This window comes from uncultured Helicobacter sp., from assembly GCF_937906905.1.
In the GTDB taxonomy this organism is placed as follows: domain Bacteria; phylum Campylobacterota; class Campylobacteria; order Campylobacterales; family Helicobacteraceae; genus Helicobacter_B.
The window spans coordinates 1-51,899 of sequence record NZ_CALERY010000023.1 but is presented as its reverse complement, the minus strand read 5'-3'; the positions used below and the strand labels follow the sequence as shown (position 1 = coordinate 51,899).

The window sequence follows — 51,899 nt, the reverse complement described above, 5'->3', positions numbered from 1 at the left end:
AAAGAAAATGGCAAAGAATGACTTAATCGGTGGTGCGTTATGGGACGCATATTCAAACAAAGTAAGCGAGAGAATGGATAATCCCACACATTTAGGCGTTTTGACACAAAAAGACGCTGATGAAAAGGGAGCAAAGCTCATCGTGGCAGACTATGGCGCAGAGTCGTGTGGCGATGCGGTGCGGCTGTATTGGCTTGTGGATAGCAATGACACAATCATTGATGCGAAGTTTAAAAGCTTTGGCTGTGGGACGGCGATTGCAAGTAGTGATATGATGGTGGAACTCTGCCTTGGCAAAAAAGTGCAAGACGCGGTAAAAATCACCAACCTTGATGTAGAGCACGCCTTGCGTGATGACCCAGACACCCCGGCAGTCCCCGGGCAGAAAATGCACTGCTCTGTTATGGCTTATGATGTGATTAAAAAGGCGGCGGGGATTTATCTAGGTAAGGACGCAGCGGACTTTGAGAGTGAAATCATCGTGTGTGAGTGCGCACGCGTTAGCCTATCTACGATTAAAGAAGTCATCAAATTAAATGACCTAAAAAGTGTAGAAGAAATCACAAACTACACAAAAGCAGGGGCATTTTGTAAAAGCTGTATTAAGCCCGGCGGACACGAGGAGAGGGAGTATTATTTGGTAGATATACTCGCACAAGTAAGGGCGGAGATGGATAAAGAATCTGTGAAAAAGGTAGCGGATAAAGGCGGAGACATCGCATTTGCTGAAATGACCATAGCCCAAAAGGTGCGTGCTATTGATAAAGTCATTGATGAGCATATCCGCCCAATGCTTATGATGGATGGCGGCGATATGGAGATTTTAGACATTAAGGATACAAGCGATGGGTTTATCGATGTGTATATCCGCTATCTTGGGGCGTGTAGCGGCTGTGCGAGTGGGGCAACTGGCACACTCTATGCCATAGAATCCATTTTGCAAGAAAACTTACACCCCAAAATCCGCGTGCTGCCCATCTAGGCTAGAATCTAGCTAGATTCCAGTGCTAATCCTATGCTTGGTGTCAGGGCGATGAGAGCAGAATCTTTGCGCTAGTGGTGAGCATATAGCTTTGCCCTAGCTCTTTATAGCCATGTAGCCTAGCTGCTTGTCCAAACCACGCTCTGCCAAAAAGTTTTCCAGCTCCCCAAAAAACTAGATTTTCCTTTCCCACGCAATAATAGCGACACAACCATACAAGCCTTTTGCCAATGTCAAAATCAGCAAGCATGTAAGCCATAGGCACTCTGGCACATGCGATTTAGCCAAGAATCTATAATTGCCCAAACCACAAAAATGCGTAAGTCTCTAGCTGAAAATTCGCTCACACTAACAATTTACAAAAACCCGCTACAATTCCCGGCATTGCATAGCAAAATCTACACACTGGAGCCAGAAATGAAAAGTCCCTACACTATAATGAAAGCCAGCTTACTCTCCATGATTGCTGCGTGCGCGCTAGGTGCCACCACGCTTGGAGCCAAAGTCCTAGCCACCGTCGATGGCGAGCAAATCACAGAAGAAGTCTTTGATGAGATCCGCGCACAAAATCCTGGATTTGATTTCGCTAAGCTCACCAAAGAGCAGCAAAAAGAGCTACTCGATCAAGCTATAAACAATGTCCTTATCGCCAAAGAAGCTAAGCGTGCCAAACTCGACACCACGCCAGAATTTACCAAAGCCTTTGAGAAAATTACACAAAACATCAAAGATCGTCTCCTTGTCCAAGCATGGGCGCAAAAGCAATTCCAAGAAATCGCAAGCAAGGGTGGAGCGAGTGAGCAAGATGCACGCGCCTACTATGACTCACATAAAGCTGACTTCAGCAAGCCAAATGTCCATGCGCGCCACATTGTAGTAAAAACCGAAGCCGAAGCGAAAAAGATTATCGACGAGCTTAATAAAACGCCCAAAAACAAGGCAGAATCTAAATTTATCGAGCTTGCCAACAAACAGACAGTCGATCCAGGCAATAAGCAAGCCCAAAATGGCGGTGATCTAGGGGTATTCTCGCGCGAGCAAATGGTCAAGCCATTTTCTGATGCAGCATTTAGCATGAGTGAGGGGACATACTCTAAAGCTCCTGTGAAAACAGAGTTTGGCTACCATGTAATCTATGTCATCTCTAAAGCAGATAAACTTGAATTTGACGCGATTAAACAGCCAATTATCGGTATGCTAAATGAGCAAAGAGTCGCTGAAGCAATGAAGCGCAAAGTCGATGATCTCCGCGCAAAAGCCAAGGTCCAAATCACCAACTAGCTCTGCCTTATCTATCCAGCTCGCCCTACTTTTAGTCATGGTGCCAAGCCCAGGCTCCCAGAAGTGGCGCGAGGTGCTTAAATATTGAAATCCCAGAATCCCACTAATCCCAACACCCACTTAAGGAGATCTAATGCTAGTAAGCGGAAATGAAATCTTGCAAAAAGCCCACAAAGAAGGCTATGGCGTAGGCGCATTTAACTTCGTGAATTTTGAAATGCTACATGCGATTTTCATGGCAGCAGATGAAGCTAAATCGCCTATCATTATCCAAGCCAGCGAGGGCGCTATCAAATATCTCGGTATCGATATGGTCGTAGGTATGGCACAGGTCATGGCTAAGCGCTATGCACATATCCCTGTCGCCCTGCACCTAGATCATGGCACGAGCTTCGAGTCCTGCCAGAGAGCCATAGATTCTGGTTTCACTTCTGTGATGATTGATGCCTCACACCACCCATTTGCCGAAAATCTCGAGCTCACCTCCAAAGTCGTAGCATACGCCCATAGCAAAGGTGTGAGCGTAGAAGCGGAGCTTGGACGACTCATGGGGATTGAAGATAATATCTCTGTCGATGAAAAAGACGCGGTGCTTATCAACCCTGATGAAGCAGAGGAATTTGTCGCAAAAAGCAAGGTCGATTTCCTCGCCCCTGCCATTGGCACAAGCCACGGCGCATTTAAGTTTAAAGGCGAGCCCAAGCTTGATTTCGCGCGTCTCCAGGAAGTCAAAGCCCGCACAAATATCCCGCTTGTTTTACACGGCGCAAGCGCTATCCCAGAGTATGTGCGCGAGTCTTTTCTCTCCACCGGTGGTGATCTCAAAGGCAGCAAAGGCGTGCCGTTTGCATTCCTCCAAGAAGCAGTCAAAGGCGGGATAAACAAGGTCAATACAGACACAGATTTACGCATAGCTTTCATGGCACAGGTGCGCAAGGTAGCAAATGACGATCCCACGCAGTTTGACTTGCGTAAATTTTTTACCCCTGCGATGGAAGCGATGAGGCATGTTATCAGCGAGCGCATGCGGGTTCTAGGGAGTGCTGGGAAGATATAGAATCTCTAATTTCCTAGTCTCTTTAAACTCCTTGGGCTTTCTTTGAATCCTGCTTGGTCTCTTTTAAAGCTTTTGGGTAAGCAAAAGGAGTCGCCTTCCACAAAGCGGCTCCATATCTCTCTTGCTTCAGGCACAAATTTTAAGCTTTAAAGCCTATAATTACGCCACAAATCCGCTACAAATCTCACCAGAATCTCAAAATCACAATAGAGCAAGGATACACGATGCAGCAGCTTATCACTACCCCTATTTACTATGTCAATGACATTCCACATATCGGTCATGCCTACACAACAATCATCGCTGATATGCTAAAAAAACACCGCTACCTCCAGGGCGATGAAGTGTTTTTTCTCACAGGCACCGATGAGCATGGACAGAAAATCGAGCAATCCGCCAAAGCCAAAGGTAAATCCCCGCAGAGCTATACTGATGAGATCAGTGCAGTTTTCCGCAGCTTGTGGGATTTCATGGGGATTAGATATGATCATTTTATCCGCACCACTGATGACTACCACCTAGAATCTATCGCATGTGTGTTTGAGCAGCTTTGTGCGCGTGGCGATGTCTATCTAGGCGAATATGAGGGGGATTACTGCGTGAGCTGTGAGAGCTTTTTTCTCAATATAGATTCTGGAATCTGTCCAGACTGCGCCGGAGAAAAAAAGCTTACTAAGATTAAAGAGGAGAGCTACTTTTTCGCGCTTAGCAGATACCAAGAAAGGCTCCTAGAGTGGTATGCTAGTAGCGAAGATGTCATTTTGCCAAAATACCGCAAAAATGAGGTCATACGCTTTGTCGAGAGCGGACTACAAGATCTCTCAATCTCGCGCACGAGCTTTTCCTGGGGCGTGCAGCTCCCAGCAATCACGACAAAATCCATAAACGGAGAATCCAAAACCCCTAGCAAGCAGCACATCGCTTATGTGTGGCTTGATGCGCTGTTTAACTATGTAAGCGCACTAGGGTTTTATAACCATGGAGCGTGTATCAGCCCAGCCCCAGAATCCAAAGCCTCCCACACACAAGATAATCTCAAAGGATTCTGGCAGCATGCCACACATATCGTGGGCAAAGATATTTTGCGCTTCCATGCAGTGTATTGGCCCGCATTTTTGATGAGTCTAGGGCTAGAGCTACCTAAGCATATCTACGCACATGGCTGGTGGATGCGCGATGGACAGAAAATGAGCAAATCACTTGGCAATGTCATCGACCCGCGTGCATTTGCGCAGAGCTATGGCGTGGAAAATCTCCGCTACTACCTGCTACGAGAAACGCCATTTGGGCAAGATGGGGATTTTAGCCAGCGCGGACTTATTGAGCGTATCAATGGTGAGCTAGCAAATGATCTTGGCAATCTGCTAAATCGCGTGCTAGGCATTAGCGAGAAATACACCGCACTTGTCATCGACGCACCGCATTTTGCTAGAGCACATTTCGCGCAAGAATGCGAGCAGATTGCAGAGATTCTCACTGGGCTTGGTGAAAATATGCGCACCATGCAGACTAAAACATATATCGAGTCAGTCTGGAAGCTCCTGCATATCGGCAATACAGCAATCGCCAAATACGAGCCCTGGAATCTTTTCAAGCAAGGCGAGCTAGCAAAGCTACAGAGCCTCCTTTGTCTCCTGGCAAATCTCTTGCTAAAAGTCGCACATGCACTCTATCCCATCATGCCAGAGACGAGCCAGAAAATCACAAGCGCATTCACGCGCCAAATCGCTCCAGAATCCTATGCGCATTTCATCACCCAAAACGCCTATGATACGCATTTTACCCTCCATAAAGTCGCGCCACTTTTCCAAAAAATCGACTCCTTGCTAATCCCAGAATCTAGCGTGGAATCAACCCCAAAATCCACCACACCAGATTCTAGCACAAAGGATTCTGGTGCAAAATCCACTTCCACAGCCCCTGCGATAGCAGGCATAGCAAGCATTGGTGAAGAGATTGGTATTAGCGATTTTGCAAAGCTTGATATCCGTGTGGGCGAGGTGCTATCCGCAGAGCCTGTGCCAAAATCCACCAAACTCCTGCGCTTGCAAATTGACATCGGGGAGCAGCAGCCTAGAATCGTGCTAAGCGGGATTGCAGAGTATTACACACCAGAGCAGCTCATCGGCACACAGGTGTGTATGATTGCCAATCTCAAGCCTGCCAAAATCATGGGGCAATACAGCTATGGAATGATACTTGCTAGCAAAGATACAGAATCCCTCTCACTCGTGCGCATTGATGGGAGGAGAAAAAACGGGAGCAAGGTAAGCTAGTGCAAGTCATCACACAAAAAGTGCAAGAAATCGTAGAAATCATCAATGGCAAGCTCATCAATGCTCCTGCTATTGGTGGATTCTGTGGATATTGCACGCGGCTGGAGGACATCAAACGAGGCTCGCTGTTTTTTGCTACAAACCCAAGCGACATAGACGCAGCACTCGTGCGTGGGGCGTTTGGAATCGTGTTTGATAAATTTTTACAAACCCAGATACACGATGAAGAAATTGCATGGATTCGTGTAGAATCTATGCAAGATGCCATTATCCGCCTAACGCGCTATGAGCTTCTAGCGCGCGGGATCAAAATGCTTGCCTTAAACCCCACTCAATACCTCATCGCCAAATCCCTAATCCGCGCCAAATCGGTGCTATTTTTTGATGATAGTCCTATGGAGCTTTTAGACGCGCTGGAGGAGACTCACCCAGAAGTCATTATCACCAAATCCCCCCAAGTTCTCGAGCTCGCACTAGAATCCACACCCTGCACCACACCAGAGATTCTGCCCTTTACGCTTGCAGAGTCTTCTATGTTTGAGATTAAATTCTACTACAAGCTCCATGCGTTTCATATCCCGCTACCAAGCGTGTTTGTCCCCGAGCTTGCTGCGGTGGTAGCGCTGTGTATCTGCGAGGGGATTGTGTGTGATTTTTCGCATTTTGAGCCAATCCCTGCCCTCATGCCAATCTCGCTCACCCAAGATGCGAGAATCCTTTCATTTGGCTCGAGTGCGCGCGTGATTATCCCCACCAACGACACAGAGATTTTTCTGCGCTACGCAAACTTCTTGCACGATGAAGTAAAATGGGCGAAAATCGTGGTGTTTATGCCCCGTCTTCTCGATGAGCAACCCCAGCAGATGATCTCCCAAGTGCTGGAAAATAGCGCACTAGAGCCTCTCTACTATGACTCATCAAACGAGCTACCAGCTCTGCTCAAAAAGACGGATTATAATTTCGGGCTGGTGTTTGGGATCAGCACACAGGGGCTGGTGTTTGTGCTCTCTCAAATGCCCCAAGAGCATGTTCCTACGCTATTTTAGCCATAGATGAATCCACTAGAATCTAAACACATCGCCCCACTGCATAAGGCTTTGGGTGAGCTTGGGCAGATTTTGTCCCAGAATCTATGCGCAAGCCCAAGAGACTCCAAAGACTCTGGGATCTCACAGGGTTTATGCAAGTCTTTTTCAGCGCTTAATGCGCAGGTGTGCTATGATGAAACATTGGGCGTGGAGATTGCAAGTGTGGCGTTTGATTGGGAGCTGGACTCTGCTGCGCTAGCACTCTATACGCAGCTTATCACCTCATTTGCCTCTACACCAGATTCTGCCTTACAACAATCCAGCATAAGAGCTGAACTAGATGCTGTGATTGTGCCACGAGATTCTAGCGCGCAATCCCCCTCCCTAAAATCCCCTTGCCCAGAATCTAGTCTATCAAACTCATTACCACAATCTACCCCCCAATCCGCTCCGCGCCTGCTTGATCTTCTCGCCCTTCTCGCCCTGCGACTCAAAGGCTGGCGCAAAGGTCCTTTCACGCTCAAAAGTCCCACGCGCACCCTACATATTGATAGCGAATGGCAGAGTCAAATAAAGTGGAATCTCCTTGCGCCGCATTTCATGGCATGCGTGCGAGATCTTACACCAGGGGGCAAAGCGCTTAGGATTGCAGATGTTGGGTGTAATAATGGATTTTATATGCTTGCCATGCACGCCATGCTGCAAACACATTTCACAGCGTCTAATGCACCAGAATCTAATTCTGGTGCGCACTATGAAGTCATAGGCTTTGACCCTAGTGCGCTGTTTTTTTGCCAGTTTTCCCTGCTTCAGCAGCTCACACGCGCGCCACTACGCTATGAGCTACTAGGCGTGCAAGATCTCATCGCCTACACAAACACTAAAGCCGCCAAATTTGATGTGCTTTTCTGCCTTGGCGTGCTCTATCACAGGAGCGATGTGTTTGCCACGCTAAAATCCCTTGCCCAAAGCCTGCACAAAAATGGTGTGGCGTTTATAGATACACTCATCTTCGATCCTGCCAACTTGCTTTCTAAAGGCTCCACACCAGAATCTAGCGCCTTGCCCCAGCCACTGCGCGAGCTGGATCTGGTGCTTAGCGTGCGCGGAAGTTATGCTAAAATGAGCAATGTCTATTTCCTGCCTACGCTGCGCGCGTTGGAGGGCTGGTGTGAGCGTTGTGGATTTGTGGATATGGAGCTACTAGCGATCATGCCTACCACCACGCAAGAGCAGCGAAAAACACGCTGGATAGATTCTCTAAGTCTAGAGAGCTTCCTTGACCCAGACGATGAAAGCAAGACTATTGAGGGCTACCCAGCACCTAAGCGAGCATATATCAAAATAAGGAGAGCATAATGGACGAAGAGGAATTGCAAGAGCGCCAGAGTGTCTCGGTCAATGACAGGGTTGTGGGCGCAAATATCAATATGCACTTTTGCGGGCATCTTGAAGAAATGAGTAAAGACAAAGCACGCGTAACGCTCACCACACGCGAAGACATGGAGGTAGAGCCAGGCATTACACATACAGGCTTCGTGCAAGCAGCCGCTGGGTTTGCGGCGCTTTGTGCAATCAACAAGAAGCACTCTATCATTATCGGCTCTGATGTGAAATTCCTAGCTCCTGTGGAGACAAATCAAGTAGTCGAGTTAAAAGCCAAAACCCTGCTAGGCGATATGCGCAAATGCGAGGTCAAAGTCGAGGGGTTTGTGCTTAATATCAAAATCTTTGATGGATTATTTTATATCGTCATCTTTGACAAAAAGCTCTTCAAGCTTAAACTCAAAGACGACAAGGAGCTATGATTTGCTCATCGTGCTTGTGGTAGATAGTTTTGCAGATAAAAGCAATGGCACTTCTATGACTGCGGCACGCTTTGCTACTGCGCTACAACATGCCGGGCACAGCGTGCGCGTGGTCGCGCCACATGTGGAGGGAGAGGGATTCTACCCTGTGCGCACACGCTATATCCCTATCGTATCGGAGTTCTCACGCCCGCAGCATATGGTGTTTGGCAAGCCTGATAAAGCAGTGCTGGAGCGAGCGTTTGCAGGGGCAGATGTGGTGCATTTATTTTTGCCCTTTAAGCTTGAGCAAGTCGCCATAAAAGTAGCGCAATCTATGCGTATCCCCTATATGGCAGCCTTTCATCTCCAGCCAGAGCATATTACCTACAATATCGGTCTCCAAAATCTTGCCCCACTCAATCGCTTTATTTTTTGGCTATTTCACCGCCGGTTTTATCGGCATATCCACCATATCCACTGCCCCTCCAAACTTATCAAAGACGAGCTCGAGCGCGCAGGCTATGGCGGGAAAAAATATGTCATCTCCAATGGCTTTGATCCAAGCTTCAAAGCAGGGGATTCTGGGGTAGAATCTAGAGCAGAGCAGGAAATGCGACAAGAAATTCAAGCAGCAGACAAAAAGGCTAGCGCCCCTATCCATATCACAATGGTGGGGCGATACTCCCCAGAAAAACGCCAAGACCTTCTCATCAAAGCCATCGCGCAAAACCCCTATCGCGACAGAATCCATCTCCACCTAAAAGGCATAGGTCCTAGGGAATCCAAGCTAAAAAAGCTTGCGCAGAGCCTGCCAAATGCAGTGGATTTTGGCTTCTTGCCTCCGCATGAGCTTGTAAAGCTTTTGCAACAAACCACGCTCTATATCCATGCTGCTGAAGTCGAGGGCGAAGCCATAGCGTGCCTAGAAGCCATAGCGTGCGGCGTGGTGCCAGTTATCGCGGATTCTAAAGTCTCGGCGACTTCGCAGTTTGCACTAGATCATCGCTCGCTTTTTCGCGCAGGCGATGCCAATGACCTAAGCAATAAAATCACCTACTGGATAGAGCATGAGAAAGAGCGTGAAGCACAGGGCGAGCGCTATGCCAAAGCTGCGCAAAACTACACACTAGAATCCTCTATCGCCAAAGCCATTACCATGTATGAGGAAGTCATCGCAGATTTTGGGGCTTACTACGCAAATCGCCCCTAACATACCAAATCACAGCCAAAGGATTCTCATGGACAACCCAACCCTAAGTCCCAAATCTCTCCAAATCGTAGAAAAAATCCTAAGCAAAAACGACAAAAAAGCCAATGAGCTGCGCGAAATCTACGCGCACGATAATCTCTATGTCATAAATCTCATGAGCTCGCCAGGCAGCGGGAAAACGACCCTACTAGAATCGCTCGCCAAATACAGCGAGCAGGCAGACATAATGATGAGATTTTGCGTGATTGAGGGGGATTTGCAGACCAACCGCGACGCAGACAGGCTAGAGCATTGCGGAATCGCTGCGCACCAGATTCTCACAGGCGCTGCCTGCCACCTAGAAGCCGCCATGGTAGAAGACGCCTACAATGCACTAAAAGCGCGTAATGCGCTTGATGTAGAATATCTATTTATCGAAAATGTAGGCAATCTCGTCTGTCCCGCAAGCTATGACTTAGGCGCACATCTAAACCTCGTCCTACTCTCAAGTGCCGAGGGTGATGATAAAGTGCTCAAATACCCCAGCATGTTTCTTTGTGCAGATGCGGTAATCATCTCTAAGGCGGATTTGTGCGAGGTATTTGACTTTTCTATTGATAGGGTGCGCGCTGATCTTGCGCAACTAAAGCCTAATATCCCAATCTTTCTAACCAGCTCCAAAGATATAACAAGCCTGCATGAGCTTGTGAGATTCCTTGCAGAATCTAAAAAGATGGGCTATCATTCCACCCATTGTTTTTAGCCATGAAGGAGTATCCATGTGCCTAGCAATCCCTTCAAAAGTCCTTTCCATAGATAGCAAAAAAAACACCGCGACAATCGAGACGCTAGGCGTGAGCCGAGAAGCCAGCCTTGATCTCATGCAAGAAGAAGTGCAGGTAGGCGAATATGTGCTGCTGCACATCGGCTATGTGATGAGCAAAATCGATACAGATTCTGCGCTAGAGTCTATCGAGCTCTACAAGCAAATTGTCCAAGATATGGACGAGGAAGAATATCTCGAGTGAGCCTAAATCCCCCACAAATCACCAAACTAAGGAGTAATCATGAGAATTTGTGTGTCATCTGTTTTTGCGCTATTTTTCGCGCTTTGTAGTAGTGTATTTGCGCAAGAAGGAGCAGAATCCAGCGCGCTAAATGGCGGAGCTGATGAGCTCAAAGGCTACTATATGACGCATGTGGGCGATAGCGGGCGCCAAAGTATCGTGGAGTTTTTCTCGCGCAATGGTAAATTTTACGCCTATGGCTTTGCCAATGTCGATGGTAGCGGTCCTAAAAAGGATAGCAAAAACCAAAATCCAAAGCTCCGTGATCGCTTTGATAAAGGCTCGGTGTTTGTCTATGGATTGAAAAAAGACAGCAAGGCATTCAGCGGGGGCGAAGTGTATAACTATGATGATGGCAAGACATATCATCTAAAAGTTACCAAAGAGCCTAATGGCAATCTCACACTTCGCGCGAGTATCGATAAGCTAGGCATGATGGGGCAAACACTCATTTGGACACCACTTACCCAAGAGCAAATCGCCAAATACCAGAGCGAGAAACCAGACTTCAAAGTCGTGGAAGATTCTCTAGCAAACGATATTGCCCAAGAATTTAAATAAGCCTTGAAGCACACCATGCCAGAATCCATATCCACCAAGCCTGCCACTCTCTCTCCAGCCCTTTCTGCAACAATAGATACAAAAACACTGCTCGAGAGCTTCCGCGATAAAGAAGCTATCCTTGCATTAGGCAAGGAGATCTCTCATGTCGCCAGAGAGCTGGAGCAGCCAATCTACATGATGGAAGTGTGTGGCGGACATACCCACACGCTCATGCGCTATGCACTCGCCCAGCTCCTGCCTGAAAATATCGAGTGTATCCACGGACCAGGCTGCCCTGTATGTATCATGCCAAAGCACCGCATAAACCAGGCATACGATATTGCTATGCAAGAAGATGTAATCCTTCTAACACTTGGTGATATGATGCGCGTGCCAGGCTCACATGGTAGCTTGCAAGATGCCCGTGCTAAGGGGGCTGATGTGCGCTTCATCTACTCGCCCATGCAAGCCCTTGAAATCGCGCGGGAGAATCCCACCAAGCGCGTGGTGTATTTTGCCATAGGCTTTGAGACAACGACGCCTATGACTGCAGCCATGCTTCAGCGCGCCATAGATTCTGGGCTGCAAAATCTCTTTATCCATAGCAATCATGTCCTAGTCCCCCCACCACTTCGCGCGATACTAGATTCTAGTGATTGTAAGATTAACGCGCTTATCGCACCCTCTCATGTAAGCGTGATTGCTGGAGCTAAAATCTATGCACCAATTTTTGAACGCTATCATATCCCTATTGTTGTGAGTGGGTTTGAGCCTGTGGATATGATGGAGAGTATTTTAGCTATCGCACGCCAAGCCAAGGAGAAATCCCCACGCCTCGAGATCCAATACAAACGCGTAGTAAGCATGGAGGGAAACACAAAAGCACAAGAGCTTGTAGAGCAGTTTTTCACACTCCGCGAGCACTTTGAGTGGCGCGGACTTGGTGAAATCCCAGAATCTGGATTGCAGCTTAGAGAGGAATATCGCGCCTATGATGCAGAATGCGAGTTTAGCGCAATACTAAGCCAAGAGCCAATCGCGGATAACAAAGCCTGCCGATGTGGCGATATCCTGCGCGGTGTAGCAAATCCGCTTGATTGCAAAGTGTTTGGCAAATCCTGCACACCCGAGCACCCACTAGGGAGCTGCATGGTCAGCAGTGAGGGCGCATGCGCAGCCTACTACAAATACGGCAGGAAGATCTAGGCAAAAGACTCTAAGCCAAGGCGCAGAATCTGGCATTTTAGAAGTTTCTTTGCAAAATCCCGCTAGACTTTGGATTCTAGCTCTTACAAAGCTAGGGAATCTCACCACAAGGACTGCAAGTGCAAATAGGATATTTTGGTAATCACGGCGGGCGCTTTGTCCCAGAGACGATTATGAATGCAATCAATGAACTTGAAAGTGCCTACAATACATACAAAGATGACCCAAGCTTCCAGAGCGAGCTATGCGCACTACTGGATGAATGCGCTAATCGCCCATCTAAGCTCTACCATGCCAAACGCATGAGTGCTGATCTAGGTGTGCAAGTCTATCTTAAACGCGAGGATTTAAACCACACTGGCTCACACAAAATCAATAATGTCCTAGGACAGATTCTGCTTGCCAAAAAAATGGGCAAAACCCGCATAATCGCCGAAACAGGTGCGGGGCAGCATGGTGTAGCAAGTGCGACAGGTGCCGCGCTTCTGGGGCTAGAGTGTGAGATTTTCATGGGAGAAGAGGACGCCAAACGCCAAGCACTCAATGTCTATCGTATGCGCCTACTTGGTGCGAAAGTCCATCTCGTCTCCAGTGGCACTGCCACACTCAAAGATGCTGTATCTGAAGCCTTGCGCGAGTGGAGTGGTCGTATGCACGACACACATTATCTCATCGGCTCGGCAGTTGGACCACACCCTTTCCCGACAATCGTTCGTGATTTGCAGAGTGTCATCTCACTAGAATCTCGCGCACAAATTCTAGAATCTACCGGGCGGCTGCCAGATATGGTTGTCGCTTGTGTGGGTGGCGGGAGCAATGCTATTGGTAGTTTTCATCATTTTATAGGAGATTCTAGCGTGCGACTCATAGGCTGCGAAGCTGCGGGCAGAGGTGTAAATACGCCAGAGAATGCCGCGACAATTACCACTGGCAGAATGGGGATATTTCATGGCATGAAGTCGTATTTCTGCCAAGATGAGCAAGGACAAATCGCGCCTGTGTATAGTATCTCGGCGGGGCTGGATTACCCTGGTGTGGGTCCAGAGCATGCGTATTTGCATGACATCAAACGCGCAGAATTTGTGCCAATCACCGATGATGAAGCAGTAGATGCCTTTGAATATCTCTCCAAAATCGAGGGTATTATTCCAGCGATTGAAAGTGCTCACGCGATCGCCTATGTCAAAAAAACTGCCAAAACCCTGCCCAAAGACTCGCTTATCCTTGTAACCCTCTCTGGCAGAGGAGATAAAGACTGCGCCGCCATGGCACGCTACAAAGGAGAAGATATCTATGAGTAATACAGCAAAATCCACCCAAACTAGCCCAGAATCTAGCATTTTAGATTCTGGGCTTACGCAAGCTTTTGCCAAGAGAAAGGCTTTTATCCCTTTTATCACCTGCGGCGATCCTAGCCTAGAGTTCAACGAGCGTGCGATTTTCACACTGATAGAAAATGGTGCTGATATCATCGAGCTTGGGATTCCATTTTCCGATCCTGTGGCAGAGGGTGCAGTGATCCAGGCTGCAACCGCGCGCGCACTAGAATCTGGCACAAGACTTAAGGAGATATTCTCTCTGGTAGAGCGCGTGCGAGCAAGGAGTAGTATCCCGCTGGTATTTATGACCTATGCCAATATCGTATTTTCACATGGGAGCAGGTGGTTTTTCGACCAGGCGCGGCGACTTGGAGTCAATGGTGTGATTATCCCTGATGTGCCCTATGAGGAGCGAGGAGAATTTCTTCCTTATACCCAAGGCGTAGATCTCATCTCACTCATCACGCCCACCAGCGATGATAGGATTGATCACATCGCTAAAGATGCGCAAGGCTTCATCTACTGCGTTTCATCGCTCGGGGTTACAGGCGTGCGTAATGCGCTAGAAATCAATGCCAAAACTATCGCGCGTATCAAGCAAGCTTCCAGTGTGCCTGTGGCAGTGGGGTTTGGGATCTCCACACCAGAGCAGGCACACGAAATCGCTAAATATGCTGATGGCGTGATTATCGGTAGTGCGATTGTCCAAATCTGCGCGCAACACGATAAAAACCACGAGCAGCGATTAGAGGAGCTTGGGAACTATGCCACATCTATACGCAATGCGCTAGATTCTTAGATTCTGGCAAGGCTTTTGGGCTAAAGGATTACCTAGGGTAATGTGTGGCTATTGGTGATTAAAGCTCTTTGATAAATGTGTGCGCCATCGATTTTGAAGTTGTGCGAGTGGTAGGGATAGAAAGCACCTCATAGCACCTAGTGTGCTCAAGGAAGTGCAGGCAAATGCGATCGCCCACGCGCACTTCTTTGCTACTTTTGACACGCACACCATTGATCTCCACGACATTATTGTCGCACATGTCTTGGGCGATTGCGCGCTTTTTGACAATGTTTGTGGCATTAAGAAAGCTATCAATCCGCATAAAATTTCCTTGTCATCGCTAGATTCTGGACTTAGCAGTGTTTATCGCGCAATTGTATATGAATTTTGCAAATTCGCGCTCCAAGCCCCAAAATTTCGCGGTAAAATTTGCATTTATAGGGGAATTTTAGGTAGAATCCTGGAATATTAGTCTGCAGATACAAAAGGTTCGTGATGATTTTTGAAGTCAAATCGCCCATTTTAGGCTTTGAAGATGTTGTGAAAATGAAGCTAGAGAAGATTGATGAAATCTTCATGCGCTTGAGTAATGTCGATGCTCCAGCGCCTGTTTTTGTGCTGGTCAATCCTTTTATCTTGCGCGAGTATGACTTCGAAGTCCCGGTAGCTATGAAGCTATTGCTCGATCTCGAAAATGCTAAGAATATCTTTGTCGCCAATATCATGGTCATGCAAACCCCAATTCAAAACTCCACGATAAATTTTCTCGCACCTTTGGTATTTAATTTTGACAATCAAACCATGGCGCAAATCGTCTTAGATAGCTTCAAATACCCAGCATATAGCATCGCAGAGCCAATCTCCAAATGGTATAAAGAGGGCGAGAGTCTTGAAAGCGCTAATGCAAATACCAACACTAGCGCGCCAGATTCTGCCGATTCATAGTCAAATCCCAAGCGGTGTCAGTCAAACTCACCATACAGATTCTGCAAATACCACAAATCTTGCAGACTATGCCCAATATATTTTGCCCGCATAATCTCCCATAGCAGAATACTCCCTAGATTTTATTTTATGCTTGTGGCACGATGATGAGCGCGCTACTGCTCGGGCAGATTCTGCTTTCTTGCGCGAAACTCCTGCGTGATTTTGACCTGCCAGAGCCTGTGGTGCTGGGCTTATCAGCACTCATGTAGCACACACTCATTGAGCATAGACTAAGCCTGATAGCAGCCCTTCACTAAACACCTGGCAATCTCAAAGCCTCGCAAAAGAGCACCTCATCACAACTTCGTTATTTCTAAAATCCCCATATCGGCAGTGGATTCTGCTCTCAAAGCTTTGGCACGATTGATATAATCTCCAATATCTTGGTGTATAATGCCGAAATCTCAAAGATTAAGGAGTGTGCATGCTAGTAGCAGCAGTGGTGTTATTGGTGCTGTGTGGAGCAGTGCTGTTTTTTGGGATCAAAATCATCTCGCAAACAGATGTTGCCATCATCGAGCGGCTAGGGCGCTTCCACCGAGTGCTAGATGGGGGATTTCATTTTATCGTGCCATTTATCGATAGGGTCTCGGCTGTGGTGAGTGCGCGTGAGCAGATGATTGACATCGGGCGCCAGCAGGTCATCACCAAAGATAATGTCAATATCAATATTGATGGGATTGTCTTTCTTAAAGTGTTTGACGCCAAGTCTGCTGTGTATAGTGTCAATGACTATAAACAAGCTATCGCCAATCTTGCGACAACCACGCTTCGTGGTGAAATCGGGCGAATCAATCTCGATGACTCTCTCTCATCGCGCGATAGACTCAATGCCGCACTACAAGTCGCACTTGGCGAGGCAGCGAATAACTGGGGAGTCAAAATCATGCGCGTTGAAATTAGCGAGATTTCTGTCCCCAAAGACATTGAAAACGCCATGAATCTACAAATGAAAGCCGAGCGCGAAAAGCGCGCAATCGAGCTAAAAGCCCAAGCGGAAAAAGAAGCCCTTATCCGCAATGCTGAAGCGCTCAAGCAAGAGAAAGTCTTGCAAGCTGAAGCGATAGAGCGCATGGCAGATGCGAAGAAATATGAGCAAATCGCACTAGCGCAAGGACAGAGCGATGCCATGGAGCTAATCGCCAATCAAATGAGCAAAAGCGTGCATGCAGCGGAATTCCTCCTGGCAAAAGAGCGCGTAGTGGCATTTAATGAGCTAAGCAAAAACCCTAGCAAAGATAAAGTCATCATTCCCTATGAGACAAGTGAATTTATCGGCGCACTTAGCGTGCTAGGCGAGTTTCTAGGCAAAGGCAAAAAGGCATAACCATATAAGCGGACTAGATTCTGGAGCAAGCTAGAATCTAGTCTAAAGCTGGGTGCTTGAATGGGAATCTAAACAAAAGGAGAGATATGTCAGCGGTTGTGCTGCTTGGCTTGGGACTTGCGTTTATCGTGGCGGAGATATTTTTCGCGTCATTTTTCCTGCTTTTCATCGGGATAGGGCTACTTGGCACTGCGGTGTTGGAGTATTTTGTCGGGCTTGCGCGCTTTGGTGATATCCACATGTGGCAAGCGATAAGTATCTGCGCAATCTCGCTGCTCTCTTTTATCTTGCTCAAAAAACCCCTGCAGCTACGCTTCAAGCGATCGCAGAAATATAGCGATGTGTTTGATGAGGCAGCAGGGATTGGCGAGATACGAGAGGGAATGGTGGATTTTAAAGGCACACTCTGGGCGTATGAATATGTAGATTCTGGGGATTTACACCAAAATCCAGACCAGAATCTAAATCAAACACTACATAATGGCGATAAAGTCAAAGTTCTAGCAATCAAAAATGGCAAAGCAATCATCACTACACCAAGCTGTAACAAAGCATAGCCGAATCCACACGATATAAAACTTTACGAAGCTTTTCTGCTCTTTCTCACAAAACACCATAAATTTGTAGCAAAATGACACAAAAAACGCTCTTTATTTTATGGGCTTTATATCTGCATTTTTCTATAATGCAATACCCTGTATGGCAAGGACAAATTACATTTTAAGGAGAAACAATGTTTCAATTTACCATATCCGTGGGAAATTTTATCGTCAAGCTATGCTATGTGCTAGCTCTTATTGCTGTTGTGATTACTGGCATAGCCACAATGTTTAGCGGTGGGTTTGGTGGTTTTTTAAGTGGTTTGGTGATTATTGCTGTTGGGGTCCTGCTAGTCATCTTAACCTTTTATTCTGCTTTTTATCATTATTGATATTCATCAGCAGCTTATAAATCTTAATGCCAAACTTGATAAGACAGAAAACAAGGAGAATCTCTAAAAGCCCTTTTTCAAAGGAGCTTTTAGAATCTTGCAATCCACCTTTTTTGTGGATTGCAAGAATTAGTGGGCTACCGCTTCACTTGCACCCACACCACTTTGAGCGCGGAAGTCTTGTGCTTCAAAGCCACTTCTATCAATCTTCGCTCGTTTAGAGCCATCAAACTTAGAGATAATAAAAATTGCTATAAAAGTCAAAGGCATTGTAAAAATTGCCGGATGATCATAAGGGAAAATCGCAGACTCAAAGCCAAAGCTTGTTACCCAAATGCTAGGACTTAGCACCACAAGTGTCAGCACTACAATAAGCCCTATAAGTCCACCCCAAAACGCCCCTTTAGTTGTGAGATTCTTCCAATAGATTGAAAGCAGCAATATAGGGAAATTCACACTTGCAGCAATCGCAAACGCAAGCCCCACCATAAAGGCGATATTTTGCTTTTCAAACAAGAATCCTAACGCGATAGCTAAAATCCCTAAGAATATAGTCGCACCTTTTGTTACTCTCATCTCTAATTTAGGATCACATTTGCCATCTTTACAGACATTCACAAACAAATCGTGGCTTATAGCCCCAGCCCCAGAAATCGCAAGACCCGAGACTACCGCTAAAATCGTAGCAAATGCCACCGCTGAAATAAAGCCTAAAAAGACATTGCCCCCAAGCACTTCTGCTAGGCTAATTGCCACCATATTTGCCACACCGCTATAAGAGCCATCAGGCTTTGTAAATTCAGGATTCCCATAAAGCAAAGCAATCGCACCAAAGCCTATGATAAAGGTAAGGATATAAAAATACCCAATAAGTCCTGTGGCGTAGAACACTGACTTTCTAGCTTCTTTCGCATCTTTGACCGTGAAAAAACGCATTAAAATATGTGGCAATCCTGCTGTCCCAAACATTAGTGCAAGCCCAAGAGAAAGAGCAGAAATGGTATCTGGTAGAAATGTCCCCGGCGACATAATCGCTTCACCTTTTGGGTGATGAGAAATAGCTTGTGAAAAGTAATAAGTAAGGTCAAACTTTGTCAAATACAGCACCATAATCGCCATAAAGCTAGCCCCTGCCAAAAGCAGCACAGCCTTAATGATTTGCACCCAAGTTGTGGCGTGCATTCCGCCAAAGACAACATAGCAAATCATCAAAATCCCAACTAGAATCACCGCAACGCCATAAGGAAGTCCAAAAAGCGCTTGTATGAGCTGCCCAGCTCCAACCATTTGTGCGATAAGGTAAAACACAATCACACTTAGCGCAGAAACTGCAGAAATAATGCGAATAGGCTTTGCATCAAGGCGATATGCGGTAATATCAGCGAAGGTAAATTTCCCAAGATTGCGAAACTTTTCAGCAATCAAAAATAAAATAATAGGCCACCCAACCAAAAAGCCAATAGAATAAATCAGCCCATCAAATCCATCTCTAAAAACTAATGCCGTAATACCCAAGAAGCTTGCCGCACTCATATAGTCCCCAGCGATCGCAATACCATTTTGCGCCCCTGTGATATTACCACCAGCGGTGTAGAATCCACTCGCGGATTGACTCTTTTTGTTTGAAAGATAAGTGATAAACAATGTCGCTAGCACAAAGGCTAGAAACATACCAATGGCGATTGGATTGACATCGGCTTTCGCTCCGCCTGTATTGATTGCATCGGCACAAAGTGGCAAGACACCAAATGCGCTTGCAAGCAATGTAGTAGAAAACTTTTGCAACACTTTCATTGAACACCTCCTTGCTGATTTTTGTAGTCGATCTTGCCATCTTGTAGATCTTGGATTAGATTAGACTCTTGCAGCTGATTTAGAATGTTTTCTTGATCTTTATCAAAATAAGTATTTGCTAGGAATGTGTAGATTCCCGTAACAATAATGCTTAGCACAATGATAAACAGCCCAGCAATAATCCCAAGCGTAATAGAGCTTGGTCCCAAGCGATAGCCAAGCACTTCTGGGAATAGCCCCACACTAAGCACAAAAGCGTAGTAGCACACCAAAACCACCAATGAAAGAACAAGCGAAATTTTGTTTCTAAAGCTAACAAACTGCCGAAATTTCGATAAGGCTTTTTGCTGATTCTCTGTAAGTTTCATCACGCTCTCCTTTGTGTAAAAGCTTCCTGTTACCATCTATTCCATACCAATAAAGTAACATACACCTCGATACTACAATAAAAAATGTGCAATAAAATACTATACAAGGAAAATATCAATAATAATTGTAAAATAGTAACATATATAAAAATACATGTGTAAAAATGTCAATCAAATGACTGCCTATCTTGTCTCCATGTAATCGCGTTACGAGATTCTAAGCGATGACATGCGCCACCGATCTGGCATGGATTCTAGTGTAGATTCTGGCTGTGGCTTTGACTCGCAAGCGATTGGCTTGGCTCTGTGTGGGGCTGTGGCTTGGGCTGGATTGACTAGACTCGCGCATTTGGTCAAGCTAACGCGATCTAGCATTTGCCCAAGGCTTTGGAAAATAATTTCGCCCCATACTAAACACCAAGATAAGCAAGGCGCATAAGAAATAAACATTTGGTCAAAGAAAGGAATTTAGCAAAACGCCATGGTTTAATGACAAGCCCCTAGAATCTAGCTTTAGATTCTAGGGTGGATTCTAGCTATAAAGCTTAGAATTTATAGGCGTAGGAGAGTGATACCATATGTCTTGGTGAAGCGATAAAAGTGCCCAGGGGGATTACATCAATGCTATTTTGACTGCTTAGACTATCTTTTATCGATACTTTTGCTCCACCTTTTGTGGTGCTATATGTGCGGTAGTGGTAGGTTATGAAAAACTGATGATTGGCTTTGTAGAAATAATGTAGCCCTAGAGAGCTCGCCCAAGCCGCACTTGTGCCAAAGTCTCCTACTGCATTTAGTCCTTGATTACTCCCCTGTGTAGCAAGCAAGTGTGTGATTTCAAATCCTGTGCCAATATTGAGTCCAAAATTATAAGCTTCATTGGCGATAAAGTCATAGAGCCAGGCAACTTCTAGTCCATATTGTAGTGTGTGGGAAGTTAGACGCATATCGGCTTCACCACCATTGGCTTGATATTTAGGGAAATTTGGCTTGTAGTTTGTATAGCCGATATGAGCTTTAAAGCGCACGCCTTGATTAAGCGCATAATACCACTGATGACCAAAGATAAAATTCACAGGCACTGCTAGGAGCTTATTGTCATTAAGTAGCGGGTCGCTTACCGAGCTAATAAGTTCTGGGAGATATTGGAAGTGATTACTGCCAAACGCCAAGCCTACTTCTGCGCCGATAAAACAACCCGTGTTTGCCACCTTGCCTTTGCAGAATCCAAATGCACTGCTTTTAGATTCTTGGGATTTGGTGGATTCTACACTTGTGCTAGATTCTGGGCTAGATTCTGCAGAATCTACTTCCGCGTGCAATGCGCTAAATGCAATCAAGCTGGTGATTGAGATGAGTTGGATAAGCCTTTTCATTGTCGCTCCTCTATGATATGTAGCCTAAAATGGAGCGTGCATTGTAAATCAAAAAAAAAAAAAAAAAAAACAAGCCCCAAAAGCCTAAATGGCAGATTTTGAGCTAGATTCTGGGACTCTATGAATATGAGCAAGCTAGGTTTAGAATCTAGTTTATATCAAGGACTACCACAAATAACCCGCCCGCACATAAGGCTATTTATAGGAATCTTTCATGCTATTTTCTATTATAATTGCGGCTTTATTTCATCGATAAGTCTAAATCAAGGAGTTCTTATGTTTGGATTTTCAAAAAGTCCTAGCAGCCACAAGATACCAACCAAGCACATGCTAAGTCTCTATCTCAAGCCCGGAGAAGCGCAAAAAACCCTAAGCGAGCTTACAATGCGCCCAAAGCTTGCTATTGGCTACTGCTTACCAAATACAGATTTCGCAAGCCTCACACGCGAGATTAAAAGCGCCTTAGGAGAATCCTGCACACTTATCATGGCTAGTAGCGCGGGGCTACTTTGCTCCAGGCATTTACATACGCCGCTTCCTAAATTTTACGGCGATGGCATAGATGGCATGGGAGCAAGCCTTATGCTTTTCTCCAGCGAGATGATTGATCATATTCACATTGTTGAGCTAAATCTAGGCACGCAATACAGCGACCCAAACGAGCAAATCGCATTTATCGAAAAAGAGATCAAAAATATCACGCCCCCACCATTTAAAGTAGAGCACCACAATACCCTAGCCTACACACTGATTGATGGGCTTAGTGGGGCAGAGAGCTTTCTCATGGAGAGTATTTATAATGCTGGGCGATTACCATGCTTGTATGTGGGCGGAAGCGCTGGCGGGAAGCTAGACTTCCAAAACACCTACATCTATAACGACAAGCAAATCGTGCAGGGCAAAGCTGTCATCACCTATGTGAAATTCCGCCCGGATTTTCACTTTGGGATTTTCAAAACCCAAAACTTCAAGCCCACTGCCACGAAATTTGTCGTGCTAAATTCTAATGTCAAAACGCGCACACTTAGCGAGTTTCTTGATACAAAGCACTACCGCAGTATCAATGTGCTTGATGCGCTAGCAGAGCATTTTGGCTGCGATGTCGCGCAGGTCCCAGAGAAAATGAAGTCCTATGCCTTTGGCGTGAAAATCAACAACGAAGTCTATGTGCGTTCGATTGCAAATTTTGATATCGAGGGCAAAAAAATCTCCATGTATTGCGATATTGATCGAGGTGAGGAGCTATTTTTGCTCGAGCGCGTGGATTTGTATGCGCATACCCAGCAGGACTATGCGCGCTTTGCAGCAAATAAGCCAAAACCTCTTGGCGGAATCTTTAACGACTGCATTTTGCGAAGACTCAACAACAGCGCTACGCTAGAGAAAATGAATCTTTTTGCCGATGTGCCTGTGGTTGGATTCTCGACATTTGGTGAGCTACTAGGTGTAAATATCAATGAAACTTTGAGTGCGGTTTTCTTCTACCATGTCAAACAGACAGATGGTGGTATGGGCTTTAGCGATGAGATTCTCGATAGCTTTCACCTACAATATAGCCAGTTTAAAACCTACTTCCTCCAGCGCAAGCTCTCTCGCCTCGAGCTTATCGACACTATCCATAAACTCATGCTAAAGCAGCTTGGCTCTTCTATCCCTACACTCAAAAGTGCTAGCGATACGCTCGAGCTTGTTAATCGGGATTTTGCGCAAATGGAAACACATCTTGATGAAGTGGATATGCAGTTTAATGATTTTGCCCAGAATCTTGAAGATAGCATGCACTCAGGCAGCCAGGAAATGGATCTTGGCGCACAGATCTCCCACTTACTTGACGAGATTGACGATCTAAATCGCGTGCTAGACATCATTGCTGGAATCGCAGACCAGACAAATCTCCTCGCGCTCAATGCCGCGATCGAAGCTGCACGCGCTGGAGAGCATGGGCGAGGATTTGCTGTCGTGGCAGATGAAGTGCGGAATCTAGCCGAACGCACTTCAAAAAGCCTAAATGAGACAAGCGCGTCGGTAAAGTCGGTGATCGAAAGCGTGCATACGATTGATAGTAGTGCGAAAAATGCCTCAAGCGGTATGATACGCGTCTCCGAACGATCTAAAACCATCTCTAGCATCATCACAAATCTCATCAACAATGGGAAAGAGCTCTCTGCGCAAATGAGCCAAAAAGCAGGGGTAAGCGAGGAAATCAATCAAGAGCTCAAAAAAATCAAAGTATATGAACTCGTGCTAGAGAAACTTGAAAAAGGCGATGAGGCGTCAAGCCACTAGATAGCCCATAAAGATATCAAAGGAGAATCCATGAGCATAAAAGAACAAATGCAAGCAGATCTCAAGGAAGCCATGAAGAGTGGTGATGTATTTTTGCGCGATTGTGTGCGGCTGCTGAATGCTGCGATTAAACAAGTCGAAGTCGATACGAGAAATAGCCTAGATGATAGCGGTGTCATCAAAATCCTAAAAAGCGCTTACAAACAGCGAGAAGACGCCGCGCAGGCTTACAAAAATGCTGGTAGGGAGGATCTCTATGAGCAAGAAAATAAAGAAATGCAAGTCATCTTGCGCTATCTCCCAGCCCAGCTAAGTGATGAGCAGCTAGAAAATAAGCTGCGCGAAATCATCGCTGATACAGGTGCTAGTAGTCCAAAAGATCTTGGCAAAGTCATGGCAGCAGCCAAAGCGCTAAGTGAGGTCGCTGATGGACGCAGAATCTCCACCATGGCAAAATCCCTGCTTGGTGCAAATGCCTAAAACTCTCACGCCTACATGAGTCAAGCCACCTCCAAAGCCATTCCCATAGGTGTGGTATGCACGCTTATGATTGCGCGTTTTAGCGATCATGGCGCATATCTCAAAGTGCCAGATTCTGGGGATTTGGATTCTCGTGTGGATTCCCAAGCGCATGGGCTTAGCACACCAAAATCTAAATCTCCAAACCCCAAGCCAGATCGCGTCAAACACGATCTCCATAAAAACACCCAAAAACACTTCCACGAAATTCTGCTACCCAAGAAGTTTTGCCTTGATAATGCGCAAGTGGGGCAGAATCTAGAGGTTTTCACCTACACAGATTCGCTCGATCGCCCTGTCGCCACCACCAGCCTCCCGCTAGCCCAGCTAGGCGACATCGCCGCACTTCGCGTCGTGAGCCATGGAGAGCATGGGGTATTCCTTGATCTAGGGCTGGAAAAAGATATATTCATGCCCACCAAATCCCCTGCAAACTATGCGTTAGGCTCTCTAGTAGTCGTGTGGCTTGGGCTTGATAAAACAGGACGGCTGATCGCCAAAAAGGATATAGAATCTAAACTCAAGCCCTACAAACCACACAAAAAAGCTGGATTCTACCGCGGGAAAAAAGTCTCCATACTCCCATACTCCCTAAGCGCACTTGGGCTAAGCTGCGTGGTAGAGAGTCGCTACTATGGGCTACTCTATGCACCGCGCAGCACTGATTCTGGAGTAGATTCTAGCACAAAGACTATGCAAACTCATTTCGCGCGTGCGGGTTTTACGATTGGGGAGAGGGCATGGGCGTTTATCCACAAAGTGCGAGCAGATGGCAAGCTCGATCTTACCCCCTCAAGCGCTAAGGATACACAAAGCGATGAGCAAAAGATTCTCCACGCCCTATACGAGCATGGCGGCAGCCTAGCGCTACACTATGATAGCCCACCAGAATCTATCCAAGCCCTGCTAGGGATAAGCAAAAAATCCCTAAAACGCGCCCTCACAAAGCTTCTCGCACAAAAGCGCATTGCCCTAACGCCAAATGTCGGCATACGCGCATTGTAGGGGCAAGCTTCACAAGCTCAAGCCACGCAAACCTAGCCCAGCCTAGTAGAATCCACCCTCTAGATCTGTGGAGATTTGTAGGCGAGATAGCCCACAATATTTAGCAAAATCGCCAAGCCAAGCAGCCCCACAAGCGCGTAGGTAAAGCTATGAAAATGATCATAAATTTTGCCAATCACCACAGGGGATAGCGCGGCGATGAGGTAGCCCACGCCTTGTGCCATAGCGGAGAGTTTGGTGGCGGTTTGGATATTGGAGCTTTTTGTAGAGATAAAAAGCAGCGCGATCCCAAACACCCCTCCCACAGGCACGCCAATAAGCACAGAGACGATTGCTACCACCCACACCTGCTGGGAGATAAGCAGCAAGGCGAAGCACACAATATACGCCCCACAGATGAAAATGATGAGATAGATTCTGCGAGCACTAGGCAGCACCCCAAGCATAAGCGGCGCGAAAAACGCCGTAGGCACGAGAATGCAGTAGGCTAGAATCATCATCTGTGAAGCAAAATGCGCAGAGAAGCCAAAGGATATAAGAAAGCTAGGATACCACGCGAAAAAGCTATATGCAATCGCGCTTGTGATCCCCATAAACAGCGTGATTTTCCACGCATTTACATTGGCAAAAAGCGTGCCTGTGGCGGTGGATTTGAGCTTGGGGCGTGAGATCCTGCGGTTGCTCATTTGAGGCAGATAGCTAGCAATGGCAGCCACTGCGAGAATCGCCCAGCTAGAGAGAGCTAAAGGCACAGGCAGCAGCCCTATAAGTGGCAAAATCAGCAGCACCCCAAGCATAGCGGAGAAGTTGAGCACAAGGCTGTAAATCCCCATTATTTTGGGGATTTGTCGGGGGAATTTGGATTTGACAAGGCTTGGGAGTAGCACATTTGCCACGGCAATCCCACTGCCCATAATCGCCGTGCCGATAAATAGCTCCGCACTCCCGCCCACGCAGCGCACAATCTCACCTAGCAGGATACAAAGCAGCCCCACAAACATCGCACGCACAGGCTGAAAATACGAGACAGCAAAGGACACAAGCCCAAAGGCAAGCAGCGGCAGGCTGGTAAGCAGCCCAGCAAGCGCGGCATTTAGCGCGTAATACTCACGCACAGAATCCACCACAGGCGCGATAGAAGCGATGGGTGCGCGGAGATTTAGGGCGATTAGCACGATGGGTAGGAGATTGATGAAAAAGATTTTGCGGCGTGTGTTGGCGGTGGATTGTGCTTTGCTCATTGCTGGCTCTTTGGGGGTGGATTGTTGCGATGGATTCTAGCATACTTGGGGCTTTTTGGCTGGTGGAGTTTGCCTGCTAGGGTTTGTGCGATATGGCTAGAATCCACTTTTGAAAATGTTATGCGGGATAGGACTTTGAGGGATTATTAGGCTTTAAGCGAGGTTTCTACCACTTGTTTATACGCTTTTGCTTCTCTTGTCTGCCACAAAACCACGCTTTTGATACATTCTTTTTCAATGGCTTTGATAAAAGATTCTATAAAGTCAAAATCAATATTATGAGAATCCAAAACAGGCAGTAAAATCTCTGTTTCGTTGAAAGTCTTCTCAAAATCTCTCACTAAAACACCTTGAAAAATCCTTTGGTGTTTATTGAGCCAAGTGATGAAAAATTGTGCGATTGTGGCATTGAGCCCATTAAATTTTGGATATAAAGTTTTAGTAAATTGCCCTGCATAAAAGTCCTTTTGCATATAGAAAAACTGCATTCCAAGCATACCTACAGCTATGCTTTCTCCCTTGATTTTATGCTCCTCGTCTAAATATTCCACATAACCTGCTATGCCATTATTTAAACAAGTGCGGGTAAAATAAGGATATGGGGCATTTTCACCAAAGCTAAAGCTATCTTTATTTAACTGCGGATTAGATTTTACGCTAAAAAGCTTTTCGCATTTAAAGCTTTTCCACTTAAGCGGTGCTTCCTGTGGTATGCTTAGATTCTCAAAGGACCTTAGAGCTTCTTTTTCTTTTTGGCTTAAAGTATAATCATTTAAGCCTGTAACCTTAAGATACGCCTCGAGTTCCTCGAGTCGCTCCGCCTCGAGTTCTTTAATATAAGATTCCATATAGCTAAAAGCAATTTCATAATCACTTTCGTCATTGCGAGAAAAATCGCTAGATTTTGTATTTTTGTCATTGCGAGAAGTTGCGTTAGCAACTTCGTGGCAATCCACTTGAGAATCTGCTTTGTTTTTATGGATTGCTTCGTTGTGGGCTTCGCCCACGCCTCGCAATGACGGAATAAGCAAAATGGGCAGAGAGATAATTTCTTGTGAAACCTTAGCCCAACCCGATTTATCATTCCAATTATATTTTTGCAAAACCTTTTGCAAAAGGGCGGTAAGGTAGAGATAACAAAGGGGGCTTAATTCCACGCTCTCTTGTATCAACTCGCTTTTAAAACGCAAAGCGTAAGCATCTTGCAAGATAGCAAAATCGTGCGGTTGATAAAATGCTGGGGCATCGCCATTTGCCGCTACTGAAATGACATTTTTTAAAATTTCCGCTCCATTTCGTGGCATATAACAGGCTATGCCTTGATTTGCACTCGTGCAAGTAATGGCAGGCAGGTCGCATTCTTCGGTCGGTTCTGTGGGTAAATTTCCCTTATTGTAAGTGTGTTTTATAGGCTTGAGATGGTCAAACAACTCGCCGATTCTAAAGCTTTTCCACTCGCCCCCGTTTTGCTTGAACTCTGCTTCAAGCTTTACTAAACGAGGGCTAAGGGCGTTTCCCTCCATTCCTCCATTTATAGAATCTGCCTGTGTATTTTTAGATACTTCGCTACGCTCAGTATGACAAGAATTTTTCAGCACATTGCTTACTTCCCACGCTAGATACTCACTCACGCATTTTTTAAAGTCCGCTAAAGTGGGCGTTGTGTCTATCTTTTTGTGTTGAGAGTAAGTCCAGTCTCTGCCCTCCAAATTTATCGTGTCTTCTATATAAGAGTCTTTATAGTAGTGAAGATAGCCACTCCCATATAGCACGACATTGATAAGCTCTTCATATCTCGCTTTAGCGTTATCCGTATCTTTCAAATTTGTGCTTGCTTTTGCCTTTTTGCGTGCGGCTCTTGTGTAGCCATCGCTAGAGAAATCAATAAATTTTACCATTTGCTTCACATTATGAGCCTTACCCACTTCAAAGACATAAATGGCTGTTTGCACACTGCTTTTCCCTGCAAATAAATCGCTTGGCATTTTAATGCTTGCTAGAAGTGTGCTATGCTTTAGAATATCTGCTGTGTAGGGAAGTCCATTGCCACTGCCTGCATTTTCTTGGATAATCACACACGCCCTGCCTTTGCTCATTTTCCTTAACGCCCTTTCTACAAAGATAAAGCCCTTGCCACTTGCAGAATAGGGGGGATTTAGCAAAAACACATCAGCGGGGAAATTCTGCCCCTTTTTATCGCCTTGCTCATAGCTTCCATTAAAGTCTTTCAAGCTATCTTTATGCAAGAGATTCGCCGAGCCATCATCAAGCAAAATCATATTTAAAATACCAAGCAAGTAAATATCACTTCGCTTTTCTATCCCTAAAAGCTGGTAGGCTTTGATGTGAGCGATTTTAGCTTCTATCTCTTTTGGACTTTGCAAGGTGTTTGCATCTTTTATCATCGCATTCATAGCAGAGATGAGAAACGCCCCAGAACCAGTGGCATAATCCCACACAAAAGAGTCTTTATTCACCCCTGCAAGAGAAACCATCATATCCACTACATAGCGAGGGGTAAGGACTACATCATTTTTCTCATTATCTGGGACTTCAAGCCATTTTGTAATGGAGTTAAAAAGCCTACCTGCGATGTCGGCGGTTTGAAGCTTTTTGACAAGAGGCAGGATATTATCAAGCACGATTTGATAAGTCTTTTTTAAAGGGCTTTCATCACTTGTATGGAGTAAATCCTTTGCATAGGAGCTTGGTGTATGAAGCTTGGAATGGATAAATGCAGATTCTAAATCATTGATTACCATAGCGACTTTTTCTTGTGGGAGATTTTTCTCGCATAAAAAATCTTTGATTTTATTTAGGAAAATCTGCCCATCATTTGAGTTAGCCCCTTGCTCACATTTTAGCTCTTCTACTCTTAGAGGTGCGATTTTGCCTTTTACGCCTTGTGCTGCCATAATCATACCTACAAGCAAGGCGACTCTCGTGTTTGGATTGATATTCAAAAGCTCATCGTGTAGGAATTGATTGAGTGCGTTGAGCTTAGATTCTATATCACTTTCTAGGTTTTCTATCGCATTTTCACGCTCTTTTTCATCTAGTGATAGAGAATCTAGCTTTGTAATAAAACTCTCTAAATGCTCTTTAGAAAAGCAACTTAAATCGCTAAAATCGCCGATTTTCTTAGGGACGGAGAGATTTTTGCGATTAAGATAATAAAAAGCATATTGAGTTTTTAGCTCACTGGCATCTTCATAGCCATTGATACCAAGCGCGATAACTTCATCATAGCTATGTGTGTAGTCTAAAATCGCATTTGCATAATGCACCGCACCATTTAGGGCATAATCATTGATGTTTTTATAATGCGGTTCGCCTTTGCTAGTAGTATTTTCTACCGCACCATTTTTAAGCTTTTCTAATCTACCTTTTGTGCCTTTGACTTCTATCATCACGGGGATTTTTCGCCGTGTCTCTGTGGTAAGAAAAAGCTTAATATCTGGGTAATTTTTCCCACTACCGCCACTTTTGCTAGGGTATTTAGCAAGGGCGGAATCTATATCGCTATTGATAGATTCTGTCTTTGTATAGTAGGATATGCCAAACTCTCCTAACTGCTGTTTTGTCCTATCTTCTATGCGTTCTTCTATACTTGCCATTACTCTCCTTTATACGATTAATAGGATAATTTTTTGCCGTAATCCTATCTCTTTTATAGTCATATTCCGCTTTCTCCCTTGCTTCCTTTTTTTGTCTTTACCCTAATTTCTCTCTTGCGATTTGTTTTGCTACATCTAGGGCTTCTTGTATTGCATTAGAATCTGTTATCTTGCCTCCAGCGGTAGCAAAGTCATCTCTGCCCCCACCATTGCCCCCTAAGATTTGTGCGACTTGCTTTACCCACGCTCCAGCTTTGAGACTAGATACGCCCTTTACTCCAGCGGTTAGAGAGACTTTGCCGCCAGATTCTGTTACAAGCAAAATCGCTACCTTTTCATTCTCATTTTTCGCCCTATCAATTATGTCTTTTGCCTCTTTTGCCTCCACTGAATCTAGCTTTAGGACGATGAGTTTCACGCCATTTGCTTCCTCATAATCTAGGCTTTTGACACTCTGCTTTGCCTTATTTGCGGTATCTCTTGCCTCTTTCAAAGCATTTTGCAGCTTTGCCACACCTTGCAAGACATCTTGGGCTTTTAGCTGCTCTTTTAGGCTTTTTATGGATTCTAGTGCCGCTTTGCCATAGTGATATGCCGCTTTGCCACACACCGCTTCAATACGCCGAACCCCGCTACTCACGCTACTTTCACGCACGATATAAAAGCTCCCAATCTCTGCGGTATTGTGGATATGAATCCCCCCGCATAGCTCAATAGAATCGCCGAGGGTTATCACACGCACACTCTCCCCATACTTCTCGCCAAAGAGTGCCATAGCCCCCTTTGCTTTAGCTTGTTCTATCCCCATAGTCTCGCACACTTGCGGACAAGATTCTGCGATTTTTTCATTGACTAGGGCTTCTATTTGCTCTAACTCATTGACGCTTAACGCCTTTGGGTGGCTAAAGTCAAACCGCAGGCGATTTGCTTCTACAAGGCTTCCAGCTTGAGCGATATGGCTGCCTAGAATCTGCCTTAGGGCGTAATGCAATAAATGCGTAGCGGAGTGGTGTTTAGCGATTTCAAAACGACTAGAATCTACTTGTGCTTTTACCAAATCGCCTGCTTTTAATGGGCTTAGGGTGTGGATTTTAGAGAGATTTAGCCCAAAGTATTTTTGGGTATCTAAAACTTTAGCGACTATGTTTTGCGGACTGCTAGAATCCACTTTACCAGAATCTTGGCATTCTAAGGATTGAGATGAGAAATCGTGGTTTTGCGAAGCGGAAGCAAGAAGCTTACTCGGCGTAAGTGCCGTAGTTTCCGCTGAAGCAATCCGCGATTTATCGCTCAATACTGAATGCCCCAAGCTAAATAATACTCCCTTATCCCCCACCGGTCCACCTGATTCTGGGTAGAATGGCGTAGATTCCAACATCACCCAGCCCTCTTGCCCTGCCTGTAAAGATTCCACTCTTTTAAAGCTAGAATCTAAAAGGGCTAGGATCTTAGATTCTGTGTTTATACACTCATAGCCCACAAACTCATTCTTTCCAAACTCGCTTAAAAGTGCATTAAAATCGCCATCTTTTACACTATCACCGCTTCCTTTCCAGTGTGCTTTGCTTCTATCTTTTTGCTCCTGCATACATTTTTCAAAGCCCTGCAAATCTATGCTTAAGCCAAGCTCACGCAACATATCTTGCGTTAAATCAAGTGGAAAGCCGTAAGTGTCGTAGAGTTTAAAGGCTATTTCACCATTAAAACTTTTTTCATTCTTTTGCCGCATAGAATCTAGCTCGGCTTGAAACAACGCCATTCCCGATTCTATCGTCTCAAAAAATCTCTCTTCTTCTGCCCTACACTGCTCTTGCAGGGCATTTTTACGCTCTTTTAAATAGCTATAATGTCCGCCCATAGAATCACACACTACCCCTACGACTTCATATAAAAATGCCTTTCTCAAGCCTAGCAAATAGCCGTGCCTAACTGCCCTGCGTAAGATTCTACGCAAAACATAGCCCCTGCCCTCTTTGTCAAAATTCACCCCTTGTGCGAGTAGAAAAGCGACAGCTCGTGCGTGGTCAGCGATGACACGGAAGCTTGCAATGTCTTTCTTACAAGAATCTATTATATCTTTTGCAAAGTCCATCGTGTTTTTAAGCAACACACTATCGCGGTAATAGCTCTTACCTGTAAGCTCCTTAATACACTGCATTATGGGTGCAAAAAGACTAGAATCAAAATTATTTATCTCACCCTCTTTCAGTGCGATTACTCGCTCCAGCCCCATACCTGTATCAATGCTAGGCTTAGGCAATGGTGTCAAAGTCCCATCAGCACTTCTTTCATACTGCATAAACACAAGATTCCATATCTCTAAAAACCTATCCCCTTCACCGCCGAAATAGTCCTCTTCTCCATTAAAAAACTCTGCCCCTTGATCCACATATATCTCACTGCAAGGTCCGCAAGGTCCTGTATCGCCCATTTGCCAGAAGTTATCCTTATCGCCCATTCGTTTAATGCGACTAGATTCTATATGCTCCTGCCACAATTCATAGGCTTCATCATCACTTTCGTGTATCGTTACATATAAAAGGCTCTTATCAAAGCCTAGAATCTCTGTTACAAACTCCCACGCATACGCAATAGCTTCTTTTTTAAAATACGCCCCAAAGCTAAAATTTCCTAGCATTTCAAAAAGCGTGTGATGGCGCGCTGTGTAGCCGACATTTTCTAAGTCGTTATGCTTCCCACCCGCACGGATACACAGCTGTGAGCTTGTAGCGATATTGGGGCTTGGGGCTGGAATCTTGCCAGTGAAAATATCCTTAAACTGCACCATTCCCGCATTGGTAAAAAGCAAGCTCGCATCATCTGGCACTAAAGGCATAGATTCATACACCTTATGCCCCTTGTTTGCAAAAAATTCTAAAAACTTGGCACGAATATCCATACAAACCCTTTATGATAAATTATGCGACATTGTAGCAAATTCCCTTTATCCCCCCACTCCCTGCCCCTGCATATAGCGGCTAAGTATCTCGCACGCGCTTAGAGAATCTAGCACGCCGTTTTTCCTATATGCTTGCCTAGACTCTCTTTTGGCGTGGTGTAAAGACTCTAGCGCGTGTGTGCTAGTGAAGTCTTCATCGACATACACAATCTCCCCGCCAAAGCCAAGCAAGCTTATAAAATGCCTAATGCGCTCTTGCGTGCTTGTATCTCCCCCTAGCCCTCCGCTTGGCAGCCCTATAACAAGCCTCTCCACCCCCCTTTGCTCTAAAAGCCCTGCAAGCTCTTTGGCAGCTTGGTTGCGATTGCGCCGCATAATTGGCTTTAATGGCAGGATAATGCCCTGCACGATATGCGCAAGCCCTATGCGCTTTAGCCCCACATCGCACGCCAAAATTTTAGAGCTAGAATCCACTTTTACACTCCACCAATGATTATATGCCGCTAATGATTATGCGCCCATTTTCACGCGTAATTTTCCCCATAAGCTCATACTCAAGCACCTGCTCCCCAAATCGTGCAAAGGCTTCTTCAAAGGTGGGGTTGCTACGCGCGAAATCTAGCAGCTCATCATCTTCTAGCACTTCTTGCGCCTTAAGGTCAAAGCGCAGGGCTAGGGCTTGGGTGAAAGCTTCTATATCTGTGATCGCACTCGCGCGCTCTTGGGCTAGCAAATCCTGTGTGCCAAGTGATTCTCCTATGCGGTGGGATAGCACAAATATCGGCTTCCCAAGCTTGGTGCAGAGATTAGCACTAGCAAGCGAGCCGCTATATCTATCTGCTTGGGGAATAATGACAATATCGCTCAATGCCACAATCAAGCGATTTCTATGGAGAAAGTCGTGCCGCTGGGGATTGGGGTTGCACTCATACTCACTAAGCACAAGCCCTTGGTCTGCGATAGCTTGGATTGTTTTGGCATTACTTGCTGGGTAGAATCTATCAAGGCTTGTAGGCAGCACGCAAATAGTCTTAGGCAGCGCGGCACTATGGGCGATAATGTCCGTGCCAAGCGCACCCCCGCTAACGATGATCGCTCCAATATTGGCTAGCGATTTGGCAAGCAAGGTGGTGTAGGTTTGCGTGTAGGTGTTGGGCTTGCGCGTGCCGATTATGGCGATTTTTGGCACAGAATCTAGCAGCCCAACATCGCCCAAAAAATACAACTGCGTAGGTGGGGACTGGAGCTGCTGGAGTGTGCTTGGCAGACTTGGAAGTGCCTGCATCAAAACTCACTAGAATCTAAAAAATCTTTAGGTCGTTTGGATTCTGCGCCAATCCCCGCACGCTCACCCTTGCTTTGATATGCTGGGCTTTGGGCTTTTTCACTACTCCATTCAATATTGATGAAGCCTTGGGTTTTTTCTTGCTTAATTCTATCGCTAGGGCAGCCAGAGATAAACGCCTCTACCTCACTTTGCTCGCAGTCTTTGATAGATTCAAAGCTTGCTGCGCCTTTGCGTGATTTAGATTCTGGTTTGGTAGCACCTTTAGCTCCTTGCTTGGCGCTTTGACGATTTTGCTGATGTTTGACTTGGGTCTGGCGCTTGACTTCCTTAAACACACTATGATCGATTTGCGAAGACTTGGGCACTTTAACGCTTTGACTTGGAGATTGTGTGTTTTGTGTATTCATAGATGTGCGAGAATCTTTGCTCCCAGAATCCGGCGCACTCGATTCTAGGCTAGCCTGCGCACCTCCTGCTCGAGCGATCGCACCAGAATCTACCCCATTAGAATCCCCGCTAGCCATACTTGTGGATTCTGGCGTTTGTGGGTCGAGATAGTCATTGTGCGGGATTGCAGTGGGGTTGGTGGCATCAGTGGCGAGATTTTGGCTATGAGGATTCTGCTCCGCTTCGCTTTCTTCAAAAATCTTTGCAATTTCACTTCGTGGGGCTAGACTAGCCGAGGGAGGTGCTGAAGTTTTGGCGCTCTCTGGGCTCGATATCGCACCTGTCAAAGCACTTGAATTTTTGGCTTTAGCAAGATTCTGGGCGATGAGAGATTTTGCTATGGGTAGATCTTTGATATAGACAAGCTCCACATCTTTGAAAAGTGTGTATTTCGCATTTGCTAGGGCTTTGAAAGTGCTTTGATGTGGGTGGCAAATTGCGATAGCATAGCCGTTTTTCTTGGCTGTGGCGATGGCGAGCTTGAGCTGGCTTGTGGTGTAGGCGAGAGTTGGAGTATTATCAAGGAATACATCGCGCTGGAGCAGTGGGCGGCGGGCTTGTTTGTAGAGCTTGGGCACAGCAGTCTCTGCACTCGTCCTAGAATCCACAAACTCTATACCAAACTCCTGCAGCACTTCAAGTAACGAGCTCATCGCGCGTTCGTTTGCGGTAAAGCGACTGCCAGTATGGTTGTTGATAAACATAAGACGCGGAAAATCCCGCTTAATCGCCTCGACATGATTGCGAATCTCTTCTTTTGATGAGCTCTCTAGTAGCCATTTCTGGCGTGTTTGGAGAGGGGTTTGTGCTTCTAGCGGCAAATGCACCATATAAAATGGCACGCTTGCTGCAAGCACGGCAGTCTCTGGGGAGTCCGGACTCACAGGGAAAAATGAAGGCGTGATAGGGAGATTGAGTTTTTGGAGGTCGTTTAGCTGACCCCTATACGCCATGTCGTCCATAATGATAGCCAGCATTGGCTTCTTGGCTTTAGGCTTTTGGGATTTGGGGGCAAGAGTTTTTATCACAGGTTTTTTAGATTCTGGGGTGGATTTAGCAGAGTCGCTCGCGGATTCTGCATCTTTAAAATCCTTAGAGTCTTGCGAATCTTTTGTCTGCTTCATAATATGATCCCAGTTAATCGCAGAATCTGGCGCGGTCGCAGGTGTAGTTGTAGGCGTGGCAGAAGCGTTTGCTTGACTAGATTCTGGGGTGAGTGTGGTTGGCGTGCCTTTGCTGGCTTTGTATTCTTTATAGAATCCATAGCCAAAATATGCCGCACACGCGATGACTGCAATCCCCATAAGCGAGCTAATAAGCTGTAAAATCTTGAAAAACTTCCTGCTGTCCATGAGCCTTTTCCTTTGTCTTTATTCCCTAGATACTAAGCCTTGGCTTGGTTGCCCACACCATGTGTCTCGCCCTACACCTCATCTAATGTGATCTGCACTTCAAGTGTGCTTACTTCTTGGTTCGAGTCCGCTTTTATGGTGATTTTATCTGTTTGGGTGTATTTGCGCACCACTGCTAGAATCTCTTCTTTCATCTGCTCCATATAAGGCACTTTCACGCTTCTCTCGTGTGCGAGCATTATCGTAAGCCTATCGCGTGCGACTTTCGCGCTACCGCCATCTTTGCTAAACAACTTTTTCCAGCTCATTGAAACAGCCTTTTAAAGCCTTGCAAAATCCCGCCTTGCTTTTTAAACTCCACAAACGGCACTTCATCGCCTAGGATTCTAGCCACAATGCGCTTGTAGCACTCACCACTAATGCTAGATTTGTCATAAATCACAGGCTCACCGCAGTTTGTAGCACTCACCACTCTCTCATCTTCTGGCACAAGCCCGATGAGTGGGATCGCTAGAATCTTTAGCACATCTTCACTACTAAGCATAGAGCCGCTCTCCACAAGCTCTGGTTTAATGCGATTTATGATTAGATGCTTTTGCACCTTTGCGCCCTTGGCGGCTTTATCACTTTTGGCATCGATTATGCCAATCACCCTATCGCTATCGCGCACGGAGCTCACTTCTGGCGTTACCACCACTAGCGCGCGATCCGCCCAGAAAATAGAATGCTCAAAGCCGCCTTCAATCCCCGCTGGAGAATCGAGCAAGATATAGTCAAACTGCTCTTTAAGCGACTCAATTAAAGCCTTGACCTTTTGCTTGTCTAAAATGGTTTTATCTTTGCTCTGGCTTGCTGGGAGGAAGCTAAGATTTGGCGTCTTTTTATCTTGGATTAGAGCTTGTGAGAGAGCGCATTTGCCCTCCATCACATCAATGACATCATAGACTATGCGATTTTCAAGCCCCAAAATCATATCGAGATTTCTAAGCCCTATGTCAAAATCCACCGCTACGACCTTTTGCCCCACTTGCGCCAAGCCTACCGCGATATTCGCTGTGGCGGTGGATTTGCCTACACCGCCTTTGCCTGAAGTAATGGTAATAACTTCTGCCATACATACACTCCTTTTACTTAGTTGAAATAAAGCAATTCACATTCCCCGCAATTCAATCGCCATTAAGAAAAGGCAGAAAGATACAGCTCACAATCTGTGCCCGATCTCGCGCCCAGCTCGCGCTTGTGCTTTGCTGCGATTATTTGCGCCTATCTGCCTCTGGTGCGAAAATCTCCTCACACAAATCGCTAGGTGCTGTCTCTATGGCAATTGCATTGCCAAAGCGAAGAGCAAAACCGCTTAAATCCATTTCATTTGCAAAATCTTCCGCGGATTTTGCTTTATCTTTTTGATTTTCTAGCGAGCAAATGAGAATTTTGATCTCTTGTGTGTAAGAAGTTTTATCACCATTTTGGACGACTTTAAATACCAGCTTTGGCAGCACGACTCGCGCACCAGGCGCAACCTTGAGAGAGAGAAATCTAGGTGCATTTGCCCCGTGATCCCAGCCATCACGCTCAGTATAGTCGCCAGGCTGACTCTGGGCGATACTTCGCGGTGCTTCTAGCTCAAAGGAGTCCAAAAAATACTCCCCAGAATCTAGCACCACCACCTCATCACGCACCTTGCGGAATCGTGCGGTGTTAATCGCGCGATTAAAGGCATTTGCCCCGCCAATAGCAAAGCGATCGCCAAAGCTGCCATCTTCATTGATCTTGCGCCAATAAGTGAGCGCAGATTTGGTCATGAGCCTATCACGCGCAGTGTCATAAAATGAGCCTGCGAAATTCCATACAATCGTAGCTGGATTCTCACTCACAGGCTTTGGCACCATCGCGCAGGACACAAACCAAAACCCAACGCATAGCGCTAATACATAGCCAACTAAACGCCCCACAGCCATTTCTCCTAACTCTGCTTATAAATTCTGGAAACACACAAGAAATTTCTGGGCATTATAGCTGAAATCCTAAAATAAAGCGCAAGTGCCAATGGCGATGATTTTGCTATAATCGCGCTTTTGCTAGAATGCCTAGCAAGGTTACTAGATCCATGTAAGGAATATTTATGAATATGCAAGCACTCCAAAGTAAAGCCCAAACCCTTATCGAAGCTCTCCCCTACATTCAGCGCTTCAGTGGCAAAATAATTCTTATCAAATACGGCGGTAGCGCTATGGAAGATGAGAATCTCAAAAAAAGCGTGATCAAAGACATCGCGCTACTAAAAAGCATAGGGTTTAAACCTATCATTATCCATGGTGGTGGAAAAGAGATTAGCAAATGGGTGGAGCGCACAGGTGGAGAGGCGCGGTTTGAACAGGGCTTGCGGGTAACAGATCCTGCCACGCTAGAAATCGCGCAAATGGTGCTCAATAATATCAACAAAGCCCTTGTGGGCTATATGGCAGGCTGTGGGGTGCGCGCGGTGGGGATTAGCGGCAAAGATGGCAATACATTTCTCGCGGAAAAAAAGCTCGTAAATGGCGTGGATATAGGATTTGTAGGGCAAGTAAAGCAGGTAGATACGACACTTGTCCTACGCCTGCTTGATAATGACTTTGTCCCAGTGATTTGTCCTATCAGCATGGATAAGGACGGGCAGGACTATAACATCAACGCTGATGATGCTGCCTACGCACTAGCAATCGCACTAAAAGCCGAAAAGCTTGTCTTCTTAAGCGATATTGAGGGGATTTATCGAAATTTCACAGATAAAAGCTCGCTCATCGCTATGCTAAGCACAAACGAAGCAAAAACACTACTAGAATCTGGCGATATTAGTGGCGGCATGCTGCCCAAGCTGCAAAACTGCATAAAAGCCGTGGAAAACGGAGTATCGCGCGTGCATATCATTGATGGGCGGATTACCCACTGCTTGTTGCTAGAGTTTTTCACAGATAGTGGGATAGGCACAGCAATCGTGCGCGGGTAGATTTATATTGTCGTTTGCTATTTAGATTCTGCTCAAAACCACACCGGAATCTAGCTCATAAATTTTCACTAGATCATCATTCCAAGGAGATACCATGCCAGCTAAAAACTCCCTAAAATCTACAAAACCAAGCGCTCTAGGCGTCGATGAAAGCGCGATTCTCCAAGTTTATGCACGCATGCCCATAGTCTTTGATCGTGGGGAGGGTGTATTTCTCTATGACACAGCAGGGAAAGAATATCTGGATTTTGGTGCAGGGATTGCGGTAAATGCACTAGGCTATGGTAATAGCACATTTACAGCCGCACTAAAAGCCCAAATCGATAAACTCTTGCACATCTCAAATCTCTACTACAATGCTCCTGCGATGGAGGCTGCCAAGAAGCTCGCGCATGCTAGTGGGCTTGAACGGGTGTTTTTCACCAATAGTGGCGCAGAGGCATGCGAGGGCGCAATAAAAGTGGCAAAAAAATACGCCTATGAGAAAGGGATTCGCGGTGCGCAAATCATTGCCATGCGCAACTCATTCCATGGGCGCACGCTTGGCGCGCTCTCTGTAACAGGCAATAGCGCATATCAAAAGCCGTTCAAGCCCCTGCTCTCTGGTGTGAAATTCGCACACTTCAACGACACACGCAGTGTAGAAAAGCTCATCAGTGAGAAAACCTGCGCAATCATGCTAGAAACTATCCAAGGCGAGGGTGGCGTAACGCCTGCTAGCCAAAGCTTTTTGCGCGATATGCGCGCACTTTGTGATAAGCACGATTTGCTACTAATCCTTGATGAAATCCAATGTGGCATGGGGAGAAGTGGGAAAATGTTTGCCTACGAGCATTATGGAATCAAGCCTGATGTCATCACCACAGCAAAAGCACTGGGCTGCGGTGTGCCAGTGGGCGCATTTGTGCTTAGCGAAAAGATCGCACTACAATCACTAAAGCCAGGCGATCATGGTAGCACTTATGGCGGGAATCCATTTGCATGTGCAGCAGTTAGCAAGGTGTTTGATATTTTTGACGAGCTTGGGATTGTGGAGCATGTGGCACGACTAGAATCTACGCTCACAAAGGTGCTCCAAACATTCTGCGCACGCTATGATTTTCTCCAAGAAGTGCGCGGCAAAGGCTTCCTGCAAGGCGTCCAAATCCGCAAATCCAGCAAAGTCCAGGCAAAAGACATCGTCGCGCTTGCCGCAGAAGAAGGGCTCATCATCTTAAGTGCCTCGCAAAATGTCCTACGCTTCGCTCCACCGCTTATCATTAAAGAGGAGCACATTGCCCTTATGCAAGAGCGTCTTGATAGAGCGCTAGCCAGAATCTAAGTCAAGCTCGATCTAAAGGCAAATCCGCAGAATCTAGGCTTGGATTCTGCGCTAGATTCTCCCTCAACTTTTCGCCCCTACCCCTCAAGCTTCTCCCATATCGTGCCTTCTGCGCTATCACTAAGCACAATCCCACGAGATTCTAGCTCCGTGCGGATTGCATCGGCTTTTGCGTAGTTTTTCTGTGCTTTAGCCTCTGCACGCAAGGCGATTTGCTCTTGTATATATGCTTTCTCCTGCTCGCTTACTCCCTGCTGGAAATATGCCACGCAATCCCCCCCACCAATGCCGAGCAACTGCTGCACAAATGTGAGATTTGCCAGCAAGCTAGCTTTAAGCGCTTTGTCTTTTGGCGCAGAATCTAGCTGCGCATTGGCATGGTTTAGCATTTCTTCTAGCACACTTAGGGCTTTTGAGATATTAAGATCATCGCGCATTGCCCCAAGCAGTGCATTGCAAAATCCAGCATCCGCTAGCTCCTTTTGCCCTAGATTCTGGGCTTCACTAGCAACTCCAGCTATGCCACCTGCACCACCCACTAACCGCTTTTTGAGGCGGTAGATTTTATCTAGCCGCTTTTTGCTTTGTAGCAAATCACTCTCGCTAAAATGCAGCAGAGCGCGATAATGCGTGCCTAGCAAGTAGTTGCGCACGACCTCTCCGCCATAGCGAGCAATCGCATCTTTGACATAAAAACTATTGCCTAGAGACTTGCTCATTTTCTGCCCATCAATATTGACAAACCCATTATGCACCCAGTATTTTGCAAGCTCTTTGTCCGTAACGCAGCGACTCTGGCAGGCTTCATTCTCATGGTGAGGGAATAGCAAATCTGCACCCCCACCATGGATATCAATCGCATACTCCTCGTCCTGGTAGGCAAGCACCTCTTCAATCATTGCCGAGCATTCAATATGCCAGCCCGGGCGACCTTTGCCTAGCGGACTCTCATAGCCCACATCGCCTTGCCCCTTGTAGCTTTTCCATAATGCAAAATCACGGGGGTCTTTCTTGTGCTCGTCATTGTGGATTCTGGCTTGATTCTCATCATCTATGCCACGCGCAGAAATTTCGCCATAGTGCGGATCGCTAGGGACATGCAGATATATATCACCATTTTGCAATGTGTAGGCATTGCCCCTCTCTAGTAGCGTGGATACAAGCTGCGCGATAGGCTTTAGATTCTCGCTTGCCTTTGGCATGATATCAGGCTTTAGCACACCTAGTGCTTCCATGTCGCGCAGATAGGAGTCGATATAGCCTTGCGCAAGCGTCTGTATATCAAGATTGCGCGCGTTGGCTTTGTTGATGATTTTGTCATCAATGTCGGTGAAATTTTTCACAAACACCACATCATAGCCTAGCGCCACAAGCGTGCGTCGTAGCAGGTCAAATGCTATGGAGCTTCGCGCATGCCCCAAATGCGCATCATCATACACAGTGGGTCCGCAGACATAGATTCTAGCAGTATTTGGTCTAATGGAGATAAAGGGGAGCTTTTTTTTCTGCTTGGAGTCATAGATTGTCATTTGTATCCTTTGTTTTGTATTGGCTCTATATGCCTGGAATCTGCACAAGTGCGCGCCATAGTAGCAGCACTGCCACTTCAAGTAGCAGCAGCAGTGCTAAAAGCAGGGCTTGCTTTTTAGCCTGCATTATAGCCCAAAACTGCCCCACACCAAATGCCCGCACACTTAGCACAAACAGCACCACACCGCTCAAGCTCCCCGCAAGCGCGAGTCCAAACGCCCCCCAAAACTGCATGAAAATCAATGAAAACACCACGCCAAGCAGCAGAGAAATTGCCGAGATTTTAGCCGCTTGAGCTTGGCGATTATGCGAGTAAAGATAGAGAGAGAAAATCCTAGCACAGCCAAAAGGCACAAGCCCTAGCATATAGCCTGCAAACACTAGCGCACACTCCATAGTATCTGTGCGCGAGAATTTCCCATGCTCATAGAGCAGCCAAATAATTTGATCGCTTAGCACAATTCCGCCCACAGAGCATATCATAAGCATAAAGAGCAAAAACCAAAATGCCCGCTTCATCGCGCTTAGGGCTTTCTCCTGCTCGCCTGCTTTGATGGCTTTTGCCACCATAGGAAAGAGTGCAGTGGAAATAGCAATAGCAAAAATGGCTAGTGGGAGCTGAAAAATGCGATTGGCATAGTAGAGATAAGAAATAGAGCCAGTGGCAAGAAAAGAAGCAAGAATGGTATCAATAAATGACGCAAGCTGTGCGGTCGAGCTACCAAGCATTGCCGGGAGAAACTGCCTAAAAAATGCGCGAAGCTCTGCGCGGATTTTTTGGGCTAGGCGCGCAGATTTAGAATCCAAAGCAAAATCCATAGTAGATTCTGGCGCGGATTCTAGGGCGCAATTTGTATCGCCCGCTTTGCTAGATTCTGGTTTGGGGCGTTTAAGCAGTCTTGCAAATAATCCGCCCTTAAACAATCCGCCTTGGCGTGCGAGGCGCAGCTCTCCCACCCCGCAGATAAAGAGCCGCAAAAACCCAAGCTTATAGAGCGGATAGATATGCAAACACACCTGCGCCACTCCCCCTACTAGCACACCATAGCTCACCATATACACAATCATAAGCCCATCGCTATCGCGAGCAAGCAGCAGTGCGCAGATCATGGCAATGTTGAGCAGTGCAGTATTATATGCACTCACCCAGAAGCTCTGCTTATACTGCAGCAGCGTGCTAAAAAATGTTACCCAAAAAACCAGCAACAGATACCAGAAGTGGATTGCCACGATTGGCTTTGCTAGCTCGATGAGATCTTCACTAAATCCAAGCGCCAAGACTCTTGTAAATGCACCGCTAAATGCCACTACAAGCAAAGAAAATGCAATAAGGATAAGCGAGAATATACCAAGCACTAGCACGCTAAATGCGCCCTTTTTGCTGCTAGCAATAAAGCTTGGCAGGAAGCTTTGAGTAAATGCACCCTCGCCAAAGATTCTGCGAAAGAGATTTGGGAATTTAAACGCGACAAAAAATATATCGCTATACACGCCAGCTCCCAGGATATTTGCCATGCTTAGATCCCGCAGGAATCCAAACACCCTCGAGCAAAGAATCCCGCTACTATTGGTAAGAAATGCCTTTTTTAGCACATGATGTCCTTTGTTTCTAATGTGGTGATTGCGCTTTGCTGAAATTTTACACTAGATTCTAGGGATTAGAATCTACAAGCCCAATCTCGCGCATCTACTCCTCCCTAGAATCTTATAGCAAGGATTCTAAGATAGGATTTGATATGGCTTTTGGGGGCTTTTTTGGGTAAAATCGCAGGATTTTAGCTTAGGATTTTACATGATGGATTCTCGCGCGGACAGGGTGCTATTCCTTTGCGCTTGTGGTCTTATTACCATAGGCGTATTGATGAGCTACTCGCTCTCTACCTATACGACACTCGCATATCGCTATAGTGATTTTCATTTTTTTGAGCGCGAGTTTGTGAGCGCAGTGTTTGGGATTATGATCATGTGGATGTTTGCCCAGCTTGCGCCGGAAAAATACTTCTTAAAATTTGGCTTTTTTTTGTTTTTTCTCGCATTGATTCTTATGCTACTTATGCCATTTCTCCCAGAATCCTTGGCGACTTCCGCAGGCGGAGCGAAACGCTGGATCCGCTTGCCGCTTATCTCTATCGCGCCTAGCGAGTTTTTTAAAATCGGCTTTATTTTCTTCCTAGCATGGAGCTTCTCGCGCAAATTTGTTGATAATCACAAACGCACAATCACACAGGAGATTCTAGTGATTTTGCCCTATATTGCGGTGTTTTTCATCGCAGTGCTACTTATTGCTGTCATGCAAAACGACCTAGGGCAGGTGATCCTCCTGGCGCTAACACTTGTCGTCATGCTAATTGCAGCAGGCGGCAGCTCTGGGCTATTTGGGATTTTACTACTCATTAGCAGCGTGCTAGCTGGGATATTTATCGCCATTTCTCCACATAGAATCGCACGACTTAAAACCTGGTGGGCGAGTGCGCAGGACTCTGTGCTGACTATACTGCCAGAGCGCATGGGCGCGTATCTGCGAGTGGATAATCTCCCAGAACCCTATCAAATCCTGCATGCAGCAAATGCCATACATAATGGCGGGTTTTTCGGGCAGGGGCTAGGCAATGGCACAATCAAGCTTGGATTTTTAAGCGAAGTGCATACAGATATGGTGCTAGCTGGGATTACAGAAGAGGGTGGGCTTCTTGGGCTAAGTGTTTGTGTAGGGCTTATCATCACAATCGTTTGGCGTGTGCTGAAAAATGCCAATCGTGTGCAAAATGATGTGTATTATCTTTTTTGTATTGGTATTGCTATGCTTGTGGGGCTTAGCTTTTTGATGAATGCACTTGGCGTAGCAGGGCTTATCCCGCTTAAAGGAATCGCTGTGCCATTCCTAAGCTATGGTGGTAGCTCCATGCTGGCAAACTGCCTAGCCCTAGGACTGGTGCTAAGTATCTCGCAAAAAGCACAATACCAAAAATCCTAGCATGCTTTACTTCCCTAGGATTCTGTGAGACTTTCCATGTATCCCCAGAATCTACCAAAAATCCTAGCCATAGTTGCCCCCACTGCTAGCGGTAAATCCGCGCTCGCCATGCGTTTGGCGCGCATGCTTGGAGCAGAGATTTTCTCGATTGACTCACTAAGTGTGTATAGAGAGATTGACATCGCCTCTGCCAAGCCCACACGCCAGGAGCTTAGTGAAATCACGCACTATGGGATAAACGCGCTCTCCCCAGATGAGCATTGTAGCGCAGCAGTGTTTATGGAGCTTTTTACGCAAGCACTCAAGCAATGTAGCAAAGAGATTTTACTCATCGTTGGCGGGAGTGGATTCTATCTTACTTGTTTATATGAGGGGCTCTCTCCTATGCCAGAGATAGGAGGATTGATAAAAGACTCTATCGCTAAGCAGATACAAAGCCTCTCAAGTCCCTATGAGTTTCTGCGATCTATCGACCCAGCGAGTGCGGATTCTATCTCATCTAGTGATACATACAGAATCCACAAACTCCTTGCGATTTACTTTTCCACAAGCACCGCACCTAGTGTGTATTTTTCCTCACATGCTAGAGCAGCACTTATCCCAGAGCCACAAATCTACTCGATTGCCATGCCACGCGAGCAGCTCATCGCTCGCATAGAGCAGCGCACGCAAGACATGCTAGACCATGGGCTTATCGATGAGGCGCGCACTCTGCTTGAGCGATATGGGCGCGCGATTCAGCCCTTTAGCGCCATAGGGCTAAAAGAGTGTTTGGAATATTTTGACAGCAGTATTGATAAGCGCGCACTCCAAGAGCAAATCGCTATCCACACACGCCAGCTCGCTAAGCGCCAAGCCACCTATATCCGCTCAAAATTCCCCGCCACTATAAGTGCCCCAAGCGATAATCTCTATGAAATCATCATGCACGAGCATGGCAGGGGTCTTTAGATTTATCTGCGCAGTGGGCAAGCCCTGATCTGCGCTATAATCACAAAATCTTTCACCAAAGAACCACCCACAAAGGAGCCCAATGCAATCTATGCCAGAATCTAAACCCACGCTAAAACAGAGGCTCGAGTATTTCACGCTCATCGCTCGCAAACTCACGCTACTGCTCATCGCCCAAATCAAGCTTGCTCGCGCAGATAAGGTGCTGTTTTTTAAATCCATAGAGCAGCAAATGACACTTATGGGCGCGCACCCAGAGGTGCTATGCGCTTATGCCCGCTGTATCAAGCACCGCGTTCGCCAAATCCAAAACACCACAAACCTCCGCTCCTATCTTCGCTTAATCCAACCTATGCGCTCGCCTAGTATGGAGTTTGTGCGCATAGGAAGCGGCAGTAGTGAAGCCTATCGTAGAGAGTTTTATGGCGATGGTGGCTACTGCATGCTTACCCCTCCCCCACTAGAATCTAGCTCCACACAATCTGGCAGTATAGATTCTAGTAAAGCCCCCATTGCAATTTCTCTTGGCATCTGGGAGTCTTCCCCATGGGATTTAGAAATGGCAGATAAAGGGTATCGAGTCCTAGAGTTTGATGCCTCAATCAATCACTCCCCCTATCCCGATCACCCAAATATCCACTTCACTAAGTTATTTGTCGGGGCACAGGATACTCCAGATACGATAAGCTTCGCTCGACTTATGAGCGAAGTAGATATTAACCCCAGCGCGCATAATATCCTGCAATGCGATATCGAAAATGCCGAATGGGAGATTTTGGACTCTATTGATTTAAGACTGCTGGAGCATTTCTCGCAAGTGATTTTTGAGTTTCATGCGTGCAATCCAGATGATGAGCAAGGCGCCAAGCTGCGCTTACGCGTGCTAGAGAAGCTTCGCGCGCATTTCACTCCTATCCATATCCACTATAATAATAATGGTGATGTAATGATAGGTGTAATTGATAGTGAGGCGCTAATATTTTGCTCGCTACTAGAGATAAGTTACCTGCGAAACGATTTGCTCCCTAAAGATGCCATGCCAGTCTATGGCTACGCACTCACCAACCTAGATATGCCATGTGTGCCAAATAAGCCTGAAATCCCAGTAATTTTCCCAAAAAGCTTAGAATCCACCGACCAGGTTTAGATTCTGTGTTTATTTCGCCTTATCGTTAGATTTGGAGAGGCTAAGTGGGCAGTGGGCAAATCGACTTACACTTGTAGATTCTGCTACAATGCGTGCTATGCTCACAAGCGACACTACAAACAAAGGACATACAAATGAAAGAAAGCTTTTTGGATTCTGGGATTATGAGGGTGCAGAAGTGCGCTGGTGTTTCAGCGCTATACGGATAAATCTATCCACTGCTTTGAAGCCAGCCCTACAAACTACCAAAAGCTCCTAAAAACTATCGAGCTAAATCAAGCCACGCGTATTATCCCTGTGAATAACGGGCTAGGTGCGCGTGAAGAAAAGCTTATGATAAATATCTATGGAGGTGGCTCTAACCTGATATTTTCGCACTATTCCTTTGGTAGTGAAGAAGCTCATATCATCACGCTTGATAGCTATGTGCAGCAGCATGGAGTAGAAGTTGGGTTTATCAAAGTGGATATCGAGGGGTTTGAAATGGAGTTTATAAAAGGCGCCAAACACACAATCTGCACGCAAAAGCCCACAATGCTCATTAGCATCTATCATCAAGCGAGCGACTTTTTTGACATCAAGCCACTCATCGAGTCCTGGAATCTAGGCTATGAGTTTCATCTGCATAAGCCAATCGATGACAGAATCTCCCTAGAGACGGTGCTATTTTGCGAAATCCCGCCAAAGCATAGAAACGCATAGCACATAGAAACTAGATGGGCTGGATTCTGGTATGCTGGACTAGCGCGAAGCCAGCCTAGAATCTAGTGCGTCAAAATATGCGCTGCCATGTCAAGGATTCTGTGTGCATAGCCCCATTCATTGTCATACCATGCCATGATTTTACACATATTCCCCAGGCAGAATGTCAAATCCTGTGCGACTATCGCACTACGCGTGTCGTTGTAAAAATCACTACTCACGCCATACTCGCTATCCATGCCCAGAATCCCCGCCAGCGCGCCACTAGATTCTGCTATAAACAGCTCTGTGATTGTGCGCTCATCGACACTGCGCTTGAGATAGACATTGCAATCAAGCATAGAGACATCAGCTACTGGGACGCGCACGCTGTGTCCGTGTATCTTGCCTTTCATATCTGGCAGGACCTTGTAGAGTGCGCGCGCAGCCCCTGTGGAAGTGGGGATAATATTGAGCCCAGCAGCGCGCGAACGGCGCTTGTCGCTATGATGAGCGACATCTAGGAGATTCTGGTCGTTGGTATAGCTGTGGATTGTGGTGATGATCGCACGCTCTATGCCAAACTCTCTATCCAGCAGCATGGCGATTGGAGCTAGGCAATTTGTCGTGCAAGAAGCATTAGAGATGATAGACTCACCAGCATACGCAGTGTGATTGACCCCTAGCACAAATGTAGGCGTATCATCAATGGCTGGAGCAGAGATGATGACGCGCCTAGCACCTTTAGCAAGATGATGGGAGACCTGCTCGCTGGATAAGAAATGCCCACTGGATTCTATCACCACATCTGCCGTGCCAAAATCCAGCTCCAAAGGATTTGCATAGGAAAATATAGGAATAGGTTTAGGCGTGGATTTAAGCTGACCTGTCTTAGATATACTTGCTGATCTAGGGAGCGTGTCTTTTGGACTAAGGGCAAGGGCGTGATTTTCATAGCGCACCTTATAGTCTAGCTCCCCATGCACGGAGTCTTTCTCTAGCAAGTAGGCTAGATTCTCGCTATTTGCGATGTCATTTATCCCTACAATCGTAATCTCTCGCGCCAACGCCGCACGCGCGATCGCTCGCCCAAGCCTGCCAAATCCATTGATAGCAATTTTCATCTGCGCCCCACTTTTGGAGAAATTCGTTTCAAATTATACTACTTTACTGCGCTATGCTTTTAGCAAAGATTTATAGGATTTATCCTAGAATCCCAAGCTTTTAAAGGAATCCCATGCAAACCAAGCTAAAAACCCTCCCCCAACTTCAAGAATCCAGCACCCCAAGCACAAATACACCAAAAAAGCTTGAAAAGCTTATCGTCTTTAGCGGACCTTGTGTCATCGAGAGCAGCGACCAGCTACGCAGGATTGCAGAGGGGCTGGCATTTTTGCAGGAGCGGGGGGATTGCGATTTCTACTTCAAAGCCAGCTTTGATAAAGCCAATCGCACTAGCCTAGAGAGCTACCGAGGTCCAGGCTTGGAGCAGGGGCTTAAAATGCTAGAATCTATCAAAAAAGAGTTTGGCTACAAGCTCATCACCGATATCCATGAATCCCACCAAGCAAAGCTGCTTGCTGAAGTTGTCGATGTCATACAAATCCCAGCTTTTCTCTGCCGACAGACAGATCTCATTGTCGAAGTGGCGAAGACAAATGCAATCATCAATATCAAAAAGGGGCAATTTATGAGCCCAAAAGATATGCAATACAGCGCACTCAAAGCCATTAAAACGCGCAAAGGCGAGCATGGTAAAGCGAGCTTTGCAAGTGCGCTAGAGAGTGGTGTGTGCCTATGCGAGCGAGGCAATAGCTTTGGCTATGGGAATCTAGTTGTAGATATGCGCTCGCTCGTGATTATGCGCGAGTTTGCGCCTGTGATTTTTGACATCACACATAGTGTGCAAATGCCAGGCATGGGCGGGGGAAAAAGCAGTGGGGATAGTAGCTTTGCCCCATATCTCGCGCGCGCTGCTGCTGCGGTGGGGGTTGATGGGGTGTTTCTCGAGACGCACTACGACCCAGCAAACGCACTTAGCGATGGAGCAAATATGATAGCGCTAGCAAAGCTCCCTGGGCTTTTTGATGAGATTTTTGCAATCCGTGCAGCCCTAGAGCAGGCATAAAGCATGGCAAATTCCACCCAGAATCTATGCTGTGCTAGATTCTAGCGCTAGAATCCACACCACACGAAAGGATAGTTATGAAAACATCTCCAAACAACATCATCGAGGGCAAGCTCCTTCTCCAAGGCAATGAACGCGTAGCAATCCTCTGCTCACGCTTTAATCATATCATCACCGATAGACTCATCGAGGGAGCGCGTGATAGCTTCCTGCGCCATGGCGGAAGCGAGAATCTACTAGACATCGTGCTGGCACCAGGCGCGTGGGAGCTGCCATTTGTGCTTGATCGCCTGCTGCGCCAAGAGCAAAAAGGAGTGAAAAAATACCACGGGATCTGCGCGCTAGGCGCGATTATCCGCGGAGGGACGCCGCACTTTGACTATGTGAGCGCAGAGGCGACAAAGGGCATAGCCAACACCACGCTCCAGCATGGCGTGCCAGTGAGCTTTGGCGTGCTTACCACAGACAACATCGAGCAAGCAATCGACCGAGCTGGAGCAAAAGTCGGGAATAAGGGCTTTGAAGCGATGAGCTCACTCATCGAGCTTATTGATTTGTGCAAAGTGATTTAGGGCACGCTCATGGCGACACGCACGCAGGCTAGGGAAGCGGTGGTAGGGTTTTTATACGCGTATGAGTGCGGCAATAGCGCAATCCTAGAATCCGCGCCCGCCATGCTCACCGCACGCAAAATCAAAAACAAGCAGCAAGATTTCGCACTCGCGCTACTCTCTGGCGTGCTAGAGCGCTTTGATGAGCTCTCAAGTGCTATCACCCAGCATTTGAAGGAGTGGGAATTCTCTCGGCTTGGACAAATGGAGAAAAGTATCCTGCGGCTTGGAGCGTATGAAATCCTCCACACCGATACCGACACACCTATCATCATCAATGAAGCGATTGAGCTTGCCAAAATCTATGGCGAGGACAACGCACCAAAGCTCATAAACGCCGTGCTAGATTCTCTTAGTGCTAGCTCCACTACCCATGGCACAAAGCCCTAACACGCATAAGGCTGGAGCTTGTGCTAGATTTTGGTGATTTTAGCGCGCAAGCGATATCCACAGCATAATCTCAAGCACTCCGTATCGGCGGATTTTATCCCAATGAGAGTCCAACTTATTGTAAAATCTCTCACTCAAATCATCTCTTACAAGGAGCTATTATGTTGAAATTTTTCTCACTGCGAGGGAAGATTCTTATCTTGGTGTTAGGGTCGTTAGTATGCTTTGTGGCACTTTTTGGGCTTATCATCTATGGAGGAGGCAAAATCGAGCGCAACAGCGATGCTGAGCTGCAAGCCCTGCTACAAGATCAAGTCGAGAGTCGCTTGAAGCTTGGCACAGACTCTATGGCACAGAGCCTTGGCGACCTTGTCAAAGGGCTTGATGAAAAAGAGCAAATCGCCATCATCGCAAAAGCTATCGAAAAATTCCGCTTTGAAGATGATAAAAGCGGCTATTACTTCGTCTATAAAGAGCATGTGCCTGTAGCCCACCCCACGCGCAAAGATTTGATTGGCAAATCATTAGCAGATGCTAAAGATGAGCGCGGGGTATTTTATGTGCGCGAGCTTTTTGCAAGTGCTAAAGAACAGCAGCAAGCCAAGCTAAAAGGTGATGATAAGGGGAAGTTCGTGTATTATGACTTTTCTAAGCCTCTGCCTGATGGCTCCCAGACCATCGCGCCCAAAATCGCTTACGCTGCCATGATCCCAAATACCCAAAATATCTGGATTTCCACAGGCGTATATGCCGATACGCTCAAAACCTATGCCCAGAGCAAAACAGAGTCTATCCTCTCTGCCATGAACGAAATCATGACCCAAGCGCTAATCACAGCTAGCGTGTGCTTTTTGGTGATTTTTGTGCCGCTGGTGGTGATGTTTTACCGCTCGCTTATCAAAGGCGTGAAAACATTGCAACATAATTTCGAACTATTTTTCAAATATCTCAATCGAGAGAGCAAAGAAATCCAGCTTGCTACACTGGATTCTCATGATGAGTTTGGCGCGATGACACAAAAAATCGCGCGTGAAGTGCAGCAAATCTCTAGCGACATGCAGATCGATCAAAATCTCATCGATGAATCCCTCTCTGTCATCAACCACACCAAGCAAGGCAGAGCCACAAAAAGAATCACCCTCTCTGGCTCAAACCCCCAGCTAAACGCGCTTAAAGATTCTGTCAATGATCTATTAAATCTACTTTCAAGTGCCATTGGAA

The 51,899-nt window shown here is 46.3% G+C and carries 49 protein-coding genes; 32 read left to right on the top strand and 17 right to left on the bottom strand.

The window, feature by feature from the left end; genetic code table 11:
- Positions 1–7: 7 nt before the first annotated feature.
- The 14 genes from Q0171_RS06225 (at position 8) to trpA (ending at position 14,537) form a co-directional block, all read left to right on the top strand.
- Entirely contained in the window at positions 8–982 is a 975-nt protein-coding gene (locus Q0171_RS06225; RefSeq protein ID WP_299327890.1) for an iron-sulfur cluster assembly scaffold protein, read from the top strand.
- A gap of 273 nt (positions 983–1,255) precedes the next feature.
- Positions 1,256–2,263 carry a peptidylprolyl isomerase gene (locus tag Q0171_RS06220; protein ID WP_299327878.1) on the top strand — a complete coding sequence of 336 codons (1,008 nt, stop codon included), beginning with the start codon at positions 1,256–1,258 and terminating at the stop codon, positions 2,261–2,263.
- 133 nt (positions 2,264–2,396) lie between these two features.
- Positions 2,397–3,320, top strand: coding sequence for a class II fructose-bisphosphate aldolase (locus Q0171_RS06215; protein WP_299327876.1), 924 nt, complete (start codon positions 2,397–2,399; stop codon positions 3,318–3,320).
- A gap of 224 nt (positions 3,321–3,544) precedes the next feature.
- The gene (gene metG / locus Q0171_RS06210; RefSeq protein WP_299327874.1) at positions 3,545–5,596 is read left to right on the top strand and encodes a methionine--tRNA ligase; all 2,052 of its coding nucleotides are present in this window, start codon (positions 3,545–3,547) and stop codon (positions 5,594–5,596) included.
- Positions 5,596–6,642, top strand: coding sequence for a hypothetical protein (locus Q0171_RS06205; RefSeq protein ID WP_299327872.1), 1,047 nt, complete (start codon positions 5,596–5,598; stop codon positions 6,640–6,642). Before metG ends, Q0171_RS06205 begins: the two co-directional genes overlap by 1 nt.
- Positions 6,643–6,648: 6 nt before the next feature.
- Positions 6,649–7,983 (top strand): DUF1698 domain-containing protein, encoded by a 1,335-nt coding sequence (locus Q0171_RS06200; protein ID WP_299327870.1) that lies wholly within the window; start codon positions 6,649–6,651, stop codon positions 7,981–7,983.
- Positions 7,983–8,432, top strand: coding sequence for a PaaI family thioesterase (locus tag Q0171_RS06195; protein ID WP_299327868.1), 450 nt, complete (start codon positions 7,983–7,985; stop codon positions 8,430–8,432). The genes Q0171_RS06200 and Q0171_RS06195 overlap by 1 nt, the downstream gene beginning before the upstream one ends.
- Position 8,433: 1 nt before the next feature.
- Complete coding sequence (locus Q0171_RS06190) at positions 8,434–9,624, top strand: glycosyltransferase (RefSeq protein ID WP_299327866.1); 1,191 nt, start codon at positions 8,434–8,436, stop codon at positions 9,622–9,624.
- 28 nt (positions 9,625–9,652) lie between these two features.
- Positions 9,653–10,366 (top strand): hydrogenase nickel incorporation protein HypB, encoded by a 714-nt coding sequence (gene hypB, locus Q0171_RS06185; protein WP_299327888.1) that lies wholly within the window; start codon positions 9,653–9,655, stop codon positions 10,364–10,366.
- Between the two features lie 16 nt (positions 10,367–10,382).
- Positions 10,383–10,631 carry a HypC/HybG/HupF family hydrogenase formation chaperone gene (locus Q0171_RS06180; RefSeq protein WP_299327864.1) on the top strand — a complete coding sequence of 83 codons (249 nt, stop codon included), beginning with the start codon at positions 10,383–10,385 and terminating at the stop codon, positions 10,629–10,631.
- A 39-nt stretch (positions 10,632–10,670) separates the two neighbouring features.
- On the top strand, positions 10,671–11,231 hold the full coding sequence (locus Q0171_RS06175) for a DUF2147 domain-containing protein (RefSeq protein WP_299327862.1): 561 nt from the start codon (positions 10,671–10,673) through the stop codon (positions 11,229–11,231).
- Positions 11,232–11,246: 15 nt separating this feature from the next.
- Complete coding sequence (gene hypD / locus Q0171_RS06170; RefSeq protein WP_299327860.1) at positions 11,247–12,419, top strand: hydrogenase formation protein HypD; 1,173 nt, start codon at positions 11,247–11,249, stop codon at positions 12,417–12,419.
- A 119-nt stretch (positions 12,420–12,538) separates the two neighbouring features.
- Positions 12,539–13,720, top strand: a complete 1,182-nt coding sequence (gene trpB, locus Q0171_RS06165; protein WP_366113862.1) for a tryptophan synthase subunit beta — start codon at positions 12,539–12,541, stop codon at positions 13,718–13,720.
- Positions 13,713–14,537, top strand: coding sequence for a tryptophan synthase subunit alpha (gene trpA, locus Q0171_RS06160; RefSeq protein WP_299327858.1), 825 nt, complete (start codon positions 13,713–13,715; stop codon positions 14,535–14,537). The genes trpB and trpA overlap by 8 nt, the downstream gene beginning before the upstream one ends.
- Positions 14,538–14,595: 58 nt before the next feature.
- Here trpA and Q0171_RS06155 read toward each other — a convergent pair whose 3' ends face one another.
- The gene (locus tag Q0171_RS06155; protein ID WP_299327857.1) at positions 14,596–14,841 is read right to left on the bottom strand and encodes an RNA-binding S4 domain-containing protein; all 246 of its coding nucleotides are present in this window, start codon (positions 14,839–14,841) and stop codon (positions 14,596–14,598) included.
- A gap of 173 nt (positions 14,842–15,014) precedes the next feature.
- Between Q0171_RS06155 and fliW the strand changes: the two genes are divergently transcribed.
- The 4 genes from fliW to Q0171_RS06135 all read left to right on the top strand — a co-directional run bounded on the left by fliW (position 15,015) and on the right by Q0171_RS06135 (position 17,764).
- The gene (gene fliW / locus Q0171_RS06150; protein ID WP_299327855.1) at positions 15,015–15,464 is read left to right on the top strand and encodes a flagellar assembly protein FliW; all 450 of its coding nucleotides are present in this window, start codon (positions 15,015–15,017) and stop codon (positions 15,462–15,464) included.
- Between the two features lie 466 nt (positions 15,465–15,930).
- Complete coding sequence (locus Q0171_RS06145; RefSeq protein WP_299327853.1) at positions 15,931–16,833, top strand: stomatin-like protein; 903 nt, start codon at positions 15,931–15,933, stop codon at positions 16,831–16,833.
- Positions 16,834–16,919: 86 nt separating this feature from the next.
- Entirely contained in the window at positions 16,920–17,390 is a 471-nt protein-coding gene (locus tag Q0171_RS06140) for a hypothetical protein (protein WP_299327851.1), read from the top strand.
- Positions 17,391–17,566: 176 nt separating this feature from the next.
- Positions 17,567–17,764: a hypothetical protein gene (locus Q0171_RS06135; RefSeq protein ID WP_299327849.1), complete on the top strand. Its 198-nt coding sequence runs from the start codon at positions 17,567–17,569 to the stop codon at positions 17,762–17,764.
- 129 nt (positions 17,765–17,893) lie between these two features.
- Here the strand turns inward: Q0171_RS06135 and Q0171_RS06130 are convergent, their stop codons facing one another.
- From Q0171_RS06130 to Q0171_RS06115, 4 genes are all read right to left on the bottom strand, one after another.
- Positions 17,894–19,558 carry a cation acetate symporter gene (locus Q0171_RS06130; protein ID WP_299327847.1) on the bottom strand — a complete coding sequence of 555 codons (1,665 nt, stop codon included), beginning with the start codon at positions 19,556–19,558 and terminating at the stop codon, positions 17,894–17,896.
- Positions 19,555–19,926 (bottom strand): DUF485 domain-containing protein, encoded by a 372-nt coding sequence (locus Q0171_RS06125; RefSeq protein ID WP_299327845.1) that lies wholly within the window; start codon positions 19,924–19,926, stop codon positions 19,555–19,557. Before Q0171_RS06125 ends, Q0171_RS06130 begins: the two co-directional genes overlap by 4 nt.
- 207 nt (positions 19,927–20,133) lie before the next feature.
- A complete protein-coding gene (locus tag Q0171_RS06120) occupies positions 20,134–20,301 on the bottom strand; it encodes a hypothetical protein (RefSeq protein ID WP_299327843.1) in 168 nt (55 codons plus the stop codon).
- A gap of 170 nt (positions 20,302–20,471) precedes the next feature.
- On the bottom strand, positions 20,472–21,302 hold the full coding sequence (locus tag Q0171_RS06115; RefSeq protein WP_299327841.1) for a hypothetical protein: 831 nt from the start codon (positions 21,300–21,302) through the stop codon (positions 20,472–20,474).
- Positions 21,303–21,578: 276 nt separating this feature from the next.
- Here Q0171_RS06115 and Q0171_RS06110 point away from each other — a divergent pair, with 276 nt between their 5' ends.
- Genes Q0171_RS06110 through Q0171_RS06100 form a run of 3 tightly spaced genes read left to right on the top strand, consistent with a single transcriptional unit; the run spans position 21,579 to position 25,112 of the window.
- Positions 21,579–23,588, top strand: a complete 2,010-nt coding sequence (locus Q0171_RS06110; RefSeq protein WP_299327839.1) for a methyl-accepting chemotaxis protein — start codon at positions 21,579–21,581, stop codon at positions 23,586–23,588.
- 30 nt (positions 23,589–23,618) lie between these two features.
- Positions 23,619–24,068, top strand: a complete 450-nt coding sequence (locus tag Q0171_RS06105) for a GatB/YqeY domain-containing protein (protein ID WP_299327837.1) — start codon at positions 23,619–23,621, stop codon at positions 24,066–24,068.
- A gap of 15 nt (positions 24,069–24,083) precedes the next feature.
- Positions 24,084–25,112: a S1-like domain-containing RNA-binding protein gene (locus tag Q0171_RS06100; protein WP_299327835.1), complete on the top strand. Its 1,029-nt coding sequence runs from the start codon at positions 24,084–24,086 to the stop codon at positions 25,110–25,112.
- A gap of 59 nt (positions 25,113–25,171) precedes the next feature.
- On the opposite strand, the gene Q0171_RS06095 is transcribed toward Q0171_RS06100, so the two are convergent.
- The 9 genes from Q0171_RS06095 to Q0171_RS06055 all read right to left on the bottom strand — a co-directional run bounded on the left by Q0171_RS06095 (position 25,172) and on the right by Q0171_RS06055 (position 37,908).
- Positions 25,172–26,353, bottom strand: a complete 1,182-nt coding sequence (locus Q0171_RS06095; protein ID WP_299327833.1) for an MFS transporter — start codon at positions 26,351–26,353, stop codon at positions 25,172–25,174.
- Positions 26,354–26,499: 146 nt separating this feature from the next.
- Positions 26,500–29,970, bottom strand: a complete 3,471-nt coding sequence (locus Q0171_RS06090; protein WP_299327831.1) for a restriction endonuclease subunit S — start codon at positions 29,968–29,970, stop codon at positions 26,500–26,502.
- A 97-nt stretch (positions 29,971–30,067) separates the two neighbouring features.
- A complete protein-coding gene (alaS, locus tag Q0171_RS06085) occupies positions 30,068–32,869 on the bottom strand; it encodes an alanine--tRNA ligase (RefSeq protein WP_299327829.1) in 2,802 nt (933 codons plus the stop codon).
- A 45-nt stretch (positions 32,870–32,914) separates the two neighbouring features.
- On the bottom strand, positions 32,915–33,343 hold the full coding sequence (ruvX, locus tag Q0171_RS06080; protein ID WP_299327827.1) for a Holliday junction resolvase RuvX: 429 nt from the start codon (positions 33,341–33,343) through the stop codon (positions 32,915–32,917).
- A 19-nt stretch (positions 33,344–33,362) separates the two neighbouring features.
- Positions 33,363–34,154 (bottom strand): DNA-processing protein DprA, encoded by a 792-nt coding sequence (locus tag Q0171_RS06075; RefSeq protein ID WP_299327825.1) that lies wholly within the window; start codon positions 34,152–34,154, stop codon positions 33,363–33,365.
- Positions 34,154–35,956 carry a divergent polysaccharide deacetylase family protein gene (locus tag Q0171_RS06070; protein WP_299327823.1) on the bottom strand — a complete coding sequence of 601 codons (1,803 nt, stop codon included), beginning with the start codon at positions 35,954–35,956 and terminating at the stop codon, positions 34,154–34,156. Before Q0171_RS06070 ends, Q0171_RS06075 begins: the two co-directional genes overlap by 1 nt.
- Positions 35,957–36,027: 71 nt before the next feature.
- Positions 36,028–36,264: a cell division topological specificity factor MinE gene (gene minE / locus Q0171_RS06065; protein WP_299327799.1), complete on the bottom strand. Its 237-nt coding sequence runs from the start codon at positions 36,262–36,264 to the stop codon at positions 36,028–36,030.
- Positions 36,261–37,070 carry a septum site-determining protein MinD gene (gene minD, locus Q0171_RS06060; protein WP_299327797.1) on the bottom strand — a complete coding sequence of 270 codons (810 nt, stop codon included), beginning with the start codon at positions 37,068–37,070 and terminating at the stop codon, positions 36,261–36,263. The genes minE and minD overlap by 4 nt, the downstream gene beginning before the upstream one ends.
- A 139-nt stretch (positions 37,071–37,209) precedes the next feature.
- On the bottom strand, positions 37,210–37,908 hold the full coding sequence (locus Q0171_RS06055) for a hypothetical protein (RefSeq protein ID WP_299327795.1): 699 nt from the start codon (positions 37,906–37,908) through the stop codon (positions 37,210–37,212).
- A 170-nt stretch (positions 37,909–38,078) separates the two neighbouring features.
- On the opposite strand from Q0171_RS06055, the gene argB reads away from it, so the two are divergent.
- Both argB and Q0171_RS06045 read left to right on the top strand, forming a co-directional pair.
- Positions 38,079–38,945 carry an acetylglutamate kinase gene (gene argB / locus Q0171_RS06050; protein ID WP_366113854.1) on the top strand — a complete coding sequence of 289 codons (867 nt, stop codon included), beginning with the start codon at positions 38,079–38,081 and terminating at the stop codon, positions 38,943–38,945.
- A gap of 94 nt (positions 38,946–39,039) precedes the next feature.
- Positions 39,040–40,266, top strand: a complete 1,227-nt coding sequence (locus Q0171_RS06045) for an aspartate aminotransferase family protein (protein WP_299327793.1) — start codon at positions 39,040–39,042, stop codon at positions 40,264–40,266.
- Between the two features lie 77 nt (positions 40,267–40,343).
- Here the strand turns inward: Q0171_RS06045 and cysS are convergent, their stop codons facing one another.
- On the bottom strand, positions 40,344–41,795 hold the full coding sequence (gene cysS / locus Q0171_RS06040; RefSeq protein ID WP_299327791.1) for a cysteine--tRNA ligase: 1,452 nt from the start codon (positions 41,793–41,795) through the stop codon (positions 40,344–40,346).
- Between the two features lie 25 nt (positions 41,796–41,820).
- Positions 41,821–43,389 (bottom strand): murein biosynthesis integral membrane protein MurJ, encoded by a 1,569-nt coding sequence (gene murJ, locus Q0171_RS06035; protein WP_299327789.1) that lies wholly within the window; start codon positions 43,387–43,389, stop codon positions 41,821–41,823.
- 199 nt (positions 43,390–43,588) lie between these two features.
- Here murJ and Q0171_RS06030 point away from each other — a divergent pair, with 199 nt between their 5' ends.
- The 5 genes from Q0171_RS06030 (at position 43,589) to Q0171_RS06010 (ending at position 47,570) form a co-directional block, all read left to right on the top strand.
- Positions 43,589–44,770 carry an FtsW/RodA/SpoVE family cell cycle protein gene (locus tag Q0171_RS06030; RefSeq protein ID WP_317279181.1) on the top strand — a complete coding sequence of 394 codons (1,182 nt, stop codon included), beginning with the start codon at positions 43,589–43,591 and terminating at the stop codon, positions 44,768–44,770.
- 24 nt (positions 44,771–44,794) lie between these two features.
- Positions 44,795–45,721: a tRNA (adenosine(37)-N6)-dimethylallyltransferase MiaA gene (miaA, locus tag Q0171_RS06025; RefSeq protein WP_299327787.1), complete on the top strand. Its 927-nt coding sequence runs from the start codon at positions 44,795–44,797 to the stop codon at positions 45,719–45,721.
- Positions 45,722–45,803: 82 nt separating this feature from the next.
- Positions 45,804–46,868, top strand: a complete 1,065-nt coding sequence (locus Q0171_RS06020) for a hypothetical protein (protein ID WP_299327785.1) — start codon at positions 45,804–45,806, stop codon at positions 46,866–46,868.
- Positions 46,869–46,899: 31 nt separating this feature from the next.
- Entirely contained in the window at positions 46,900–47,127 is a 228-nt protein-coding gene (locus tag Q0171_RS06015; RefSeq protein WP_299327783.1) for a hypothetical protein, read from the top strand.
- Positions 47,055–47,570, top strand: coding sequence for an FkbM family methyltransferase (locus tag Q0171_RS06010; RefSeq protein ID WP_299327781.1), 516 nt, complete (start codon positions 47,055–47,057; stop codon positions 47,568–47,570). The genes Q0171_RS06015 and Q0171_RS06010 overlap by 73 nt, the downstream gene beginning before the upstream one ends.
- A 62-nt stretch (positions 47,571–47,632) precedes the next feature.
- On the opposite strand, the gene Q0171_RS06005 is transcribed toward Q0171_RS06010, so the two are convergent.
- Entirely contained in the window at positions 47,633–48,673 is a 1,041-nt protein-coding gene (locus Q0171_RS06005; protein WP_299327779.1) for a glyceraldehyde 3-phosphate dehydrogenase NAD-binding domain-containing protein, read from the bottom strand.
- Between the two features lie 113 nt (positions 48,674–48,786).
- On the opposite strand from Q0171_RS06005, the gene kdsA reads away from it, so the two are divergent.
- The 4 genes from kdsA to Q0171_RS05985 form a co-directional block, all read left to right on the top strand.
- Complete coding sequence (gene kdsA / locus Q0171_RS06000; protein WP_299327776.1) at positions 48,787–49,677, top strand: 3-deoxy-8-phosphooctulonate synthase; 891 nt, start codon at positions 48,787–48,789, stop codon at positions 49,675–49,677.
- Positions 49,678–49,754: 77 nt separating this feature from the next.
- The gene (gene ribH, locus Q0171_RS05995; protein WP_299327774.1) at positions 49,755–50,249 is read left to right on the top strand and encodes a 6,7-dimethyl-8-ribityllumazine synthase; all 495 of its coding nucleotides are present in this window, start codon (positions 49,755–49,757) and stop codon (positions 50,247–50,249) included.
- A gap of 9 nt (positions 50,250–50,258) precedes the next feature.
- Positions 50,259–50,678 (top strand): transcription antitermination factor NusB, encoded by a 420-nt coding sequence (gene nusB / locus Q0171_RS05990; RefSeq protein WP_299327772.1) that lies wholly within the window; start codon positions 50,259–50,261, stop codon positions 50,676–50,678.
- A gap of 161 nt (positions 50,679–50,839) precedes the next feature.
- Positions 50,840–51,899 (top strand): cache domain-containing protein (locus tag Q0171_RS05985; protein WP_299327770.1); only part of this gene is annotated, 1,060 nt, incomplete at its 3' end.

Coding starts and splice junctions, on each gene's coding strand:
- Q0171_RS06225 (WP_299327890.1), top strand. CDS start 8: ATGGCAAAGAATGACTTAATCGGTGGTGCGTTATGGGACGCATATTCA.
- Q0171_RS06220 (WP_299327878.1), top strand. CDS start 1,256: ATGCGATTTAGCCAAGAATCTATAATTGCCCAAACCACAAAAATGCGT.
- Q0171_RS06215 (WP_299327876.1), top strand. CDS start 2,397: ATGCTAGTAAGCGGAAATGAAATCTTGCAAAAAGCCCACAAAGAAGGC.
- metG (WP_299327874.1), top strand. CDS start 3,545: ATGCAGCAGCTTATCACTACCCCTATTTACTATGTCAATGACATTCCA.
- Q0171_RS06200 (WP_299327870.1), top strand. CDS start 6,649: ATGAATCCACTAGAATCTAAACACATCGCCCCACTGCATAAGGCTTTG.
- Q0171_RS06195 (WP_299327868.1), top strand. CDS start 7,983: ATGGACGAAGAGGAATTGCAAGAGCGCCAGAGTGTCTCGGTCAATGAC.
- hypB (WP_299327888.1), top strand. CDS start 9,653: ATGGACAACCCAACCCTAAGTCCCAAATCTCTCCAAATCGTAGAAAAA.
- Q0171_RS06180 (WP_299327864.1), top strand. CDS start 10,383: ATGTGCCTAGCAATCCCTTCAAAAGTCCTTTCCATAGATAGCAAAAAA.
- Q0171_RS06175 (WP_299327862.1), top strand. CDS start 10,671: ATGAGAATTTGTGTGTCATCTGTTTTTGCGCTATTTTTCGCGCTTTGT.
- hypD (WP_299327860.1), top strand. CDS start 11,247: ATGCCAGAATCCATATCCACCAAGCCTGCCACTCTCTCTCCAGCCCTT.
- trpA (WP_299327858.1), top strand. CDS start 13,713: ATGAGTAATACAGCAAAATCCACCCAAACTAGCCCAGAATCTAGCATT.
- Q0171_RS06155 (WP_299327857.1), bottom strand. CDS start 14,841: ATGCGGATTGATAGCTTTCTTAATGCCACAAACATTGTCAAAAAGCGC.
- fliW (WP_299327855.1), top strand. CDS start 15,015: ATGATTTTTGAAGTCAAATCGCCCATTTTAGGCTTTGAAGATGTTGTG.
- Q0171_RS06145 (WP_299327853.1), top strand. CDS start 15,931: ATGCTAGTAGCAGCAGTGGTGTTATTGGTGCTGTGTGGAGCAGTGCTG.
- Q0171_RS06140 (WP_299327851.1), top strand. CDS start 16,920: ATGTCAGCGGTTGTGCTGCTTGGCTTGGGACTTGCGTTTATCGTGGCG.
- Q0171_RS06135 (WP_299327849.1), top strand. CDS start 17,567: ATGTTTCAATTTACCATATCCGTGGGAAATTTTATCGTCAAGCTATGC.
- Q0171_RS06130 (WP_299327847.1), bottom strand. CDS start 19,558: ATGAAAGTGTTGCAAAAGTTTTCTACTACATTGCTTGCAAGCGCATTT.
- Q0171_RS06125 (WP_299327845.1), bottom strand. CDS start 19,926: ATGAAACTTACAGAGAATCAGCAAAAAGCCTTATCGAAATTTCGGCAG.
- Q0171_RS06120 (WP_299327843.1), bottom strand. CDS start 20,301: ATGCTAGATCGCGTTAGCTTGACCAAATGCGCGAGTCTAGTCAATCCA.
- Q0171_RS06115 (WP_299327841.1), bottom strand. CDS start 21,302: ATGAAAAGGCTTATCCAACTCATCTCAATCACCAGCTTGATTGCATTT.
- Q0171_RS06110 (WP_299327839.1), top strand. CDS start 21,579: ATGTTTGGATTTTCAAAAAGTCCTAGCAGCCACAAGATACCAACCAAG.
- Q0171_RS06105 (WP_299327837.1), top strand. CDS start 23,619: ATGAGCATAAAAGAACAAATGCAAGCAGATCTCAAGGAAGCCATGAAG.
- Q0171_RS06100 (WP_299327835.1), top strand. CDS start 24,084: ATGAGTCAAGCCACCTCCAAAGCCATTCCCATAGGTGTGGTATGCACG.
- Q0171_RS06095 (WP_299327833.1), bottom strand. CDS start 26,353: ATGAGCAAAGCACAATCCACCGCCAACACACGCCGCAAAATCTTTTTC.
- Q0171_RS06090 (WP_299327831.1), bottom strand. CDS start 29,970: ATGGCAAGTATAGAAGAACGCATAGAAGATAGGACAAAACAGCAGTTA.
- alaS (WP_299327829.1), bottom strand. CDS start 32,869: ATGGATATTCGTGCCAAGTTTTTAGAATTTTTTGCAAACAAGGGGCAT.
- Q0171_RS06075 (WP_299327825.1), bottom strand. CDS start 34,154: ATGCAGGCACTTCCAAGTCTGCCAAGCACACTCCAGCAGCTCCAGTCC.
- Q0171_RS06070 (WP_299327823.1), bottom strand. CDS start 35,956: ATGGACAGCAGGAAGTTTTTCAAGATTTTACAGCTTATTAGCTCGCTT.
- minE (WP_299327799.1), bottom strand. CDS start 36,264: ATGAGCTGGAAAAAGTTGTTTAGCAAAGATGGCGGTAGCGCGAAAGTC.
- minD (WP_299327797.1), bottom strand. CDS start 37,070: ATGGCAGAAGTTATTACCATTACTTCAGGCAAAGGCGGTGTAGGCAAA.
- argB (WP_366113854.1), top strand. CDS start 38,079: ATGAATATGCAAGCACTCCAAAGTAAAGCCCAAACCCTTATCGAAGCT.
- Q0171_RS06045 (WP_299327793.1), top strand. CDS start 39,040: ATGCCAGCTAAAAACTCCCTAAAATCTACAAAACCAAGCGCTCTAGGC.
- cysS (WP_299327791.1), bottom strand. CDS start 41,795: ATGACAATCTATGACTCCAAGCAGAAAAAAAAGCTCCCCTTTATCTCC.
- Q0171_RS06030 (WP_317279181.1), top strand. CDS start 43,589: ATGATGGATTCTCGCGCGGACAGGGTGCTATTCCTTTGCGCTTGTGGT.
- Q0171_RS06020 (WP_299327785.1), top strand. CDS start 45,804: ATGCAATCTATGCCAGAATCTAAACCCACGCTAAAACAGAGGCTCGAG.
- Q0171_RS06005 (WP_299327779.1), bottom strand. CDS start 48,673: ATGAAAATTGCTATCAATGGATTTGGCAGGCTTGGGCGAGCGATCGCG.
- kdsA (WP_299327776.1), top strand. CDS start 48,787: ATGCAAACCAAGCTAAAAACCCTCCCCCAACTTCAAGAATCCAGCACC.
- ribH (WP_299327774.1), top strand. CDS start 49,755: ATGAAAACATCTCCAAACAACATCATCGAGGGCAAGCTCCTTCTCCAA.
- nusB (WP_299327772.1), top strand. CDS start 50,259: ATGGCGACACGCACGCAGGCTAGGGAAGCGGTGGTAGGGTTTTTATAC.